The sequence below is a fragment of the Rhizobium azibense genome (genome assembly GCF_004342325.1).
Lineage (GTDB): Bacteria > Pseudomonadota > Alphaproteobacteria > Rhizobiales > Rhizobiaceae > Rhizobium > Rhizobium etli_B.
Map to the genome: position 1 here is coordinate 55,822 of NZ_SMBJ01000008.1, position 55,388 is coordinate 111,209.

The following is a 55,388-nucleotide window of genomic DNA, read 5'->3' on the forward strand; positions in this document are numbered from 1 at the left end:
AGCTCTTTTCGACTCCGACGCAGTCATGAAGCAAAACGGCGGCGGCGAGGATCCGACCGTCTCCGCCCTCTGTTGCATGTATCCGCATCGCATTGCGGAAGACGCGCAGGATATGGGCAAGGTCATGCGACCCGTCATCGCCTTCCGTGGCGTAGAAAGTGAGTTTGGCCGCGAGACTCTCGAAAGGAGAAAAGGCCTTGGCGTCGAACATGCCTGTCACCGGAATTTTGGAAGCGCTGGGACTTTCGCATAAAGCTTCCCGGCACGAGTCGCAATGAAGCTCTCAACCCACCTTCTCCATGGATCCGGAGCGCGATGCTGAAAGCAGCCGCGCGATGTCCCGGGCAGGTGCCGGTGGGCTGATGTAGTAGCCTTGAATCTCATCGCATTCCTCACTTTCGAGCAGGCTCTTCTGTTCGGCCGTCTCGACGCCCTCGACGGTGACTCGCATGCCGAGTGCGTCGCCGAGCAGGATGATCGCGTGCATGATGGCATAGGCTTCGTTGTTTTCGGATATTCCGCAGACGAACGATTTGTCGATCTTGATCTTGTCGAAAGGAAAGCTGCTCAGGTAGCTCAGCGACGAATAACCGGTACCGAAATCATCCATGGAAATGCGGATGCCACGTTCCTTCAGGGCATGAAGGATCGGCAGCGTATCGTCGAGATTTTCCATCAGCACGCTTTCGGTGATTTCCAGTTCCAGCCGCGCCGGGGATATCGCAGCCTCAGCAATGGCCTCATCGACATCGGCTACAAGATTGCCGCTGGTGAACTGGATCGCCGAGACATTGACGGCGATCTTGATGTCTTCCGGCCAGCAGGCAGCCTCGCTGCACGCCTTTCTGAGAACCCAGCGCCCGATATCGACGACGATGCCGACCTCTTCGGCAAGTGGGATGAACTCCATCGGCGGCACGCGGCCGCGCGTCGGATGGTTCCAGCGCAGAAGGGCTTCGAAACCGCAAATGCGCTGCTGACGCAGGTCGTAGAGCGGCTGGTAATGCAGTTCGAATTCGTCGTTGTGGGATGCCAGCCGAAGGTCGGCTTCGAGCGCGTGGCGGGCCTGGATGCTTGATGCCATCTCGGTGGTGAAGAAGCGCTCATGCTTGCGTCCGTCCGCCTTGGCCTGCGAGAGCGCGACGCCGGCATTGCGGAGCAATACGTCGGTCTCGGCGCCATCTTCTGGCGCCAGTGCAATTCCCATCGAGACGCTGAGCTCGATCTGCTTGTCGCCGCGAAAAAAGGGCTCGGAAAGCTCTCGACGGATCTGGTCGGCAAGCGCCGTGACATTCCACGGCTGCTGCCTTCCGCGTTGAAGAATTGCGAATTCATCGGAGCCGAGGCGGGCCAGCGTGTTCTCGCTGCTGGCCGATGCACGGATGCGTTCGGCAACCTGGCGAAGGATGGTGTCGCCGGTCGAAACGCCCATCGTATCGTTGATGGATTTGAAGCGGTCGAGGTTCAGGTGCACGAGCGCGATCTGCTCGTCCGGCGCACGCTCGGAAAGAGCTGCGTCGACCTGCTCGCGAAAGCGGATGCGGTTCGGCAGGCCGGTCAGCGGATCATGATGCGCGAGGTGGGCGATTTGCTCGGCGGCCTTCCGCTCTTCGGTAATGTCGGAATGGATCGCGATGTTGCTGCCATCCGGTAAGACGGTCACAACGCTGAAGATAACGCGGCCGTCATCCATCAGCCATTCGCGCCGGCGGATTCTACCTTGACCGGGCGGCACTGCGGGCGCCTCTTTGGATCGGTATTTGGATCGCACCATCTTCCTCTCTTTTCCGCGGATCCTGGTACTGAGAGCTCGCACCGAAACTCCAGGGACCGCCTGATCGGCGGAGAAACCGAAGAGCTGGCGGAACCGGTCGTTGCAAAGGATCAGGCGCTGTGCCGCGTCGAAGACGCTGAGACCGAGCGGCAGGTTATCGAGCACGAGGGCGAAAAGGGCATGGTTGCGGCCATGGCTTCGATAGGTCTCGATGACCAGCGCCATGAGGCGCTTGGCGTCGACTGAACCGTCGCTGCCTACGGCTTGGGTGCATTGCTGCCAAAAAAGCGTTTCAGCATCCATGAGGGCAATTACTCCTGCATGCAGGCCACTACGAATCACCGCTGATCCCACAGCTCAGATCCGAGCAGGAAACGCCGCGCTTGGCGCCGGGCATGCAAGCCTTTCTAAAAATTTTGAATATTCATTTAAACTATTAAACAATACCGGAAACGACGGGTTACGCTGCGGCAACCCGGTGCAATCATTATCTGTTGGTCGAATTAACAATCGGTTGCCTGCGACGTATATCAAAAATCTCATGTTTTTCGCAATGCCGCATGCACGCGGGATGCGAGGCGGCAAGCTTCGCGTAAAAGCTTTGTCAATCTTGATTAATGAGAAGTTAACAACTTATTGACCCGACTCGCAAATCAGTTTACCCACCGAGTCAGTTTTTGGTTTTCCCGATCGTATTGCGTACAGACATCACCGAAAAAAAGGCGGTGAACGGAGGTTTGTATGACTCATGTTTCATCTGTTTCAGAAACGTCTTATGCCTATTTGGCGACCCTTTCGCGGCTGGACGCGAATGGAGACGGCGTATTGAGCCGCGGGGAACGCGCAGCTGATGAAAAGCCCGGCATTTTCAAGCGGTTCAGTGAAGACGATGCCGGAGGCCAGCCGCGCTCTACAGCTGGCGACAATGTTCTTGCGCTGATGATCGAACTTGGCGATAGCGGCGCCGGGAGCGTTGCATCGAATTCTCAAAATGCGGCGGGCGAGAGCGATCACGCCTCCGAAATCTACCGAAATACATACGGCCAGTACGACCTCGACATCGCGTCCTGAGCTTGACCTGCAGCAATCGACAGCCGGCCCCGATGGCCGGCTTTTTCTTTGCCTGGTCTGCAGCAGGAACACCTTCCTCCATGAGGCGTTGGGAACAATAAGCTCTCAAAAATGGAAGGAATCCGGATGGCCAGGATCGTCACAATCGCGGCATTTGCCGTTGCCGCAACGGCTTCGATGGCAATTGCGCAGGACAAGCAGACGGCAGTTGCAAATTTTGTCGGAGAGGACGGCAAGGAAAACGGCCGTGCTACGCTGACGGCTGCGGCCAGCGGCGGTGTATTGATCGAGCTGGAGGTCTCTAACCTTCCGGCAAACCGATGGGTAGGTTTCCATGTCCACGAAGTCGGCAAATGCGACCCGGCCACCCATCATGAATCGGCAGGCAAGCATTTCGATCCGACGAAGGCCGAGCACGGCATCCTGACAGCCAAGGGTCCGCATGCCGGCGATATGCCGAACCAGTTCGTCGATCAACATGGCGTCCTGCGCGCACAGGTTTTCAACAGCATGGCCACGCTTGACGGCAAGGAGGACGGCGTTCGCGGCCGTGCCCTCATGATCCACGCAAATTCGGATGACTATCGCAGTCAGCCGGCGGGCGATGCAGGCGCAAGGCTGGCTTGCGGCGTTATCGAATGAAGGGGGCAAGACGCGCCGTCTTCTCAACTGTAGTAGAAGCGCTCGGCGTACCAGTCCGTCGAAGCCATCGGTTTTTCCTGCGCTACCCAGCGAGCGATATCGCTTTCCTCCAGCAAATCCGCCGTCACCTGGTCTTCAACGCCGACAAAGATGAGATTGGTATTTTCCCTGAGGCGCGGATCGAGCGTAAAGCCCATCCGGCTGTCATTGGCGCTGTGTAGCAGGTTCATCCGGACATAGAAGAATTCCGGATGGTAGCTCATCTCGCTTGCCTCGTTGAAGGCATGTGCGACGTCGATGACCGACTTTGCCGGACCATTATAGGCGGTGATTGCCTCGTTAAGCCCGAAGGTCGCCCCGTAAAGCGCAGCGGAACGGGCGGGAATGAGGGTTATTTCGCCGTTGGTCAGATCGATCTGCTGTCCGGAAAAGCCGTTGACCTGACCGTCGAGCGCGCCTTGGAAGAAATAGGAGAAGCGTCCGCGCGTCAGATAGATCGCCTGCCAGCGAAACCGGACATATTCTTCCGACGGCCCGGTAAGTCCCTTCAGGGTCTGCAGGCACTGCACAAACGTATCGCGGTAGTTCGGCAGCGGCATCGGTCAATCTCCTTGGAAGGGTAACCGACAGAGCGTCAAAACGTTCCGCGGCGGAGCACCGGTTGCCTACCGGCGGCCTTGTCTTTCGGACATCGCCGGCTCGCCGGCTATCCCTTCGGCGTCGGCGTCCGCCGGACTGGGCGGCACTTTCGTGCCGTAGGGGGGAATGAGATGCCCGTTTCGGTCTACGGCGAGCTTGGCGCGTTTGATCATGTCGCGGCTCACGCCCCACCAGTCCCCGGTCTTGGCCCAGTAGCGCAGCGTGATACCGATCGTGGCGCCGCTCATGCTGTCGATGAAGACGGCAGGGGCCGGCGTTCTAAGGATGCGCGGGTCGGCCTTGGCAAAGCCGAGCAATCGCTCCATGGCGGCATCGGCATCGTCTTCATAGGCGAGGCTTATCTTCAGCTCGTTCTGGCGCGTTGGTTCACGACTGTAGTTGGTGATCGGCGTGTTCCAGAGGATGGAATTCGGAGCGAGCCGATAGAGCCCGTCGGATGTCTTCAATTCCGTGGCGAAGAGACCGATCTCGCGAACGGTGCCCGAGACGCTGCTCGTCTCGATATACTCCCCGACCCGGAAGGGGCGCAGGATGAGCAGCATGATGCCCGCTGCAATATTCTGCAGCGTTCCCTGCAGCGCAAGGCCGATCGCCAGGCCCACAGCGCCAAGAGCAGCGATGATCGACGCAGTCTGAACGCCGAATTGGGCAAGAACCGTAACAAAAACGAGGATCAACAGTGCATAGCGCAAGACATTCGTGAAGAAACGCGCCAGCGTCTCGTCGATGCCACGCACCCGCGACATGCCTTCATAGGCCCAACGGCTCACGAAGCCTGCCATGATCCAGCCGGCGATCAGAAGGATCATCGCTCCAAGGATCGAGAACGCATATTGCACGGCAAGCGCGCTTGCCTCGTTGAGCGCCGTGCGGGTTGCCGCGATGACGTCCGTTGCCTGCTCCATGCCGAGGCTAGATGGGGCAGGAGGCGGAAGCGTCAACCGACCAATTCGGTCTTTACCGAGAACACGAAAGGCGCATTGCCATCGGCATCGGCACCGCGTCCGATGGCGCGCACGGCATCCACCAGACGGCCCTTTCGTCGAAGCAGCACATCGCCGATTTCGACAATGCGGGCATTTGGCGTCGCATAGGGCGAGGCGATGCGCAGGCGCTTTGCCAGCGCCATCTCGTCCTGCTCAGGCGCAAGCGAAAGCGCGGCGATCAGGGCGGCGGCGGGGGAGCGGGATACGCCCATCCAGCAATGGATCAGCAGAGGAGAGCGCTGGTCCCAGGCGGCGGCAAAATCGATCAGCCGGCGCACATGCTCCTCCTCAGGCGCGACCAGCTTTCCCGTTCCCTTGAAGGCAATGTCGTTCATATACAGAAGTAGATGGCGGTCGGCGGCAATCACGCCGGGCCGGTGGAAGGCCTGTTCCTTTGCCATCAGGCTGATCATTTCCCGCGCGCCGTGGCGCACCGCCATTTCGGCGATCCCGGAAAGGGGCGAAACGACGATCCTCGTCATAGTTTCGTGCTCCTCCGCATCATTTCGATCGCCTCGAAGCGCTCGCAGAAGAGTCGCTGCGCATCCAGCGCCGGAAGCGGCTCGATCAACAGCATGTCCTTGCTGATGCCGCGCGGCTGGCCGAAGAATTTCCGGGCTTCGACAGGCGTGAAACCGGCAAGGCAGGTCGCCTCGAAATATGCCGCGATCGTATCGGCCTTCTTGATCTTTTCCTTGAGTTCCCGTGACGGGTGCGGCGGCAGGCCGAAGCGCAGGTGAACGGCCGCCTCGAGACGCTTTTCCACGGCCTTATAGCCGCCGCCGACGACTGACTTGAACGGCGAGATCATGTCGCCGATCACATATTCGGGGGCGTCGTGCAGCAGCGCCATCAAGCAATCGTCAGGCGTCGCATGGTTGAACCGCCGGAAGATGTCCTCGACGACGAGGCAGTGCTGGGCGACGGAGAAGGCATGGTTCCCGCGTGTCTGGCCGTTCCAGCGCGCGACACGCGCCAGCCCGTGGGCGATATCGCTGAGTTCGACATCCAGCGGCGAGGGGTCGAGCAGATCCAGGCGTCGGCCAGACAGCATGCGCTGCCATGCGCGCGGCTCCTTGTTCACGCGCTTACCTCGTTTGCGACGGCAGGGAAGGTGAGGCCGGACCACGGCGGCAGTCTCAGCGAAACGGTCGTCTCTCCCGCCAGCAGCGGAATGCCGTTTGCGATGGCTTCGCCGGCGCGATCGATGCGGACGATCGCAAGCCCATTGCTGCCGACGACGGTGCCCAACGCGCCGAGCGGCTTTCCGGCAGCCGTGATCTCGGTCCCCGTGGCGGGCAGTTCGGCATCGGCGCTGACTGATACGACACGTCGGCGCGCGGTGCCGCGGTGCTGCATGCGGGAAACGACTTCCTGACCGACATAGCATCCCTTCCTGAAGGAGAGGCCACCGTTCAGATCCAGCAGCACGTCATGCGGAAACGCGTCCTGCAGGGTGAAATCCCGACCGGAAATCGCAACGCCGTGCTCGGCGCGCAGGGCATCGTAAAGCATGGCATCGGCCGCACCATGATTGCCACCGCGGCGCATCAGTACCCCGCCGGCCTTCGCAAAGCGGCTGTCGGCCACCCCTTCCGCGGCTTGTTCGTCCCAGGAAACGGTAACGCCCTGGTCTTTGTCCGGTTCAAGTGTCACGGCGGCGCGCAGCTTGTAAATGGCCAGCCGCTTCAAGAGTGCATCCTGCTGGCCGGTGTCCGTCTCGATGATGAAATCGGCGCCGTCGCGCCAGATCATGAAGTCGAACAGGATCTTGCCCTGCGGCGTCAGCAGCGCGCCCGGCCGCGCTTCGCTTGCGCAAAGCGAGACGACGTCGGTCGTAATGAGATTGTGCAAAAAGGCCTCGGCGTCGGCCCCGCTGACGCGGATGAGCGCGCGATCCTTCAGAAAGACGGCTGGCATGGCTGAACCTGTCGCGTTCGTTATCGCTCAGAAGTAGGTCTTCCGCGCGCTGGCTGCAAGCGGGATCGAAAAGCCAAGCTCAGTCGCCGGCCGTGAAGAACTTCCATTTGCCGGCCGGCGTAATGCCGAGACGGTAGAAATTGTAGCCGCCGAATTCCTGCATGTCGGAAAAATCGCCCGCAGTGACGATTCGCAACAGTTCCACGCGTTCCGGCGGGGTCAAAGCCTTCAGATCCTTCTCGGCGAAATAAGGCCAGACATACATCTCGTCCGGCGTGCCTGCGCCGACATGCACGAAACCGGTCGAGATCACGTCGAGCATGATTGCGAGGATTTCGTCGCCGTCAGGGTCGCCCGATAGGTCTTTCAGCGTGCCGATCGGGTCGTCCGTCGGTTCGCCCACGGACACTTGCGTCTGTTCCGCACCGCTGCCGAAGAGCGGTCGCAGACGCTCCAGGTCGCCGGATGCTGCGGCTTCTACGATCTGCTCGCGCATGCGGCGTACAGGCTCTGGAGCCTTGCTGATGTCGTAGATCACTTCGACAGGCTTCGATTGGTCATCAGCGCCGGGCGTCATGTCGCTCCCTTGGCTGCTGTCCTTGCTGATGAGGGGGTCCGGCATCGGCACGCCCGGAGGCGTTGAAGACGGTATCTGGGACTGTCCGGAATTTTCCTGATCGGCCGCCTGCGGGTCGGCTTGGCCCGGAATCTTCTGGAGTTCAGAAAGAGCACTTGCCGAAGGAGCCGCCAGAATGCCGGCGCTGAGGCAAACAGCGAGCAGGAGCGGCGCGATCGGTAGCCGCGATTCGGTGTCCTTACCGGTACGCATGAGACTCTCTGTTATTGCAGGGTGCGGTTCGGAGAAAATTCGCCACCCAGCATTCGTTCGCGCAGCGAATCAAGCAGCGCTTCTGCACCCTTTTCGCCATGGCGGCGGATCGTTTCGCGCAGCGCTTGAACGATTGCCGTATCGGCAATGATCTCTGGCTCGATACCGTCAGCCATACCGTCGGCCCAGGCTTCGTTGTGGTATTCCAGAGCCGCCTGCATCTTTTCGTGGACGATCATGTCGTCGATGTCATTGAGGCTTGGTTCCATTATCTCTTCCTCAAATTGCATGCCTTACTGCCTGGTTAACAAGTCTATCAGCCTTTTCCCAAAACGACACGTGCGGGAGTGAAAACAGGTTAATTTATCCCTAATTTCCAAAGCGCGAGGTAATTTCCGTGGCGAGTGTTGCACCTTCGTTACGGTAGCGCTCTTCTGCCACGATGGCTGACGGAGTGCAATCGGTGTAGACTGAAGCAAAAGCGCGGTAGCCGCGGTTGAACGCCGCCGTCAGCTTTTCCTTCCGCTGCGGTTCATCCCTCGTCTCCGAATCCAGCAGCTTTTGCATGTCGCTTCGCCATTCGCTGCCGCCCGGCGCCTTGCAGAGCGTGCGCAGGTAGTGGACCGAGCCGATCACCTCCGCCAGCCGCGAAAGCTTGTCGTCATAAGGCACGACGACGGGCGCTGCCGGCACCGATTCGCTCACCGCCGGCGGAGCCTTGTCCTGCGCCCATGCCGCAGCAGCCATTGTCGAGCCGGCGCAGACAGCGAGAGACAGAAAAACGCGTCGAACGGGAATCATGTTGATAGATGATACCTGCGCCGTGACCGGAACAAGGCAGGCTGATGACTATCCACGCCGATATTGTTGCACGCAGAGCCGTTCGGCACATTCAAGCACCGACTGCGGCACCGGCAAGCGACGGATTTCCTTGACGGTGTACCAGCCGAGAGCCGCTGCGTCGTCCGACGCCTCGGCTACAGCTTCCGCGTCAGCCTTTACGGTGAAGACCGAAAGGAGGAAGTGGCTGCTGACGCTGCCGTCGGCGGCATGGGCCTTCAGGTCGTAGGTCGCAAGGAGCTGCGGGCTATAGGCGCGGATGCCGGTCTCCTCCTCAAGTTCCCTCAGGGCCGTTTGGTCAGGCGTCTCGCCGTCCTCCGCCCGGCCGCCGGGGAAAGCATACATGTCCGCAGACGGCGGGTTGCGGCGGAGCACGAGGAGAAAGCGGCCGTTGCGCTCGAGGATTGCTGAAGACGCTGCTCTTGGTTTTGAGGTCATGACCTGTCGTCTCTACACTCGGTCGCGGATTTCCGTATTCTCGTTTTGATATTCAATCGCCGATTCGAAGGAAAGGGAACCCTGACCTATATCATCTACGCATTTGCAGCCCTTTTTGAAATCGCGGGCTGCTTTGCCTTCTGGGCCTGGCTGAGGCTGGGCAAGCCGATTGCTTGGCTCGCGCCGGGCATGGTCTCGCTTGCCCTCTTTGCCGGGCTTCTGACGATGGTGCCGAGCGAGGCGGCCGGGCGCACCTTCGCGGCCTATGGCGGCATTTATATCGTCGCATCGCTTGTCTGGCTGTGGCTTGCAGAAAACCGTGTTCCGGACCGCTGGGATATCGGTGGGGCGGCCGTCTGCCTTGCCGGTACGGCGATCATCCTCTTCGGCCCGCGCAGCTAGGGCTGCGACTTGACCGTTGCGAAACAGGGTGAAAGGACAACTTCATGTGCGGACGCTACGCCTTGACGCTGACGGAGGAGTTGAAGGAGATACTTGGGCTGCTGGAGCTTGAGGACTTTCCCGCGCGCTACAATATTGCGCCGACGCAGCCGATCCTCGTCGTTGCTTCCGGCGAGGCGCAGGAGCCCGGCAGCAATCTTCCGGATCGCCGCGCCGTGCTGGTGCGCTGGGGCTTCACGCCGTCCTGGGTCAAGGATCCGAAGGTATTTCCGCTGCTGATCAATGCGCGGGCCGAGACCGCAATCGGCAAGGCATCCTTCCGCGCCGCCATGCGCCATCGCCGCGTGCTCGTTCCGGCTTCCGGCTTCTACGAATGGCATCGTCCCTCGAAAAAAAGCGGCGAGAGGCCCCAGGCTTATTGGATCCGGCCCCGCGGCGGCGGCGTGGTTGCCTTCGCCGGCCTGATGGAGACCTGGTCGTCGGCCGACGGCTCGGAAGTCGATACGGGGGCAATCCTGACCACGGCGGCAAACGCTTCCATCGCATCGATCCATGATCGCATGCCGGTCGTCATCAAGCCGGAGGATTTCGCCCGATGGCTCGACTGCAGGACGCAGGAACCGCGCGACGTCGTCGGCCTGATGCAGCCGACGGACGAGGATTTCTTCGAAGCGATCCCCATCGCAGACAAGGTCAACAAGGTCGCCAACATGGGAGCCGACCTGCAGACGCCGTTGGTGATCGACAAACCGCCGAAAGCGCCCGGCAAGGAAGCTGGCGACGGCCAGCTCAGCTTGTTCTGAAACCGTGTACCCTTGAGCATATTACGGAAAACCAGGTGTTCTCGATCGCGACCGCCCCTTTCGGGTTTGGAGGGGACCGCCTACGGATGGCCGTGGCGGCATCTGCTGGATTTTTTGGATTGGATGGCGTGTGTCTGCTGCAGCCGGTACTCCAAGACCCGCCGCGTTGGGCGGGTTCTCGATGTCGTCTTACTGACGAGCCTTTTGGAGATCAGCCTGCGCGTTCGTTCTTTCCGTCAGGCCTGGGCGATCTTCTTGACGAGGGCCGGCTTGCTCTTCAGCATCAGCGCGGCGGCCAGAACGGCCTTGAGCCCGAGCGGGCGGTAATGTGAGCTCAGATCCGGCTTTGCCGCTTGTTCCGCCTGGTCTGTCTTCTTCGAGGTCACGATACTCTCCTTACGCGATTCCCTAGACTCTTTATTGATCTGCTCTTTTGTTGCCAAAAACGACGAAATAGAGGCATGATCTATCAGGAATTGTGTACGCAATGCACATTGCGCGAGGCTTGATGCGAAGCCTCGGGTCCGTCGGGCCTTACCGGGAGACTGCTAAATCAGATGTGGCGGCCCATATCGTCGTCTCCGTCGCCCGGTTCTTCGATCGTGAGCGTACCGTATTTCAATCGCCACCTCCGTGCTCCGAAGGGCAGCGACAGCAGGTAGACGATGACGGTAAACACCATGACTTCCCAGGTGAAACTCATCAGCAGAGCGACATAGAGCACGACGCCGAGCATCAGCGGCAGCACCAGATCGCGCCGCAATCGGCTGCCTTCCGACTTGCCGGACCAGACCGGCAGGCGGCTGATCAGAAGGAAAGCGATCAGGACCGTATAGGCCGAAGAGATATAGGCGAAGGTGCGGTCTTCGGTGAGGCCGAGGAAGCCGAGATAGACGGGCAGCAGCACCAGCATGGCGCCGGCAGGAGCAGGCACGCCGACGAAATATTCAGATTGCCAGGGCGCGCGATTTTCCCGTTCCGCCATGACATTGAAGCGGGCAAGGCGGAGGCCTGCGGCGATTGCATAGATCAGCGCGGCGATCCAGCCGATGGAGCGGGCGCTGTCCAGCGCAAAGACATAGACGACGAGAGCGGGCGCGACACCGAAATTGACGATGTCGGCGAGCGAATCCATCTGCGCGCCGAATTTGGAGGTTGCTTTCATCAAGCGGGCGACGCGCCCATCGATGCCGTCGAGAAAGGCGGCCAGCAGCACCATTATCACCGCCAGCTCGTAACGGCTCTCGAAAGCGAGGCGGATGCCGGTGAGGCCTGCGCAGATCGCCAGTATCGTGATGAGATTGGGAACGACGAGGCGCAGCGGAATTTCGCGGAGCCGGGGACCGCGTGCCGAATCGTTCGGACCGTTCGGTTCGAAGGGCGGAAAAGGCGTCTCCATAGCGCGCTCCATTCGATCTAGCTGCGGCGGCTGATGACCGGTCCCTTGGGGGAGCCGAATTCAGCAAGTACCGTTTCGCCTGCAATCGCCGTCTGGCCGAGCGAAACACGTGCTGCTGCGGCGGCCGGCAGGAAAACATCGAGCCTGGAGCCGAAGCGGATAAGGCCGAAGCGCTCGCCGGCATCCAGCGGCTCGTTATTATTGGCCCAGCACAGAATACGGCGGGCGACGAGGCCCGCGATCTGCACGACGCCGATCTGGCCGTGGACAGTCTCGATGACCAGACCATTGCGCTCGTTGTCTTCGCTGGCCTTGTCGAGCTCGGCATTCGCGAAGCTGCCAGACCGGTAGTTGATGCTGACGACGCGGCCACGCATCGGTGCGCGGTTTACATGGCAGTTGAAGACGTTCATGAAGACGGAGATGCGCAGCATCGGCTCGTTGCCGAGGTTCAGCTCGGCGGGCGGCGTCACCATCTGGATCGAAGAGACCTTGCCATCGGCAGGCGAGATCACCAGGTCATCGTCCTGCGGGGTCATGCGCTCGGGATCACGGAAGAAGTAAGCGCACCAGAGCGTCAGGACGAGACCGACCCAGAAGAGCGGCTCGAATATCCAGCCAAGGATCAGCGACGCTACGAAGAAGGCGGCAACGAATACATAACCTTCCTTGTGCACCGGAACGATGGTGTTTCGAACGGTATTGAGCAAGCTCATCGACGCTGATCTCCTCGCGCTTTTTTCGTTCCCGCTGGTTACAGAAAAAGTCCTGCGGGAGCAATGCCGTGCCGCTACCGCCCGACCTTATGGCATGGTTCTAAACAGCAAAACGACAGAGCGGCTCTTTGGTTCGAACGATCAGCTTGCCGGCGCCAGACGGGCAACAATGCCCAGGTCGTCGCTTTCGCGCACTTGCTTCAGATGCTCCTCCGCCTGCGTTGCTTCGCGCTGGCGGTTCCACATCGAGGCGTAGAGGCCGTTTTTCTCGAGCAGCGCCGCATGCGTACCGCGCTCGGCTATCTCGCCACCTTTCAAGACGATAATCTCATCCGCGCCGATGACAGTGGACAGGCGGTGGGCGATGACGAGTGTCGTGCGGTTCTTCGAAACGACGTCAAGGGCCTCCTGGATTTCCCGCTCCGTCGTCGTGTCGAGCGCCGATGTCGCCTCGTCGAGGATCAGGATCGGGGGCGCCTTGAGGATGGTGCGGGCTATGGCGACGCGCTGTTTCTCGCCGCCAGAAAGCTTCAATCCGCGCTCGCCGACCTTGGTTTCGAAACCCTCCGGCAATAACTCGATGAAATGCGCGATCTGGGCAATTTCAGCAGCCGTCTTCACCTCGGCATCGCCGGCCGACGGGCGGCCATAGCGGATATTGTAGGCAACCGTGTCATTGAAGAGCACGGTATCCTGTGGAACCATGCCGATCGCCGATCGAAGGCTCTTTTGGGTGACATGGCGAATATCCTGGCCGTCGACGGTGATCGCGCCGCTCTGGATATCGTAGAAACGGTAGAGCAGGCGCGAAAGCGTCGATTTGCCGGCGCCGGACGGGCCGACGACTGCGACGGTCTTGCCGGCGGGGACTTCGAAGGAAATTCCCTTAAGGATCGGGCGCAGCGGATCGTAGGAGAAATGCACGTCCTTGAAGCTGATGGCGCCCTGAACGATCCTGAGCGGGGCAGCGTCGGGCGCATCGGTTACCTCGGGCGTCACGTCGAGCAGGTCGAACATCTGCTCGATATCAGTCAGTCCCTGGCGGATTTCGCGATAGACGAAGCCGATGAAGTTCAGTGGCACGGAAAGCTGCAGCAGCATGGAATTGACGAAGACGAAGTCGCCGATGGTCTGCTCGCCGCGCTGGACGGCAAAGGCTGAAAGCAAAAGCATGGCCGTCGTGCCGAGGCCGAAGATGACGCCCTGGCCGAAGTTCAGCCAGCCGAGCGAGGTCCAGACATCGGTCGCTGCCTTCTCGTAGCGTTCCATCGACCTGTCGAAGCGTTTTGCCTCCATCTCTTCGTTGCCGAAATACTTGACGGTCTCGAAGTTGAGCAGCGAATCGATCGCCTTGGTGTTGGCGTCGGTATCGCTTTCGTTCATCGTCCGGCGGATGGCGATGCGCCAGTCCGACGCGCGGATCGTGAACCAGATATAGGCCCAGACGGTGAAGGCGGTCACTGCGAGATAGGAAAAACCGTAGCCCCACCAGAAGATCACGGCGGTCAGCAGGAATTCTATGACGGTCGGAACCGAGTTCAGGATCGTGAAGCGCACGATCGTCTCGATACCCTTCGTGCCGCGCTCGATGATTCGCGACAAGCCGCCGGTCTTGCGCTCCAGATGGAAGCGGAGCGAGAGTTCGTGGATGTGCACGAAAGTCCGGTAGGCGAGCTGGCGCACGGCGTATTGGCCGACGCTTGCAAACAGCGCGTCGCGCAGTTGATTGAGGCCAAGCTGGATCAGGCGGGTGAGGTTATAGGCGATGACCAGCACGGTCGCCCCGACGAGGAGCGGGGGCAGGGTTCCGGCGAGATCCACGCGGCCATTCAGGGCATCGGTCGACCATTTGAAGAAATACGGAACGAGCAGCAGCACAAACTTGGAGACGAGCAGATAGACCGTTGCCCAGACGACGCGCATCTTGAGGTCCGTCCGGCCGGAAGGCCACATGTAGGGCCAAAGATTGAAGAGCGTCCGCAGGAGGTTGGATTGCGAAACCGTCTTGCTGTTTGCCATGCTTATCTCCAGCCCGGTCGGGCTCGGCCGCTGATGCGGTGTTTCGATACGGCAAAAGTGCAAAAAGCGGAGATGCCCGCTTGAGCCTCCGCAGACAGGATCGCCGTCTCCGCCACATAGGGTGCGCGGCATGCGAATGCAACATGTGAAAACCCAGGGGAAGACAAAGGCCGGGCGCGATATCGGCCCGGCCTTTCCATCACCTGGTCCGGCTTAGAGGTGCTCGCCGGAAATACGCTTGCGATGAAGCTCTTCGGCGTTCGGCAGGGCTTCCTTCGGCAGGCCGAAAATCTGGCCGGGCAGGATGCGGTCCGGATTGTTGATCTGGGTTTCGTTCGCCATGTAGATCGTCGTGTAGCGCACGCCGAGGCCATAGACGCGGCGCGAAATCTGCCACAGCGTGTCGCCGCGGCGGATGATGACGGCGGTGTTATTTGCCGTCAGTGGCGCCTGCTCGATCGTCTTCGGCTGGTTCGGATCGGCCGCAGCTTCGCTTGAAGCCGGTGCACTGCCAGCCTTTGGCGCAGGCGAGGCTGTAAGACCATCAATCGCCGTCCCAAGCTTTGCGAGAGCGTCGCCTACGGATTGTGTATCCTTCGGCAGTGCCTGGAGCATGGCGAGCGCGCTTGAGGCCGACTGCGAGGCTGCGCCTGCCGTCTGCTTGAAGGCAGGCGTTGCTTCTGCTGCCGGACGGAATTCGACGATAGAGCGAAGCGCGAATTCGGTTGCTGAACGGGCTGCCGCAAGCTGCTCGGCGCCGGGAAGCTTGCCGTCGGCAAAAAGGCCCTTCAGCAGCCCAAACGCCTTGCCCGCATCTGCTCTCAACTTGCCGAGTTCGCCTTCATCGAGAGGAACCATCGCGACACCAGCGTCGGGTAAGGGTGGTCTGGCGGGCTGAGCTGCTACGGTGACCTGGTCGCCTGCCGGGCGGGTGAAATTGACGGAGGCGCGAATGAGAACCTTGCCGCTGCTGTCGACGACATCGACGCGGATCTTGTGGTCGCCGACCGAAAGGTCCATCACGCCGTCGATGACGAAATGCCCGTCGCCGCCTGCGGTTGCCTTGCCGATCAGGGCGTCGTCCGCATAGGCGATCACGTTGGCGTTCGGCTTGGCGGTGCCAGCGATGAAGATCTTCTTGCCTTCGATTTCAACCGCGTTGACCATCACTTCGGCCGGAGCTGCAGCACTTGCGCCTGCCTGCGGCGCATCGGGAACTACCGGTGCGTTATTGGCGATCTCCGGCGAGCCGGCCGGCAAACCGGGCTGAGCGGAAGCCTGTTCGCCTGCTGCGGGCTGAGCAGCCGGCGTGCCGGCCGTGGGCGCCGTGATGATGCGGCTTGCTGCGCCTGGCTTGGAAACCATGGCGAGCAGCTCGGAGCTGCTGCCGTCCTTCGGCACGGAAACGGTTGCGACTTCTTCGGAAGTCAGGCTCTTGCCGTCCTTGCCGGTCGCCTTGAGCACGAGCTGGTGGTCGCCAGGCGCCAGAGGGTTGTCGAGGACGGCGGCAAAATCACCGGTCGGCCCGACATTCGTCGTGGTGACGACCTTGTCGCCGTCCATGACTTCGAGCTTGCTGTTGGGCGTGGCCGAACCGGCGATGACGGTGGATCCGTCCGGCTCTACGCGCAGGACGTCGAAAGCGGGGAGCTTTGAGCCGATATTCGCATCGGTCGCCGGTGGGGTCGCCGCAGGCTGGCTTCCCATCGCGCCGGTCAGTTCGGCTTCGGCCTTGGTAATGGCGGCAAGCGCGTCGGCGGTGTTTTCCGGCAGGGCCTGGACGATTGCAAGCGCCTTTACCGCGCCGACCTTGGCTTTCGTGGCGGCAGTCGCGGTCGCCGGATCGGTGCCTTCGGGGATTGCGAAGTCGGCGAGCGACTTCAGCGAGCCAGCCGCCTTCGTCCTGGCGGCATCGAATGCTTCGACGGTCGGACCCTTGCCGTCCGCAAAGAGCGCCTTAAGTTGCGTGAGAGACTGACCTGCGTCGGCCGAAAGACGGCCGAGCTTCTCGGTCGTAGCCGCGTCGGCAGCCGCGTTCCGCGCGCTCTTGCCGGCTTCTTCAACCGTGTTCTTGACCTCGGAGCCTGCTTGATTGATGGCATCGCCGATTTTCGACGTGTCTTCGCCGATCCGGGGCATGACCACGAAGACCATCAGAAGGATCGCAACTGCAAGCACTGCGAAGGCCAGCAAGCCGGCACGATTTCTCATCATTCACTCTCCCCAGACGGCAAATGTGCCGTAGTATTAAAAATTGCTAGCGATTCCCGTTGCTTTTCACAAGCATTCAAAGCAGAGACGCAGGCTCAACGCGCAGCTTTTGTGTCATTTTTCTTGACTGCGCAGGCATGGAATAGTTGTTTTCCCATATGAGCGATCAATCTCACTCAATTCAGTCCATCTGTGTCTACTGCGGGTCGAGGCCCGGACGCGATACGGCATACATGGCCGCCGGGCGCTCGCTCGGCAAGGAAATCGCCGAATACGGCCTGCGGCTCGTCTATGGCGGCGGCACCAAAGGCATCATGGGTGCTGTTGCGAGCGGCGTGCTTTCCAATGGGGGGCAGGTGACCGGCATCATCCCCGAATTCCTGATCGACATGGAGGCGACGCGCCATTCCCTCGGCCAGCTCAACGAGCTCATTGTAACCCCGGACATGCATGCGCGCAAACACCTGATGTTCGAACGTTCCGATGCCTTCGTGGCACTGCCGGGCGGGATCGGCACGCTGGAGGAGATCGTCGAGATCATGACCTGGGCGCAGCTTGCCCGTCACGAAAAACCGATGGTCTTCGCCAACATCAAGGGCTTCTGGGACCCGATGATGGAACTGATGAAGCACATGACGGATGAGGGCTTCGTGCACACCGCCCATCGCGTGCAGCCGCTCGTCATCGACGACGTCTCCGGCATTATTCCAGCCATCATGGCACAGGCAGCCGAACTCGCTGCCGACCGTGAGGGCGAAGATGCCGTGATTTCGAAGATGTGAGACGCTTGCTCAGCGCCCGCGGTTTGCGATCAGCATCGACCACGTATAGAGCACGAGGCCTGCCCAGATGAGCGGGAAGGCGATCATGCGCGCCGTATCAAGCGGTTCGTGGAAGACGAAGATCGCGATCAGGAAAATCATCGTCGGCGCGATGTACTGCATGATTCCGATCGTCGAGAGCTTCAGAAGCTTTGCGCCGTTGGCGTAGATCATCAGCGGCGCGGCAGTGACGATACCGCAGCCGAAGAGCAGCGCTGTATCGCTGAAGCCGGTCTGAACGAAGTGGCCTTCGCCACTGAACAACTCCAGATAGACGATGTAGAGGACGGCCGGAACGCTCAGAATCAGTACCTCGAGCAGAAAGCCCTGGTTGGGGCCGAGCGGCAATGTCTTGCGGAAGAAGGCATAGAAGGCCCAGCTGAAGGCGAGGGTCAGCGCCACCCACGGAAGCCCGCCTCCGTCGACGGCAAGAACGACAACGGCAATGGCCGCAAGGCCGATTGCGACGATCTGGGCGGGGCGCAGCTTCTCCTTGAGCAGCACCGAGCCCATGAAGATGCTGATCAGCGGGTTTATGAAATAGCCCATGGCGGCATCGAGCGAATGTCCGGCGCCGATCGCCCAGACATAGGTACCCCAGTTAACGGTGATGAGGGCTGCCGTCAGTGCAGCCATTGCGAGCATGCGCGGCGAACGCAGCGCGTCCCGGATGTCCTGCGTACGTCCGAGCGCAAGCAGCACGAGGCCGGCAATCGGAACAGACCAGAGCACGCGATGGGCAATCACCTCCGCCGGCGAAATATGCGCCAGCGCCTTCATGTAGATCGGCAGGAATCCCCACAGAAGATAAGCCGTCAGTGCAAAGGCGAAGCCGCGTGCACTATCTTCGTTCTTGATGGCAGGAGAGCTCGCTTCGGCAGACATCAGGTGTTTCCAGTTTTGTTCTTCTTCTGATCTCGATTAGCCTAAGTGCCATGAATAGACCAATTCATTTCGGTGAATGGATTGTCAGCGGATTTGAGGCGGGGGACTTGCTCGGCTTTGGAGAACGAGCCGCCATACCGGCAGATTGATGCCCGCAAGATACTGGCAAAGCCAGGTGTTGCGAGGAACCGCAGGCTGGTTGCGGCCCTAGCCAAAGCGGCGCGTGATAAATTGTCAGGTTTTCTCGTGGAGATCTTCACTGCGCCGCGATCTTGCCTGCCAGCTGCCGGTTCTTCATCAGCTTGTAGATTACGGAATCCATCAGCGCCTGGAACGAGGCGTCGATGATGTTTTCCGACACGCCCACCGTCCACCAGCGCACGCCGTCGCTGTCGGTGGATTCGATCAGCACGCGCGTGATGGCTTCGGTGCCGCCATTGAGGATACGCACCTTGAAGTCGGCGAGAACCAGGTCGTCGATCTCGTGCTGATACTTGCCGAAATCCTTGCGTAGCGCCAGGTCGAGCGCGTTGACCGGGCCGTCTCCTTCCGCCACCGACATGATCGTGTGGCCGTCGATCACCATCTTCACGACGGCTTCCGAGACGATCTTTACCCGACCGTGCGAGTCGAAACGGCGCTCGACCATCACGCGGAAGCCTTCGATTGCGAAGAACTCCGGGATGGTGCCAAGTGTGCGGCGGGCCAGAAGCTCGAAGCTCGCATCCGCCCCCTCATAGGCGTAGCCGGAAGCTTCGCGCTCCTTGACGATGGAAATCAGCCGATCGAGCTTCGGATCGTCCTTGGCGACCTCGATGCCACGGCGTTTCAGGGCATTGATGAAGTTCGCCTTGCCGCCCTGGTCGGAGACCATGACCTTTCGGAAATTGCCGACGCTTTCCGGCGGCACATGCTCGTAGGTGCGCGGGTCCTTGAGCAGGGCGGAGGCATGGATGCCAGCCTTGGTGGCGAAGGCCGAAGCGCCGACATAGGGCAGTTGATGATCCGGTGAACGGTTCAGAAGCTCGTCGAAAGCGTGCGACAGGCGCGTGAGGTTCACCAGCCGATCCTGATCGATGGTAGTTTCGAAGCGGGTGCTATAGGTGTCCTTCAGGGCAAGCGTCGGGATCAGCGTCACCAGGTTGGCATTGCCGCAACGCTCGCCGATCCCGTTGAGCGTCCCTTGGATCTGGCGCACGCCGGCCTCGACGGCCGCCAGCGAATTGGCAACTGCCTGGCCGGTATCGTTATGCGCGTGGATGCCGAGACAGAGGCCGGGAACGCCTGCTGCAATCACCGCCTCGACGACGGCGTGGATCTGCGGGGGCTGCGCGCCACCATTGGTGTCGCATAGCACGACCCAGCGCGCTCCCGCTTCATAGGCGGTCGTCGCGCAGGCAAGCGCATAGGCGGGATTGGCCTTGTATCCATCGAAGAAATGCTCGCAATCGACCATCGCTTCCTTGCCGGCGGCGACGGCGGCCTTCACACTCTCGGCGATGCATGCGAGGTTTTCCTCGTTGGTGCATCCGAGGGCGACCTTGACGTGGTAGTCCCAGCTCTTGGCGACGAAGCAGATCGCGTCGCTCTTTGCCTGCAACAGCGCTGCAAGCCCCGGATCGTTGGAGGCTGAAACGCCGGGCCGCTTCGTCATGCCGAAGGCGACGAATGCTGCCTGGCTGGTGCGCTTTTCTGTGAAGAAGGCGGTATCGGTCGGGTTCGCGCCCGGATATCCGCCCTCGACATAATCGATGCCGAACTCGTCCAGCATGGTCGCGATTGCAATCTTGTCCTCGACCGAGAAGTCGATCCCGGGCGTCTGCTGCCCGTCGCGCAGGGTCGTGTCGAAGAGGTAGATTTTTTCTCTGGTCACCGAGGTGCCTCCGAAGCATTTTATCTTGTGCAGTGCGGCTCGATCCCTCTGTCGGCTCTAAGAGGGGTGTCCACACCGCGCATCATGGGGCTCTATTTCCCCGCAAACCTGTCCGTTGCCCGGATCAGCTGATCCAGGATGCCTGGTTCCGAAAACGCGTGGCCCGCACCTTCGATCAGGTGGAATTCCGCCTTCGGCCAGGCCTTGTGCAGCGCCCAGGCAAAGCGGGCGGGGCAGGGCATGTCATAGCGACCTTGCACGATGACGCCTGGAATATCCTTGAGCTTGTGCGCCTCGCGGATCAGCTGGCCCTCCTCCAGCCAGCCGGCATTGACGAAGAAGTGGTTCTCGATGCGGGCGAAGGCATAGGCGAACTCGGCCTCCTCGAACTTGCCGCTCGTCGATGGCTCGGGCAGCAGCGTGATCGTCTCGCCCTCCCAGATGCTCCAGGCATGCGCGGCCTTGAGCGCAATTGCCTTGTCGTTGCTCGTCAGGCGGCGGTGGTAGGCCTGCATCATCTCGTGACGCTCTTCCGCCGGAATGGGCGCAATGAAGCGTTCCCACTTGTCCGGGAACATTTCCGAGACGCCGAACTGGTAGTACCAGTCGAGTTCCGCCTTCGTAAGCGTGTAAATGCCCCGCACGATGAGTTCGGAGACCCGCTCGGGATGCTTTTCGGCATAGGCGAGCGCCAGCGTCGAGCCCCAGGAGCCGCCGAAGACCTGCCATTTCTCGGCACCGACCATATTGCGCAGCCGCTCGATGTCGGCAACGAGATGCCATGTCGTGTTGGCGTTGAGATCCGCATGCGGCGTGGATTTGCCGCAGCCGCGCTGGTCGAACAGCGTCACGTCGTAGAGCACCGGGTCGAAGAGGCGGCGATGCACCGCAGAAATACCGCCCCCAGGGCCGCCGTGCAGGAAAACGGCCGGTTTGGCCCCCGGCGTTCCGCAGCGTTCCCAGTAGATTACATGGCCGTCGCCGACATCGAGATGGCCCGAAGCATAGGGTTGGATTTCAGGATAGAGGGTACGCAACACTTCGGTCATATCTTCAAGCCTTTCGCGGGCCATACGTCGGTATCGTGGTCGGGATGCTGGAAGGAGATGATCTGCTCCTGCCGGGCATAGTAATCGGGATCCCGATGAACCGGTGTATCGAAGATCGTTTCGACCCAGGGCAGACGCGAGTCGTAGTTCACTTGGATCTGCGGCGCGAGATCGCTGCGGTCATCGAACGTGCCGATTGCAAGCTCCAGCCCGCCGGGATGCCGATAGGTCATTGGCGTGCCGCAACTGCTGCAGAAACCCCGGTCGATATTGATCGAGGACTGGAAATAGCTCGGCTCGCCGCGCGTCCATTCCACGCCCTCCTCCGGCGCGGTAACGAGCGCGGAAAAGAAGCCGCCGAACTGCTTCTGGCACATGCGGCAATGACAGATCGACGGACGCCCCAGCTTGCCGCTGATACGAAAGCGTACGGCGCCGCACTGGCACCCGCCTGTTCTTGTAGGTTCACTCATGTCTGTGCTCCTCATGGCCAGTGGTTCGTATCGTGATCGGGATGCTGACGATTGCTGGCTGAGATCGCGTCTTCACGCTCCGAGCTCAAGGCGGCGGGCTCTATCGGCAGGGTGTCCAGTGCGTGGAGCCAGCTCATCTTGCGGCCGGTATTCGATTGCATCACCGGCCTGACCGCATCTGGATCGTCCAGTGAGCCGAGTGTAACGTTGACGGATACGGCTCCAGGTATGTCGTAAAAGAGCGGCGTGCCGCAATCGCCGCAGAAGCCGCGTCGCACGAGATCGGAGGAGCAAAACCACTTCGGTGTTCCGCGTGTCAGCGTAAAGTCCGTTCGCATGACCGCTCCAAGCGGCAGGAAATAGTTCCCCGCCGCCTTCTGGCACATGCGGCAATGGCAGATATGCGGATAGCCGAGCTCGCCGGCGGCGCGATAGCGCACTGCGCCGCATTGGCATCCGCCGCTATGAAATGTTCCTGCCGTCACTTGCGCTCCTCTGGCCATTCTGTCGTGTCGTGATCTGGATGCTGATAGGAAACGATCTCGCTGATGAATGGGGCGTTTTCGACGTCGTCCTGCGTCCGCATCCCCGGAAGCTCGTGCAGTTTGTCCGTGAACGGCAGCTTGCCTTCGATGCCATACTGGATCGTCGGCGGCAGAAGAGCCGGATCATCGAACGCGCCCGCTGCAATCGCCATCCCATCCGGCGCTTCATAGGTCAGCGGTGTGCCGCAATCGCCGCAGAAGCCGCGCTCGACGAAATTGGACGAACGGAAGGTCTTCCGCTTGCCCCGCGTCCATTTGAAGTCAGCCCCGCGCACGGAAACCAGCGGTGCATAATAGCCACCGAACGCCTTCTGGCACATGCGGCAATGACAGATCGACGAATGCGAAAACTCGCCTTCCACCCGGAACCGGATCGCACCGCACTGGCAGCCACCGGTGTAGACCGTCATCGATACTTCCTCCCGTCTTGCATGTGAACAAAGCCCTCTTCCAACCCTGCCAACAAGGCACAGGTCTGGTTCGCGCCGCCGCGGGGATTGACAGCGGCAACATCGGCGGATGCTGCATGCTCGACACGTTTTCCAAGCGGCACGGCCCGGCAGCCCATCGGATGGGGTCGAGGAGCGGCATTTTCCGGTAACATTGACCTCACCGCTTCACCTCCCAGGTCGTTAAGCGCTCGCCAGTGACCGCATCCTTGCCGTCCTTGAGCTGGATGCCCTCGGCAAGCAGCGTCTCGCGGATCTTGTCGGCCTCAGGGAAGTTCCTTGCCTTCAAGAGTTCAAGGCGGGCGCGCACGCGGCTGTCTATCTCGGCAGCGACTGCCTCGTCCACTTCCGTTTCCTTCGGCTCCACGCCGAGAAGGGCAGCGCTCGCGGCGAAGGCGGCGGGGTTGCCGGACTGGGCCAGGGCATGAAGCGCCTGAACGGCGGCGACGGTGTTTAAGTCGTCGGCAAGCGCGTTCAGTACGGTCGGGTCCGGCGACGCGTCGCCGGCATCACCGGCTGGCCACTTCGAAAGCAGGCGTTCGGCCTCTTCCAGGCGTTTGATCGAAAAATCGATCGGCTCGCGATAGTGCGTCATCAGCATCGCAAGCCGCAAAACTTCGCCCGGCCATTTCCGGCCGCCGAATTTTTCGGTGTGCAGCAGCTCGTAGATGGTGACGAAGTTGCCTTCGGATTTCGACATCTTGCGACCTTCGACCTGCAGGAATCCGTTGTGCATCCATATATTCGCCATCACATCCGTGCCGTGAGCGCAACGAGACTGGGCAATCTCGTTTTCGTGGTGCGGGAAGATCAGGTCCAATCCGCCGCCGTGAATATCGAAGACCTCGCCGAGATAGCGCTGGCTCATCGCCGAGCATTCGATATGCCAGCCAGGACGGCCGCGGCCCCAGGGGCTTTCCCAGCCGGGTTCGTTATCGCTTGAAATCTTCCAGAGAACGAAGTCGCCGGGGTTCTTCTTGTGCGCATCGACGGCGACGCGCGCCCCGGCCTGTTGCTCATCGAGATTGCGCTTTGAAAGCGCGCCGTAATCCGCCATGGATTTCGTGTCGAACAGGACTTCTCCCTCCGCCTGATAGGCGTGGCCCCTGGCAATCAGCTTTTCGATGATTTCGATCATCTGCGCGATGTTTTCGGTCGCGCGCGGCTGGATGGTCGGATCGAGGCAGCCGAGAGCCGTGGCGTCTTCGAGATATTGTGTCTCGGTTTTTTCGGTGACCAGGCGGATAGCCTCGTTCAGCGGCAAGCCGGGATGGTCGCGCAATGCCCGTAGGTTGATCTTGTCGTCGACGTCGGTGATATTGCGGGCATAGGTTACGTGCTCGGCGCCATAGACGTGCCTGAGCAGCCGGAAAAGCACGTCGAAGATGATGGCGGGCCGCGCATTGCCGATATGGGCGTAGTCGTAAACAGTCGGGCCGCAGACGTACATGCGGACGTTTAGCGGGTCGATGGGCTTGAAGACCGTCTCCTCGCGCGTCAGCGTATTGTACAGCTTGATTTCCGGCTTCTTCAGTTCCGGCTGGCCGGCCATGTCTATTCTCCCAAAATGCAATGATCCGAAAAATATCGCCGCCGGCGGGCCGGGGCGTTTCTCATCTTTGGGTATTTGGGAGACGAAAACGGCCAGGCCAGCGGGCGCGCTAGCGAATAATCTTCCGGCAGATAATGCAGATAACCGTTTTCATGGCGGGTTTTATGGCGCGGGAACGATGTTTGGTCAAGTGCTGCGTAAAGACGAACATCGCGAGCGCCAGTCAGGGCTGGCGCGGCAGATAATCCGCTGTCTGCAGCATAAGCCTTTTTCTTGCCAAAGGGGCGGAAGCGGTGGAGCGAGAGGGTACCAGTGAAGAAAGAAGTTCAGCGAGCCGTCCTCGGCACAGCGATCCTGGCGGTCGCATCCGCTTTCTATTTGGCTTACGATTTCGCCATGGTCCGCTTCAATCATCCATCCGTCAGGGACTACCCGATCCAGGGCATCGATGTTAGCCACCATCAGGGCGACATCGACTGGAAGAGGCTCGCTGCTCAACCGAATGTGCGCTTCGCCATCATGAAGGCGACAGAGGGCGGGGACCATAAGGACACCCGATTTGCCCGCAACTGGCAGGCTGCAAAACAGGCCGGCATCGTTCGTGGGGCATATCACTTCTTCACCTTTTGCCGTCCGGGCCGTGAGCAGGCACAGAACCTATTGGCGACAGTTCCCAAAGAGCAGGGCACGCTGCCGATTGCGATCGATCTCGAATTTGTCGGCAACTGCGACAAAGTTCCGACGGTCGAGCAGCTGAGCGCCGAGGTCAAGGCCTTCGTGGCCGAGATGAAGAGTACATATCCGGGAAAGCCGATATTCTACGTCACGCAGGAATTTTTTGACACGTATCTGAAAGGCAACGAATTCCGCTTCCCGGATCATTATCTCTGGCTGCGCAGCCTATTCAAAGAACCAGAGCAGCAAAAATGCGGCCGCTGGTCGATATGGCAGTTTGCCGACAACGGCAAAGTCGATGGCATCGACGGGCCGGTCGACCTCAACGCGCTATGTCCCGAGGAAACGGGCCTTGCGACGCTGTTTGATGAAACAGCGGCCCGGTAGCCCTTATTCCGGCGGCCGGTAATCAACGAGCCTGTTGTCGCGCACGATGAAGAGCTTGCCTGTCTCGACTACATCCGGACCGACGAGCGGCAGGATCGCCCTGGCGACTTCGGAAGGATGCGGCAGCGTCGCGGGATCTTCGCCAGGCACGGCCTGAGCGCGCATTGCGGTGCGGGTGGCGCCCGGATCGACGCTGGTGATGCGAAGAGGCGTCGACCGGCTTTCGCCGGCCCAGGTGCGCGCGAGCGCTTCGACTGCGGCTTTGGACGCGGAATATGGGCCCCAAAAAGGCCGGCATTTGTGAGCGGCAGCCGAAGAGATGATCACGGCGCGGCCGGCCTCGGAGCGCGCCAGCAGCGGATCGACGGAGCGGATCAGCCGCCAGGTGGCCGTGACGTTGATGTTCATCACCTTCTCGAAGGTCTTTGCCTCGATATGACCGATCGGCGAGATGACGCCGAGCACGCCGGCATTGGCAACGAGGATGTCGAGCTTGCCCCAGCGGTCGAAAATCGAGCCTCCGAGCGCGTCGATGGCGTTCATATCCGCAAGATCGAAAGGCACGAGCGTGGCGCTGCCGCCCGCAGCCTTGATCGCGTCGTCAAGCTCCTCGAGACCGCCGACCGTGCGGGCGCAGGCGATCACGTGGGCTCCGGCCTTCGCCAGTTCCAGTGCCGTGAAATAGCCGATGCCGCGCGATGCACCGGTGACGAGAGCGATGCGGTTCTTGAGGTCGATGGTCATGATCGTGTCGTCCGTATCGGTTTGCGCGAAAAAGCATCCCACCCTGACGAGGGGAAGAGGAGGCGTCGGCGTTCATTCAGATTTATGAAATCCCTCAGCCGTTGCTGGCCATCACGGCGAGTTTGCGCACGTTGCTCGTGCTTTCCTTGTCGAGCAGGCGCGTCGGGTAGTCGCCCGTGAAATAGTGGTCGGTGAACTGCGGATTCTCGTTGTTGCGATCTTCCCCGCCGACTGCACGATAAAGCCCGTCGATCGAGAGGAATTCGAGCGAATCGGCGCCGATGTAATCGCACATCGCCCTCAGGCTGTTGTACTGGTTGGCAAGCAGCTTGTCGGCGTCTGGCGTATCGATACCGTAAAAATCCGGGAAATAGATCATCGGGCTTGCGACGCGGATATGGACCTCCTTGGCGCCTGCGTCGCGGATCATCTGGACGATCTTCAGCGAGGTTGTTCCCCGCACGATCGAATCGTCGACGAGGACGACACGCTTGCCTTGGATCATCGCCCGGTTTGCCGAGTGCTTCAGTTTGACGCCGAAGGCGCGGATCTGCTGCGTCGGTTCGATGAAGGTGCGGCCGACATAGTGGTTGCGGATGATGCCGTATTCGAAAGGAATGCCGCTCTGTTGGGCATAGCCGAGCGCTGCCGGCGTACCGCCGTCGGGAACCGGCACGACGACATCAGCATCGATCGGGGATTCCTTGGCGAGATTGATTCCCATGTTCTTGCGGGCGACATATATGCTGCGACCGCCGACGACGGAGTCAGGGCGAGCAAAGTAAACAAATTCGAAAAGGCACAGACGCTCCGGCTTCGGCGCTTCGGGCTTGCGGGCGTCGATGGTGATCGAACCGTCCGGCTGGATTTCGCAGATCACGACTTCGCCGTTCTCGACGTCGCGGATGTACTTGGCGCCGATGATGTCGAGTGCACAGGTTTCCGAACAGAAGATCGGCTTGCCGTCGAGCTCGCCCATGACGAGCGGACGGATGCCGATCGGGTCGCGCGCGGCGATCAGCTTCGTGCGGGTCATGGCCAGCATCGAGTAACCGCCTTCCATCTGGCGGATCGCATCGATGAAGCGATCGGACGAGGAGGCCTGTTTGGAGCGGGCGATCAGGTGGAGGACGACTTCGGTATCCGATGTCGACTGACAGATGGCGCCGTCGGCAATCAGTTGACGGCGAAGGGTCAGGCCGTTGGTGAAGTTGCCGTTATGGGCAACGGCGATGCCACCGACTTCCAGTTCGGCGAAGAGCGGCTGGACGTTGCGCAGGGCCACTTCGCCAGTCGTGGAGTAGCGCGTGTGGCCGATCGAGATGAAGCCTGGCAGCTTGGCGAGCGTTGCAGGATCGGTGTAGTGGTCGCCGACGAGCCCCATGCGCTTTTCGGTATGGAACTGGCGGCCGTCGAAGGTGACGATACCGGCCGCTTCCTGTCCGCGGTGCTGGAGGGCGTGAAGTCCGAGAGCCGTCAGCGTTGCTGCATCGGGATGGCCGAGAATGCCGAAGACGCCGCATTCCTCGTGGAGGGTATCTCCGTCGAGTTCATCGTTGAGCGTGGAGGAATGGGACTGGTTCATTGATGCGGGCCTTTGCTCTCACAAGAATGGATCGGCTTTTTCCATAGCATGATGCCGGATTTAGGGCATTTTAAACGGCGGAGGCCCGGCCGAGCAAATGCCCGGCCGGACCCTTATGTCACGTCCCGCTCAAATGGCAATTGCCACGCGGCAGGTCAAGCTGTTGAACACTGTGTCAATTCGACTGCGGCTGCGCGCCGCCTGACGGGGCTGCGCCGCCTGCAGGCGCTGTATCATCCGCCGGGGCTTGTTCGCCGGCCGGTGCATTGCTGCCTTGCGAGCCTTCGGCCGGCGGCTGAACCTTCTCGAGCACGCTGGCTTTGACCATCTGTGCGAATTCCTCGGGCAGAACCGATTGCAGCTTTACGACCATCGAGTCAAGGAACGGCTTGGACTTGGCATTGTTCACCCAAGTGGGCCGGTGATCGGCATCGACGAGCCAGTTCCAGAAGGCCACTGCCACGACGAGAAGCAGTATGCCGCGTGCCGCGCCGAAGAGGAAGCCCAAAGTGCGGTCGAGCGCGCCGATCCGGCTATCGATGATGAAATCGGCAATCTTCATGGTGATGAAGGAGATGACGATCAGCGCAATCAGGAACACGACGGCGGCGGAGCCGACGATCGCGATGCGGTCATCATCGGTATACCTCTTCGCGTAAGGCACGAGGTACGGATAGAGGTAGTAGGCAGCGGCAGCCGAGCCGCCCCAGCTTGCGATCGACAGCACCTCACGCGAAAAGCCGCGGACCATCGCCAGAACGGCGGAGAAGAGGACGACGCCGATGACAATACCGTCGAAAATCGTGATGGGCATATAAATTCAACTCCAGGACCGCCGCGTGAGTGATGCGGTTCGGTCGGGCCTCATTCGTGTGCATCCTATATCATCACCGTTTGTGGCAATGAAAGGATCAAACCTCGTCTTCCACACGTCGTAGCGCACCTTTGGATCCGGCAATGCGCACGACCAGGTCCGGCAGGCTCTCGATCTCGCTCCAGCGCCCGCCCGAACCCTTTGGCAAATCGGCGGAGGCTGACGGAAGAAGCGCTGCAGAAAATCCCAGCTTCTCGGCTTCTTTGAGGCGCTGAGGGGTATGCGCAACCGGTCGGACGGCCCCCGACAGGCTGACTTCGCCGAAATAGACGCAATCGGCCGGCAGAGCAATACCGGCAAGAGAGGAAACCAATGCGGATGCGACGGCAAGATCAGCTGCCGGTTCGCTGATACGATAGCCGCCGGCGACATTCAAATAGACGTCATGCTGGCCGAGCCGTACGCCGCAATGGGCCTCGAGCACTGCAAGGATCATCGAAAGTCTGGCCGAATCCCAGCCAACCACGGCACGGCGCGGCGTTCCGAGCGATGTCGGCGCCACCAGTGCCTGCACTTCGACGAGGATCGGGCGTGTTCCTTCCATGCCGGCGAAGACTGCCGCTCCCGGAGACTTTTCATTGCGCTCGCCCAGGAAAAGTTCAGATGGATTGCCGACCTCACGCAGGCCGCCGTCGGACATTTCGAAAACGCCGATCTCGTCCGTTGGCCCGAAGCGGTTCTTGACCGTGCGCAAGATGCGGTAGTGATGGCCGCGGTCGCCTTCGAAGTAGAGCACGGCGTCGACCATGTGTTCCACCACTCGCGGACCGGCGATCTGGCCGTCCTTGGTGACGTGGCCGACGAGAACCATGGCGGCTCCGGTCTGCTTGGCGAAGCGGATCATCGCCTGCACGCCGGTGCGCACCTGCGTCACCGTTCCGGGCGCCGATTCCGCCAGTTCGCTCCACAGCGTCTGGATCGAGTCGATGATGACGAGATCCGGCCGCTTGCCCTCCGCAAGCGTCGCCAGGATATCCTCGACATTGGTCTCCGCGGCAAGCATCACGTCGGTGTCGGCCGCACGCAGGCGCTGGGCGCGCAGCCGCACCTGCGCCACGGCCTCTTCGCCCGAGACGTAGATGATCTTGTGACTGCGGCGCGAAAGCGCTGCTGCCGCCTGCATCAGCAGCGTCGACTTGCCAATGCCCGGATCGCCGCCGACCAGCACCGCCGAGCCGCGCACGAAACCGCCTCCGAGCGCCCGGTCGAGTTCCGAGATGCCGGTATGGATGCGCGGCGCTTCTTCGATCTCGCCGGAAAGCGCCGTCAGCGTCACCGGGCGGCCCTTCTTCGGCGTCCTTGCCGGTCCGCCGCCGATCCCGCCCATCGGGTCTTCTTCGACGATGGTGTTCCACTCGCCGCAGTTCTCGCATTTGCCTGCCCAGCGGTTGTGGATCGTGCCGCAGCTCTGACAGATGAATTGGGTCCTGGCCTTCGCCATCAATGATGCTTTCGTCCATGAGCGCCGGCGCGCCCGAATCACATTTGCCCTAGATAATGGCTTGCGGGACCGATCAAAACTAATGATTTTCCCATCAGGCGTCCAAGTGGCAGCATGGAAGGATCATCCGACGGATCGCCAATGCTCGATTATTCGCCCGCCCACTGGATCGCCTTCTTTACCGCCGCCGTGCTCTTGAACCTGTCGCCGGGTCCGGATATGGCATTTATCATCGGCCATACGATCAAGAGCGGCACGCGTGCCGGATTCTCCGCCGTCTTCGGCATCTGGACCGGCGCCTGCCTGCATGCGCTTTTCGTAGCGTTCGGCCTTTCGGCGGTACTTGCCGCCTCTGCCGTTGCCTTCTCGGCAGTGAAGTGGATCGGTGCGATCTATCTCGTCTGGCTGGGCATCCAGGCCCTGCGGTCGAGCGGCGAGGGCGGCCTGGTCGGGGCGGCAGGCGAAGGGCTGGGCTCGGGACGGATCTACCGGCAGGGCGTGCTCGTTTCGCTGCTTAACCCGAAGGTTGCGATCTTCTTTCTCGCCTTCCTGCCGCAGTTCGTCGTCGAAGGCGCCGGGCCTGCCTGGCTACAGCTTTCCGTGCACGGTGGGCTGATTATCGTCGTGGCCGCATTCATCGAGCCGCCGCTGATTTTGGCCGGAGGGCGGCTTGCCGGTCTGATCAAACGCAACAGGAGGGTCGGCCTCTGGCTCGATCGCGGGCTTGGCGCACTATTCGTTGCCCTTGGCGTGCGGCTTGCGCTGACAAGCCGCTGAGCGGGAACTCAGTCTTCGCTGACGTATTTTCGCTCATGCCGCAGGCCGACGCTTGCCAGCATCTCATAACCGATCGTGCCTGCCGCCCGAGCCACATCGTCCACGGGGATATTCCTGCCGAACAGCTCGATGTAATCGCCGGCACGGAGGAGGTTTTCCGGCAGGTCGGTCACATCGAAGATGGAAAGGTCCATGGTGATGCGCCCGGCGACCGGCACGGTGTAGCCCTCAAAGAAACCTTGGCCGCCCTGCGGCACGATTTGGCGAAGCGGAACGCCGCCGCTCGACTGGCTTCGCATGTAGCCGTCCGCATAACCGGCCGAAACGATGGCGAGGCGGCTATCGCGGTCAAGCTTCAGCGCCCGACCATAACTCACGGATTCGCCAGCGCGCACGGTTCGGACCTGGATGACGCGCGCCTCCGCGGTCGCAACCGGGCGCATGGGATTTGGCACGCCGCTCACCGCTTCGCCGCCGTAGATGGCAATGCCGGGGCGCGTCAGGTCGAAATGATAATCCTCGCCGAGAAAGATCCCGCCGGACGCTGCGAGGCTTGATTCGATACCTTCATAAGCGGCGCTAACCTTGCGGAATGATTCGAGCTGCTGCTTGTTCATCTGCGATGAGGGATCGTCGCCGCAGGCAAGATGGCTCATGACGAGGACAGGGGCGAAGCTGGCTGGGCGGGAGACGTCGTCAGCCAGCGCGAGCGCTTCGTCGATTTGAAGGCCGAGGCGGTTGAAGCCGGTGTCGACATGCAGGGCACAAGGGTAGTCACCATACTCCGAAAGCACCGCCATCCAGAAGGCGAGCTGTTCCTCGGAGGAGATGACCGGCACGAGGTCGTTGTCAAAGAAGCGTCGTTCAGTGCCTGACCAGATGCCGGCGAGCACGAAGATGCGCGCGTCGGGAGCGTAGAGGCGCAGCGTCACGCCTTCATCGACCGTTGCGACGAAGAAGTCGCGCGCACCCGCGAGGTAGAGCGCTTCGCCTGCGTCCTCGATGCCCATGCCGTAGGCGTCCGCTTTCACGACCGCGGATGTGCGCGCCCTTTTGGAGCGTCGGGCCATGTCGTGCCAGTTTTCTGTCAGCGCAGTGAGGTCGACCGTCAGCCGCACGCCGGCGGAAGCAAAACTGTCTTCTTCGGAGGCGGCGGAAATTTCAGTCATGAATCCACGTCAAAAAATGGCCGGAGATGAGTCTGCGGCCAGTCTAGAGGTCAATTTCGTCAATAGGAAGTCCGCCGCCGCGCTGCAGCAAGAAATCAAAAAAGCTCAGTGTTCCTCGTACTGGATGAAGGACGGGTCGGCGAGGTCGGCAAAGCGCGTGAATTCCGCCTGGAACGCAAGCTTTACTGTGCCGGTCGGTCCGTGACGCTGTTTGGCGATGATGACGTCCGCCGTGCCCTTCACCTTGTCGAACAGCGCTTCCCACTCCGCATATTTCGGGTCGGCCGGATCGCGGGGTTCCATGTTCTTGACGTAATACTCTTCGCGGAACACGAAGAGCACGACGTCGGCGTCCTGTTCGATCGAGCCCGATTCACGCAGGTCGGAGAGCTGCGGGCGCTTGTCATCGCGGCTTTCGACCTGACGCGAAAGCTGTGAGAGCGCGATGATCGGAACGTTCAGTTCCTTACCGAGGGCTTTCAGGCCGGTGGTGATCTGGGTGATTTCCTGGACGCGGTTCTCGTTCGACTTGCCCGAGCCGGTCATCAGCTGCACGTAGTCGACGACCAATACGTCGAGCCCGCGTTGGCGCTTGAGCCGCCGGGCGCGGGCGGCAAGCTGGGCGATGGAAATGCCGCCGGTCTGGTCGATATAGAGCGGCACCTTCTGCATCATCATCGAGCAGGCGACGAGTTTTTCGAAGTCCGCGTCGTTGATGTCGCCGCGACGGATTTTCGAGGAGGAGACCTCGGTCTGCTCGGAAATGATGCGGGTGGCGAGCTGTTCCGACGACATTTCGAGCGAGTAGAAGCCGACGACGCCTCCGTTTTTCGCCTTCATGCTGCCGTCGGACTGGACCTCGCCCTCATAGGCGGCGGCGATATTGTAGGCGATATTGGTCGCAAGCGATGTCTTGCCCATGCCCGGGCGTCCGGCAAGGATGATCAAGTCCGAGCGCTGCAGGCCGCCCATCTTCGAATCGAGCGAATGGATGCCGGTCGAGATGCCCGAGAGGCCGCCGTCGCGCTCCTTGGCGACCGCCGCCATGTCGATCGCCAGCGCCACGGCGTCGTTGAATGCCTGGAAGCCGCCGTCGTAGCGGCCGTTTTCGGCAAGCTCGAAAAGGCGGCGTTCGGTATCTTCGATTTGCGTCTGCGGCGGCATGTCGAGCGGCGCGTCATAGGCGATGTTGACCATGTCCTCGCCGATGGTGATCAGCGCCCGGCGCAGCGCCAGATCGTAGATCGCGCGCCCATAGTCCTCGGCGTTGATGATTGTCACCGCTTCGCGGGCAAGGCGCGCGAGGTATTCGGAGACCGTCATGTCGCCGACCTTCTCGTCGGCCTTCAGGAAGGTCTTGATCGTCACCGGATTGGCGATCTTGCCCATACGGATGATGTCGCCTGCGACCTCGAAAATCTTGCGGTGAAGCGGTTCGTAAAGATGGATCGGCTTCAGGAAGTCGGAAACCCGGTAATAGGCGTCGTTGTTCATCAGGATGGCACCCAAAAGCGCCTGCTCGGCCTCGATGTTGTTGGGTGCTTCGCGGTAGTGCTGCTCTGCTGGAGCAACGGCGGCAATCTTTCGCGCGGCGTCGTTCATCTTGATCCGTTCTGTCTTTTCCGTTGACGGATTTGAAGGCTCGTCAGGGCAAATGCAAGTGCAGCTCAGCAACAGCCTCTGGCCTGCCGTGAAATCCGTGACGCTTTGCACATTGTTCGACTTCTCCACAGCGCTGAAGCCGCCGGGGAGAAAATATCGCCGGTGTCACCTTGAGGACACGGCATGAAGACCGCGACTCATCCAACCCATAATATTTTAGCCTGAATGCCTCGAGCGTGGCACTTGAAAAGACGCCTGAACTCAATTAGACAGAGGAAAATATAATTAGTGCGCTAACTAAATAATGGGGAATTCATGGCGAATATGCTTCTCAGGCGGGAACTCATTGAGGACATCGCTGCGTTTACCCGGAAATTGAGGGCGACGTTCGATTCCCTTGTGCGGGAGAGAAACATGACATTGCCGCGCGCGCGAGTCTTTTTCACGCTCAACAAGAAGGACGGCATCAATCAGCGAGAACTGGCCGAACGGCTGGAACTCGAAACGCCGACGCTGGTGCGGATCCTGGACGCAATGGAGGCGCAAGGCTTCCTGGAACGCCGCGTCGCCGGTTCCGATCGCCGCGCCAAGGAGATCTACATAACCGATGCGGGACGGGCAGTTGCAAGCGAGGTCGAGGATCTTGCCGCAGACGTGCGCGCCCGGGTCGTCGCCGGCATTTCCGAAGGTGACTTGAGGACGACCCTGAGCGTCGTCCGCGCCATGCAGGCAAACCTGCTTGCATTTCGGGGCCAATGAGAACCAGGCCGACTGACAAACGCAAAAAGCCCGGCATCAAGCCGGGCTTCTGCTTCGTGAAGCAAGCTTGCGAAGCTTATGCTTCGTCTTCGGCGTTGCCGTCGGCATCCGGATCAAAGAAGTCTTCGGCACGCAGGGCGTCTTCATCAACGCCGTAGATGGCGTCGACGGAGGTAAGCGTTTCGCCCTTTGCCTGGCGCTCGGCTTCGTCGGCGGAGCGGGCAACGTTGAGATTGACGTGGATTTCGACTTCGGCGTGAAGCTGCAGTTCGACCTTGTGGATACCGATCGCCTTGATCGGCGTGTTCAGGTGAACCTGGTTGCGACCGATGTTAAAGCCTTCGGCGGCCAGGATTTCCACGACGTCGCGGGCAGCAACCGAGCCGTAGAGCTGGCCGGTTTCGCCGGCCGAGCGAACGACGATGAAGGACTTGCCGTCGAGGACGTCGGCGACCTTCTGGGCTTCCGACTTGCGCTCGAGATTGCGGGCTTCGAGCGTTGCGCGCTCGGATTCGAATCGGGACTTGTTGGCGGCATTGGCGCGCAGCGCCTTGCCGAGCGGCAGGAGGTAGTTGCGTGCAAAACCGTCGCGAACCTTGACGGTTTCGCCCATCTGGCCAAGCTTGGAGATGCGTTCGAGAAGAATGACTTCCATCTTCGTTTCCTTTCGTGTCTCTAGGTTTTCTTGTCTGTGGGTTGAGGGGTGTCGGCACTCTTGTTCGGGGTCAGGGCAATCGCCTTGCGCGTATCGGACAGACCGACGACGAGAATGAAAAGAGCTGGCAGCATCAGAACGAGCGATGCCAGGTAGCAAAGGACGAGCGCCGGCAGGCGCCAGTCCTTGCCGCGCGTGCGGAAATGCAGCGCGGCGAAGCCGGAAAGCAAAAAGCCGGCGCCAAAGGTGCCGACGACGGTTGCTCCGATCATCGCCGGGACGCCGCCGAAGAAGGTGGCGGCCAGACCGGCGAGGAAGACGAAGATCGCGTTGCGGTTCATGCGCAGCGCGGACGGAATGTCCTCTCTCGGGCGAAGCGCCCGGCCGGAGGCATTCACGATGCGTGCCGCGATATAGTAGGCCGCAAACAGCATCAAAACCCACATTGCGCCCTGGATGGCAGGCAGCATCAGGAGCAGGAGCGACTTGGTCTGCGCGGTGGCCGTGTCATTGAAGGTGAAATCGGGCTGTTGCTGCGCAAAGGAACCGAAGAGTGCGTCGACCATCTGGCCGATAAGTTCCGGGCCATAGCCGATCATGTAGCCCGTCACGATGACGGCGAGCGTCACCAGGCCGCAGAGATGTAGCAGGATGTCGGAGAGCGGATACCAGGCCGTCAGGTGTTCCGGGCCGCCGAGCTCGGCGGCGGGACGAGCAAGGTTTGCCAGGTGGCTGATCCAGCCGGCGGGAATAAGCGTCACCAGCGTCATCATCAGCGCGAAAGCCGGGGAGCCGGCGACGGCACCGAAGGCGGCAGCGGTGACGACGGCAGAGATTGCCGCGGCATTGCCCCAGCCGAGACCTACGAGAAGGATGGGCAGAGCGGAGGCGGCGTAGAGCAAGGCGCTGAACGACAACTGGGCGCTCGCGCCGAGCGCCAGGAGCGCGGCGGTCAATCCGGCGAGCGCGCCGGTCAGCAGCCTCTTGAAGTTCATTTTTGTCACGTCGCTGTCCTGCTTCATCGAGCAGTTAGAGGATGTCTCCTGAATCGAATCCAGAAAGACCGCCTCAACATGGGTTTTCAGGGTTCCGATCCGCGCCCATCGCGGAAGGGATGCGACCCTCTGATTTGGCAACCAGAGGGTCGCGATAGCAAATTAAGCTACGACGTACGGCAGCAGGCCGAGAAAGCGGGCGCGCTTGATCGCCTGGGCGAGCTCGCGCTGCTTCTTCTGCGAAACAGCGGTGATGCGCGACGGAACGATCTTGCCGCGCTCGGAAATATAGCGCTGCAGAAGACGGACGTCCTTGTAGTCGATCCGCGGCGCATTCGCGCCCGAGAACGGGCAGGTCTTGCGACGGCGATGGAACGGACGGCGGACCGGAGCGGAGGAAGCTTCAGACATATCTCAAATCTCCTTATACGCGGTCTTCGCGCGGACGGCGCGGACGGTCTTCACGGTCGCCAAAGCCACCCTCACGCGGCGGGCGCGGGCCACGGTCGAAACCGCCTTCGCGCGGGCCACGGGCGCCGTCACGCGGGCCGCGATCGTCGCGGTCGCGCTTCTGCATCATGGCAGACGGGCCTTCTTCGTGCTTTTCGACAGCGAGCGTCATGTAACGCAGAACATCTTCACTGATGCGCATCTGGCGTTCCATTTCCTGGACGGCAGCTGCCGGTGCATCGATGTCCATCAGGGCGTAGTGAGCCTTGCGGTTCTTCTTGATGCGGTATGTGAGGGACTTAAGCCCCCAGTTTTCAATGCGCCCGACTTTGCCGCCGTTAGCTTCGATCACGCCCTTGTACTGTTCTACGAGGGCATCGACCTGCTGAGCGGAAATATCCTGCCGGGCAAGGAATACATGTTCATAAAGAGCCATGACAGCTTTGCCTTTCTTGCGTTGGTTCAACCCGATATTCGGCGGCTAAGCCTCAACGACTGCTCCTGATTGGGCTGAACCCAGGCAAGAAAAGCGTTCCGAGACGGTCGAGAGCGGAGACACGGGAGGCTGGAACGCTTCCGTTCCGAACGATTTCCGAAGAAACCGGCCCTCCGTTCAGCCACCAGCCAGAAGACCGGGTTTGCGAACAGAGGCGCTTATACGGATTTTTCGGCGAAAGGCAAGCGTTCGGATACGATCAACAGGCCATCGTGCCCTTTATAGTCCTCTTGAGGGCAAATTCTGCACGTGCCGGAAAGGCAGGATCCGTTCCCGCCACGCGGTCATCAAGGAAGGGCGACGCCCTTCAATTGTCCGGACTTTCATTCTCCGCAGCGTTGGTAGAGATGTTTTGGGCCTGGTTTGATCCTAAGCCTGCAACACTGGTCACAGCGGCATCGGATACTGCCGGTGGACCTTCTCGATCTCGCCGAGGACGTCGCTCGACAGTTTCACCTCGACGGCGCTCAGGTCGATCATCAGCTGCTCGATCGTCGTTGCGCCGATGATGACGGAGGTCATGAAGCGGCGGGTGAGGCAGAAGGCAAGCGCCATGGCTGCCGGATCAAGCCCGTGCATCGCTGCAATTTCGACGAAGGCCCTGGTGGGCGCTTCCTGCAGCGGCTGCAACCGGCCGCCGAGATCGCCGTTGATCGTAGCGCGCGATCCGGCTGGCCTTGCGCCGTCAAGATATTTTCCGGTGAGCAGGCCAGCCGCAAGCGGTGAATAGGCAAGCAGGCCGACATCCTCGTGATGCGACAGTTCCGCCATGTCCAGGTCGAAGTGGCGGTAGAGGAGGCTGTATTCGTTTTGGACGCTGGCGACGCGTGGAAGGCCGTTTTGCTCGGAGAGCGTCAGGTATTTCTGCGTGCCCCACGCAGTTTCATTGGACAGGCCGATGGCGCGCACCTTGCCTTCCTTCACCAGCATGTCCATCATTTCGAGGATATCGGTGATATTGGCGACCGCCTTGGCCCGATCCTGCTTGAAGGGGTCGTAGTGCCAGTTCTGCCGGAAGTGGAAATGCCCGCGGCTCGGCCAATGAATTTGGTAGAGGTCGATGTAATCGGTCTTGAGCCGTTTGAGGCTCGCTTCGACGGCAAGCTTGATATTCTTGGCGTCGGCACCTTCGCCGCCCCGGATATAGGAGCGTCCAGGCCCGGCGACCTTTGTCGCCAGCACGATGCGGTTTCGCTTGCCGGTCCTTGCGAACCAGCTGCCGATATAATCCTCCGTGCGCCCCTGCGTTTCCGCCGAAAGGGGGGTTGTCGGGTAAAGCTCGGCGGTATCGAAGAAGTTCACGCCGTTCTCGACTGCGTAATCCATCTGCTCGTGCGCTTCGGTTTCGGTATTCTGCGTGCCCCACGTCATGGTGCCGAGGCAGATTTGCGAAACCGAAATATCGGTGCGGCCTAATCTATTAAACTTCATTGGAACCTTGGAATTGGATGAGAGGACGTAGCGGGAAAGGGCGGCGCAAATTTAGGCGCCAATTGCGCAAGCGCAAGGAAAAAAATCGCGACTTTTGACGCCAGCAAAGGCTTTGGAGACCCTGGCAGCACTATTGACTCTGCCGGCAAGAACGTCAATTGGAGGCGAAACAGTCCAAATTGACATAATAAGGGACATGAGATGACCGTCGCTTTCACATTTCCCGGCCAGGGAAGCCAGGCCGTGGGCATGGGCAAGGAGCTCGCGGAAAATTTTTCCGAGGCGCGTTCCGTCTTCGAAGAGGTTGACGATGCGCTCGGCCAAAAGCTTTCAGCAATCATCTTCGAGGGCCCGGAAGAAACGCTGACGCTGACGGCCAATGCCCAGCCTGCGCTGATGGCGGTATCGCTTGCGGTGGTTCGTGTCCTTCAGGCGAAGGGTCTCGATCTCAAGTCGAAGGTGTCCTATGTAGCGGGTCATTCGCTCGGCGAATATTCCGCACTCTGTGCCGCCGGCACCTTCTCGCTGGCCGAAACCGCGCGTCTGCTGCGTATCCGCGGCAACGCCATGCAGGCTGCCGTTCCTGTCGGCGTTGGTGCCATGGCGGCGATCATCGGGCTGGAACATGCCGACGTCGTGGCCGTTTGCCAAGCTGCTTCGGCGGCTGGTGCCTGCCAGATCGCCAACGATAACGGCGGCGGCCAGATCGTCATCTCCGGCGAAAGGGCCGCAGTCGAAAAGGGCGCGGCACTGGCAACCGAGAAGGGCGCCAAGCGCGCGATCCTTCTGCCGGTTTCCGCTCCCTTCCACTCCTCACTGATGGCGCCGGCTGGCGAGGCGATGCGCGAAGCGCTCGCGGGCGTTTCGAAGGCCAACCCTGTCGTTCCACTGATTGCCAACGTTCGCGCCGCGCCGGTGACAGACGCCAATGAGATTGCAAGGCTCCTTGTCGAGCAGGTCACCGGCCAGGTCCGCTGGCGTGAAACGGTAGAATGGTTTGCCGCAAACAATGTCACGACGCTTTATGAACTCGGCTCGGGCAAGGTACTGACCGGCCTTGCGCGGCGCATCGACAAGACGGTGAACGGTATTGCCGTCAATACGCTCGCCGATATCGACGCGGCCATCGCCGCCCTCACGGCCTGATTGGTTTCACCAGATATAAGGAACGCATCCATGCTCGATCTTTCCGGCCGCAAGGCGCTCGTTACCGGTGCATCCGGCGGCATCGGCGAGGAAATCGCCCGCATTCTCCACAAACAGGGAGCCGTCGTCGGCCTTCACGGCACGCGGGTCGAAAAGCTCGAAGCGCTGGCAAACGAGCTTGGCCACCGCGTCAAGATATTCCCGGCGAACCTCTCCGACCGTGACGAGGTCAAGGCGCTCGGCGTCAAGGCCGAAGCCGAACTCGAAGGCGTCGATATCCTTGTGAACAACGCAGGCATCACCAAGGACGGCCTGTTCGTACGCATGAGCGACGAGGACTGGGACAACGTCATCGAGGTCAACCTGACCGCGATGTTCCGCCTGACGCGCGAGCTGACGCATCCGATGATGCGCCGCCGCTACGGCCGCATCGTCAACATCACCTCGGTGGTCGGTGTCACCGGCAACCCGGGTCAGGCGAACTACTGCGCTTCCAAGGCCGGCATGATCGGCTTCACCAAGTCGCTCGCCCAGGAGATCGCGACGCGCAACGTGACCGTCAATTGCGTCGCACCGGGCTTCATCGAATCGGCCATGACCGGCAAGCTAAACGACAAGCAGAAGGAAGCGATCATGGGCGCAATCCCGATGAAGCGTATGGGCACGGGTGGCGAAGTGGCGTCCGCCGTAGCCTACCTCGCCTCCTCGGAAGCCGCCTATATGACGGGTCAGACGCTGCACGTAAACGGTGGCATGGCCATGATCTGAAACAGAAACTGGCCCTGTTTGCGTTTTTCGGCGGAATAGCGTGTTGACCAATGGAACAGGGTTGATTTTCAGGCTTTGCGGCAGACATAAACCGTGTTAAGCGGGCCATGACTGTCACAGTCGTTCCGGGAAACAAGGCGGACCGGCAGGCTTTTTTGCCAGCGGGGAACATCTTAGAGAGCCGGGCTAACGAGTTTGCTGAAAGTGCCGAGAGGGCGCCGAAGGCTGAACCAGGGTAGGGATGCCGGAAGGCATTCTCATCAGGATATAAGGTCGAGGAAACCGACATGAGCGATATCGCAGAACGCGTAAAGAAAATTGTTATTGATCATCTTGGCGTCGATGCCGAGAAGGTTGTCGAGAGCGCCAGCTTTATCGACGATCTGGGTGCTGACTCGCTCGACACGGTCGAACTGGTCATGGCCTTCGAGGAAGAATTCGGCGTAGAAATTCCAGACGACGCAGCAGACTCGATCCTCACGGTCGGCGACGCAGTAAAGTTCATTGAAAAGGCCCAGGCTTAATCCTGTGTGATTTTCAAAGGGCGGGCCATGAGTCCGCCCTTTTTGTTTGTGCATTGCTTTAGCGAAAGAACAGGCGGGGAAGCTGTCGATGAGACGGGTCGTCATCACCGGTACCGGAATGGTATCACCCTTGGGATGCGGAACTGAAGTGACCTGGTCGAGGTTGCTCGCTGGCCGCAGTGGCGCCCGCCTTGTCACCGAATTCGAGGTGGATGATCTCCCTGCCAAGATCGCCTGCCGCATCCCGGTCGGTGACGGCGCCGACGGCACCTTCAACCAGGATGACTGGATGGAGCCAAAGGAACAGCGCAAGGTCGATCCCTTCATCATCTACGGAATGGCCGCTGCCGACATGGCGTTGAACGACGCCGGCTGGCATCCTGAGAACGATGAGGACCAGATCGCGACCGGCGTGCTGATCGGCTCCGGCATCGGCGGCATCGAGGGTATCGTCGAGGCGGGCTATACGCTGCGCGACAAGGGCCCGCGCCGTATCTCGCCCTTCTTCATTCCCGGCCGCCTGATCAACCTCGTATCCGGCCAGGTTTCGATCCGCCACAAGCTCAGAGGACCGAACCACTCGGTCGTCACCGCCTGCTCGACTGGCGCGCACGCAATCGGCGATGCTGCCCGTATGATTGCGCTCGGCGATGCCGACGTCATGGTCGCGGGTGGTACGGAATCGCCGGTGAGCCGCATCTCGCTTGCCGGCTTTGCCGCCTGCAAAGCGCTTTCCACGCAGCACAACGACGATCCTGAGAAAGCATCGCGTCCTTATGATCGCGACCGTGACGGCTTCGTCATGGGCGAAGGTGCCGGTATCATCGTCGTGGAGGAACTGGAACATGCCAAGGCGCGTGGCGCGAAGATCTATGCCGAGATCGTCGGCTACGGCCTGTCGGGTGACGCCTACCACATCACTGCGCCGGCGGAAGACGGTGACGGCGCGCAGCGCTGCATGGCCATGGCGCTGAAGCGCGCCGGACTGACGGCTGCAGATGTCGATTATATCAACGCGCACGGGACGTCGACCATGGCCGATACGATCGAGCTTGGCGCCGTCGAGCGTCTGGTCGGCAACGCGGCATCGAAGATTTCGATGTCTTCGACCAAGTCGGCGACGGGCCATCTGCTGGGGGCAGCCGGTGCCATCGAGGCGATATTCGCGACGCTTGCAATCCGCGACAACGTCGCTCCGCCGACCCTCAATCTCGATAATCCCGAGCGCGAAACGGCAATCGATCTTGTTCCGCACAAGGCCCGTCAGCGAGAAATCAATGTTGCACTCTCGAATTCCTTTGGATTCGGCGGTACGAATGCATCGCTGGTGCTGCGCCGCTATAGTGCCTGACGGCGGTTTTTGACACGACGGGAGGATTGGCCAGTACCTCTCGCGACGGTAGCCTACCTGTTTTTTGCCGTATTGCTTCTTAAAACAACGGACAGGGCCAAGTTTAGAGGATTGCCGGTGAGCGATACGAATCAGAGCAACGACGCGGCGGGCCACAACGGCCATCCGGCGCAGAACGGGCCGATCATTCCGAAGTCGCCCAGTGAAGCGCTGCGCCCGGAACGCGTTCCGGAGCCGCCGAAGCGTTCGAAGAAGGCGCGCAGCCAGGTCGTCATCTTCTTGAACTTCCTGATGACGATGGTCGTGCTTGCCTGTGCCGCCGGCATCTTCGCCTTCTATTACGCGATCTCCAGTTACCAGGAGCCCGGTCCGCTGGAGACGAACACCAATTTCATCGTGCGCAGCGGCGCAGGCCTTTCGGAAATCGCCACCAATCTTGAGCGCAACAACATCGTCTCCGACGCCCGCATCTTCCGCTATCTCACGGCGACGTACCTGAACGAGGGGGAGAGCCTGAAGGCCGGCGAATACGAGATCAAGGCAAAGGCTTCCATGAACGACATCATGGAACTGCTGAAGTCCGGAAAATCGATCCTCTATTCGATATCATTCCCGGAGGGCCTGACGGTGCGCCAGATGTTCAACCGCATGAACGCTGATACCGTCCTGGAAGGCGAATTGCCGACGGCATTGCCGCCCGAAGGCAGCCTGCGTCCCGACACCTACAAGTTCTCGCGCGGCACGAAACGCTCCGAAATCATCGACCAGATGGTTGCAGAGCAGAAAAAGCTCGTCGACCAGATCTGGGAGAAGCGCGACCCTTCGGTCTCGCTGAAAACCAAGGAGGAGTTCGTGGTGCTTGCTTCGATCGTCGAGAAGGAAACCGGCATTCCCGACGAGCGTGCGCATGTCGCATCCGTTTTCCTCAACCGGCTCGCCAAAGGCATGCGGCTTCAGTCCGATCCGACCATCATCTACGGGCTCTTCGGTGGTGACGGCAAGCCCGCCGACCGCCCGATCTACCTGTCGGACCTGAAGAAGGAAACGCCTTACAACACCTACGTGATCAAGGGCCTGCCGCCGACGCCGATCGCAAATCCCGGCCGTGACGCCCTGGAAGCGGCGGCCAATCCCTGGAAGACGGACGACCTCTATTTCGTCGCCGACGGCACGGGCGGTCATGTTTTTGCGGCGACGCTCGAAGAGCACAATGCCAACGTCAAGCGCTGGCGCAAGCTCGAAGCTGACAAGGGTGCCGATCCGAATATCGTGGTCGACGGCCAGCCGGAGGCTCAGGCCGAGCCGGCGGCCCAGCAGAAGAAAAAGAAGACGAACTGATTTCGGAGGCTCGGATGGCGTTGCAGTCCATGACTGGTTTTGCGCGGCGCGAGGGAACGAGCGGCCGCTGGCGCTGGGCTTGGGAACTGCGGTCGGTCAACGGCAAGGGGCTCGACCTGCGCCTTCGCCTGCCGCCAGGACTCGAGCGCATGGAAACAGACGTTCGCCGCATTGCGGGCGAACAGTTCAGCCGTGGCAACATGCAGGCCAATCTCTCGGTTTCGGCAGCCGAAAACCGCTTCGAGACGGTTCTCAATCAGGACGCTCTGGCCAATGTGCTTGCAATGCGTGACCAGCTTGCGGGCGTCATCGATCCGGCGCCTCTGACCCTCGATACGCTGCTTTCGATCCGCGGACTGGTGGAATTTCGCGAGTCGGAGGACAGCGAGGAAGAAATCGCCGCCCGTGATGCCGACGTCACCAAAGGCCTGCTGGCCGCACTTGCTGACCTCAAGCTGATGCGGGAACAGGAGGGTGCTGCCCTGTCTCGCGTGCTGCTCGACCATGTCTCGACGATCGAGGACTTGACGCATACGATCGAACGCGACCCGTCGCGCACGCCGCAGGAGATTTCCGCCCGCATCAAGGCGCAGGTTGCCTTGCTGATGGACGGAGCGGGCGCGCTTGATCGCGACAGGCTGCATGCCGAGGCGGCTCTGCTTGCGACGAAGGCCGACCTGCGCGAAGAAATCGACCGGCTGAAGGCGCATGTGGCGGCCGCACGGGATCTGTTGGGCCGCGGCGGCCCGGTCGGCCGCAAGCTCGATTTCCTTGCACAGGAATTTAACCGCGAATCGAATACCATCTGTTCGAAGTCGAATGCCTCGGCGGTCACTGCCGCCGGCATCGAACTGAAAGTCGTCATCGACCAGTTCCGCGAACAGGTCCAGAATCTGGAGTAGGACATGAAACCGGCGAAAGCTTCGCCCGTTCCGATCGCTCGCCGCGGTCTGATGCTCGTCATTTCGTCGCCCTCGGGCGCGGGAAAGTCGACGATTGCGCGGACACTGCTTGCGCAGGATAGCCAGATCGGCCTCTCCGTCAGCGTGACGACCCGCCAGCGGCGCCCGAGCGAGGTCGAGAGCATTCACTACCACTTCAAGAGCATCCGCGAATTCGAGCGACTGCGCGATTCCGATGCGTTGTTGGAATGGGCTGAAGTGCACGGCAATTTTTACGGAACGCCGCGCGAACCGGTGGAAGCAGCGATGGCGGAGGGCCGTGACATGCTTTTCGACATCGACTGGCAGGGCGCCCAGCAGCTGCAGGAGAAAATGTCGGCAGATGTCGTATCCATCTTCGTGCTGCCGCCGACCATGACCGAGTTGCAGTCAAGGCTTCACCGCCGTGCGGAAGATTCGGAAGAGGTCATCGCAAAGCGGCTTGCCAATTCGCGCGCCGAAATCGCGCATTGGCGGGAATATGACTATGTCATCGTCAATGACGATCTCGATACTGCCTTCGACGCCGTGCAGTCGATCGTGAAGGCCGAGCGCTTGCGCCGCGACCGGCGGCACGGCATCTACGATTTCGTCACAAAACTGCTGGAAGAGACGCCGGTTCTTTAAAGCGAATTGGCAAGCAGGCAGAATTCCTCGACTGAAAGCGTTTCCGCACGGCGCTGCGGGTCGATGCCTACCTTGTTGAGGAGACTCTCGCCGCCGAGCGGCTTGAGGCTCTGGCGCAGCATCTTGCGCCGCTGACCGAAGGCCGCATGCGTTACTCTTTCGAGATTGGCGACGTCGCAGGGGATGGGATTTGCCTTCGGCGTCAGATGCACCACCGTCGACGTCACCTTCGGCGGCGGCGTGAAGGCTTGCGGCGATACGTCGAAAGCCATGCGGGCATCGGCGCGCCAGCCGCAGAGTACACCGAGGCGGCCATAGTGGTCGTCATCCTGTTTGGCGACGATGCGCTCGCCGACTTCCTTCTGGAACATCAGCGTCAAGGATTCCCAAAACGGTGGCCACTTTTTTGGCAGCAGCCAGTTCACCAGGAGTTGCGTGCCGACGTTGTACGGAAGATTGGCGATGATCTTGACGGGCCCCTGAGGCGCCAGCGCCTCGAAATCGGTCTTCAGCGCATCGCCGCCCATGACTTCGAGTCTGGCAGGATAGTGAGCGGATATTTCCGCCAGCGCAGGCAGGCAGCGCGGATCACGCTCGACGGCAACCACCTTCTTCGCACCCAGCGCCAGGATAGCGCGCGTCAGTCCGCCCGGTCCGGGTCCCACTTCGAAGACGGTGCAGCCTTCCAGCGATCCTGCCGTGCGGGCAACCTTCTGCGTCAGGTTGAGGTCGAGAAGGAAGTTTTGCCCGAGCGCCTTGCGGGCATCGAGGCCGTGACGGTGGATCACGTCGCGAAGCGGCGGCAGACCATCGAGCGCGGCCATCAGCGGTGTTCCGCGGGACGGCTGAGATGGGCTGCAAGCTTGAGGGCGGCAATCAAGCTCTTTTCGCGCGCGATGCCCTTGCCGGCAATGCCAAAGGCAGTGCCGTGATCCGGCGATGTCCTCACGAAAGGCAGGCCGAGCGTCACGTTGACGGAATCGTCGAAGCCGAGCGCCTTGACCGGGATCAGGGCCTGATCGTGATACATGCAGACTGCGACATCATACCGGGCGCGAGCCTCGTCGTGGAACATGGTATCGGCGGGCAGGGGACCGATCGCGTCGATGCCCTCAAAGCGTAGAAGCTGTATGGCGGGATGAATGATGTCTTCGTCCTCGCGCCCCATCGTTCCGCTTTCGCCGGCATGCGGATTAAGACCAGCGACGGCAAGGCGGGGCCTTTCGATGCCGAAGCGGTGCCTGAGATCGGAATGCGCGATACGGCAGGTCTCTGCGATCAATTCACCGCTCAAGGCCTGCGGCACGTCCTTGATCGGGATGTGAATGGTAACGGGTATCGCCCGCAGCTTCGGTCCGGCAAGCATCATCACCGGCCTGACCGGATTGCCGGTAGCGCGGGCTGCGAGATCGGCAAGGAATTCGGTGTGGCCCGGAAACGTGAAGCCGGCCTCGTAAAGAACGGCTTTGGCGATGGGATTGGTAACGACGCCTGCTGCCAGTCCCTTCACGACCAGCGATACGGCTGTTTCGATCGCAGCGATCGTACCTGTTGCGGTCGCGGCATGCGGCTCGCCGGCAGCCACCTCGACGCCGGCAGGAACGGGCAGGACGGGGAGAGCGTCGGCAAAGACATCCGCTGCCGTTGCCGCGTTCGCTTCGGCTATCTTGACGGAAAGATCCAGCTGCCGTGCTCTTGCCTCCAGAACGTCAGGATCGCCGATCAGAAAGAAGGGAGGAAGGCCGAGCTCACGCCGCCTCAGCCAGGCCATCAGGGTTATGTCCGGGCCGATGCCAGCCGGATCGCCTTGCGTCAGCGCAAGCGGGCGCGAAAACGGGGAAGCCACGGCGGTCAGCGATAGATGATCTGCGCCTTCTTGCGCAGCTCTTCGAGATATTTGGCAGCGTTTTCGTTTTCCGGTGCGCTCTTGCCTGCCTTGGCCTTGTTAAGATCCTCCTGGCGGAAAACGATCTCAGCGGCCGTGTCGTCGGATACCTCACGCCGGCTGCAGATTGCCAGATACTCCACGCCCTTTTCTGTCACGCGGGTCGCCGTGGTATTGCCCTTGGCCTGCTCGATCAACGGCTTCCATTCGGCCGGAAGTTCCGGAGCCAGCACGCGGCCAAGTTCGCGGACCGAAACGTCACGCATCGTTGCTGCAAAGACCTTTGCCTCTTCGCAGCCCGGGTATTTCGAACGGGAGGCTTCGGCTTCGCTCTTGCGCTTTCCCGTAATGCCTTTCTTCGATTGCGGCACAACGAAGATGATCTGCTGAAGCATGTATTCGGTCGTGACCGGCTTCTGCTTGTTGTTTTCCATCATGCGGCTGACAAGGTCGCTGCTCGACATGCGCGCGCTCGACCCGTAGCGCGCATTGACGACGCGCGGCCAGCTCATTTGCACGGCAATATACTGCTTGAAATGATCCGCCCCGACACCGGCTTGGGTGAGAATTTGCGTAAGCTGCTCGGTCGAGATCTTGTTTCCGGACGCAAAACGCGCGAAGGACGCATCGACTTCGTCCTTGGAGACGGACATGCGGACACGCGAAATTTCCTGACGTTTCAAAGTCTCCTCGACGAGCGATTCTTCCGCCGTCTTCGCATCGGCTTTCTGGTGCTGGAGACGAAGGAATGCCTGCCGCCTTGCGACATCGCCCGTGGTCAGTGCCACCCCGTTGACGACGGCCTTGACTTCGCTTGCTGCAAATGCCGAACCGCTTTGTGGCTGCAGCGCCGCGAGCATGCAGAACGCAGCTCCGGCAAACAGGAACGTGACAATCTTTCTCGCGCCAATCATGTATCGATCCTTCCCATAGACGCTGCGGTGGCAAGTGCACGTATACACAGCTTCACCGAGGTCGGTGCCGCCCCAAGGCGACATTCCTATGCCTCATAACCCGGTTGACGGCAATGTCCTGCATAGTGTTGCGGCGAAAGAAAGGCTCGCTTTCTTTCGCCGTCCAATATCGCAATCAATTATTGTAGATATTCTTTTCGATATCGTCAGAATATCCGACGTTGACATCACCGAGAGTGCGGAAGGTAAGTCTGGCGCCAATGCTCCAGTCGCTTGCCGACTCGTCGCTTGTATCGCGTTTTGAAGTATAGGCGATCGTGAAGATCGTGCATTCGTCTTCATAGGAGAGGCCGAGCGTCTTCCTGCTGACGACGTCGTTGTTGAGATCCCATGCAATGCCGCCGAAGACGGACCAGTAGTCCCTGAACTTGACCGTTGCCCTGGTCTGGATTTCATCACCATCTTCGGCCGAGCCGTAGTCGGGCTGAGCCGAGATATGGGTGTAAAGAAGCTGGCTCTGGAACGTATCGGTCTGGAAACCCGCCGTCAGATCGCCGCGGCGAAACGAGAGATCCTTCTCGTCCAGACGGTACGAGGCGGCGAGGGAAAGGCCTTGCGGCGTCTCGATTCCGCCCAGCCCGACATAGTCGGAACGGTCGGTCTCAAGTCCCGAATTCGCTCCAGCGTTCACGAGATCGTCCGTGGCGAACGAGTTCTGGCCGGCAAGATGATAGGACTGGCCAAAGATACCGTGAAGTTTGTAGCCGTTGTCGAACGTGCCGGTGTACTGGAAGCCGATATTGGCACGCGTGCCGCCCTCGATGCGATCGTAACCGGAGAATTTGTCGCGCTCGAAGAGCGACGTCGCGTCGAAGACGAAGCTCTGCGCGTCCTCGTTGGGCAGGGCGCCCGCAAGAGATTCATCGGGACGGGCGTAGATTTGGGCAATCGGCTCGAAGACATGCGTACTGTTGGCCGTCGTCATCAGGATCGGATAGCGCGCTTCCAGGCCGGCCGTAATCATCCCGCGTGTTGCGCCATCACCGTTTTCGAAGTCGCCGTCGTATACGGACGTCCCGCTGATGGAGTTGGGATCGTCCACATTCAGCGCCAGCGCATCGCCACGCGCGGCAAAAAGAGGCGTGATGAGTACGCCCTGCGGCGTCACGAAAGTTCGCTTCCACTCAAGTTCCCCGGTCAGACGCGATGTCTGCCCCTTCAGTGAGAAGCGATCGTCGCCTACGGGGTTGTCGAAGAAACTGTCATGCGTGCGCGAAATATTCGTGAAGTTGACGTCGAGCGACAGTTCGCCGCCGGCCAGCGGCTGCGGAGCCACGGCATGATAGTCAATTACCGGATAGACGATCGCCTGCTGTTTTTCCTCCTCGCTATCCGGATCGGAGTCCTGAACGTCGAAGTAGAACGATCTGATGTCGAAGTAATTCCGCTTCCCGAGGCCGGTCAGGTAGACTTGATTGACATGGGTTGTCTCGTTGAAGCCCTTGAGTTCGTAGGTACGCGAGAAGTTGTTATCGCTCTGCACCATGACATCCCAGCCGAATGCCCAGCGGGGATTGATCTTGAATTCGGCCTTCGATCCGATCATTCCGCGGTCATCGGCCTCCTGATCGCTTGTTCCCTCGGTAAAGCTCTCCGGGTGCATCTGGTTGATGCCTGCTACGCGCAGGGTATGCGTGCCGTTCTCGAAACGCTGGCGGAACTCCGCGTCGAGTAGGAAGCCCTGATTCGTGTAGCCGGTGCCGCTGACCGTCACGTCCATGCTTGGCGAGAACACGTAGTAGTAGGGAACGGTAACGCCGAAGCCGAGGTTCTCCGATGTACTGAAACTCGGAAACAGAAAGCCGGACTTGCGCTTGACCGTCTGGTCCGGGACCTCGATCCAGGGGAGGAAGGCGATCGGATGGCCGAACAATTCGAAGCGGGCCTTTTCCAGCCGGATCGTATGTTTTTCGCCGTTCTGAATGACGCGCTCGGCCTTGACTTGCCAGAAGGGCGGTCGTTCCGGCCGTTCGGCGCAGGGCAGGCATGCAGTGTAGACGCCCTTGTTGAGGATCATCAGATTATCGTTGACGCGCTCGCCGCTTTCGGCCGCGATGCGTGTGTTGTCGGTGGTCTCGATACGCAACGCATTGACGAAGCCTTCGGCGAAGTCGTCGGTCACATCGAGCTTGTCGGAATACATGCGGTTGCCGTCGGGGCTGATCAGCTCGATATTGCCGACAGCCATCATGCGGCCCGTCTTCTGGTTGTATTCGACGCGCTGGGCCACCATTTTGTAGCCCGCATAGTTGATCTGGACGCCCCCGACTGCGGAGACGATCTGCTGGTCCCTGTTGTAGACGAGCTCGTTGGCCGAAAGCATCATTTTCGCTTCCGGATCGATCTTCGGCTGCAGCTTCTGCAACGTCGAATTCTCCTGCGCGAACGCAGCAGGAATGCTTCCAGAATAGCCAAGCAGAGTCGCCCCTGCGAGCAGGGCAACCAACTGTTTACTAAAAGTCTTGCGGTCGCCTGCCGCCACTAGCCGTCCTCCTGATGAAGCAGAATCGTTGCGCCCAGAGCCAGCGCGACGACTACCGGAATCCACGCCGCCACGAAAGGCGGTACGACTCCGCTGCTTCCAAATGCCTTTACAAGCACGTTGACGACATAAAGCACGAAGCCCGAAAGGATTCCACCCAGAATCACCGACCTCGACTGGTTGAACCGGCTAAATTTTAACGACACTGTTGCAGCAATGAGAGTCATCGCGACAAGCAGCAGTGGTTGAGAGAGCAATGAGTGAAATTGCGTCTCCAGCGCCTTCGTCGGTACCCCGAAGGATTTGGCGATGGCTATTCGATTGGAAAGATCAAAAAAAGCAATGGTTTCAGGCGATGTCAGGCGCTCCTGGACGAAGTCTTGTTTCAAATTGGTGCGAAGCTGGACCGTATCCCGGCGTACGGCGATTTCGCCCGGCCGGCGCTCGGTAACGTTCTTAAGGAGCCAGTAACCATCTTCCAATTTTGCAGAAGCTGCATCCTGGCGCAGAATCACGCGGCCGTCCGAATCGAAGTGGATCAAGACGGCATCGATCAGCAGCGTTCCGTTCTCCTGAATCGTACGAGCGCCGATGATGACGTCGTCTTTTCCGCTGATCTGGCGCAGCCAGGGAACCTGCGGCTTGCTGCTTGTGGCTTTCTCCTGGCCGCGCCAATCGGTCTCCACCAGTGCCGCCTGACGCTGGCCCCAGGCCGCCAGCGGATTGATGACCGTCATCGTCAGTATGCCGAGAAGGAAGGCACCGACGATGAAGGGCGACATGAACTGCCATACCGAAATGCCGGCTGCGCGCGCCACAACGAGTTCATACTTGCGGTTCAGCCCGATCAGCACTGTCATTCCGACAAAGAGGGCAATGAACGGGACCGTCTGCTGGATGATGAGCGGCAGTCGGACGGCCGTCATCAACAGCCCACCGGCAACCGTATAGCCCGGAAGACCCGACATTCGGCCTGCCGTCTCGCTGAAATCGATAAGAAAGACAATCGAGATGATTCCAAGGAAGAACCAGATCGTTATGGCAAGGTAGCGGCGGAAGAAGTAGCGTCCCAAGGTGCCGAAGATCATAGGCTGCCTCCGGGCGTTTTTCCGAGCGCAGAAGGTAGCCGCCGTTCGATTCTGTGCCAGATGCCGGCGGCACGTTCGCCCACGGCGGCCGGAATCGAAAGGCGCTTGTGCATATTGAGGAAGCCGCTCGCCGCGACGCCGGCCACCACCGGAATCGCGTAGAGCACGCCGATGTAAAACGGATTGGTGTCGATCTGGTTCGCAGCGTAGAACGACGCCCAGCGCAGCGCAAAGGCAAAGGTCAAAGCCGTGACCATCGGGTGCAGACGCGCCTCGCGATGCGAACGTGCGTCACCGGCGATCGCCAGGGAAATCAGCGCCAAAACGAAAGGCAAGACCCAGTCCGTCAGCCGCCTGTGAAGTTCGGCGCGATATGATTGCGGCTTGGCGATGTAATCCTTGTCGGCCGGATCCGGATTGAGCAGAAAGCCCAGGTCGCGGTCGCTGGCGCGCAGCGTCGCCTGTCCGCGGTTCTGCGTCAGATCGGAGAGATCGAAGGAATATGAGTCGAATTTGATGATCGAGACATTGCCGTCCCGGGCTTTGCGTTGAACCTCGCCGTCGCGCATGATGAGCGACGTTCCCGTATCGTCGACGGCGCCCTCGCGTGCATAGTAGATCATGTCGAAGGCAGGATCGCGCTCGTCGACGACGAACAGGCCCCTCAACACGCGGCCGGCCAGCCGCTCGGAAATCTGCACATAGAGACCCTCATCGATCCTGCGGAAGTTTTTTTCTTCGATGACGGTGGACAGGAGATCGGCATAGGCCGCAGCAATCATCTGGCGCGCACCGGTCTTTGCCTTCGGCTCGACGACGTTATCGACGAAGAAGGAGAACGCGCTGATGACAGCTGCAAGCAGCAGGATCGGGCGGATGATGATGTTGCGCTTGGCGCCGGCCGCATCGATGACTGTCAGCTCCGAATCGTTGTTCATCGTCGTCAGCGTCTGCGTGACGCCGATCACAAGGGCGAACGGCAAGACGACAGGAATGATCGACGGCAGGATCAGCGTCGCAAGCTTGGCGAACGAGCCGATTGACTGACCGCTGTCGGTCACCAGGTTGATGCGCTGCAGGACCTGGGTCGTCCATATGATTGCGAGCACCGGCAGCAGCGCTACGAGAAACATCTGGCCGACGCGCCGCAATATGTAGATTTCGAGTAGTTTCATGCCTGCCCTTGAACGCACCTGCGAAGAGAAAGCATCGCAGCGGGAACCATCTAAGCTCTTTGCTGCGCTTTTGCGACAAGCAGGTGTCAAAATTTCATTCAAAATTCAGAATTTTTTGGCCGGTGTGACGAATTCGGTAAACGCGTAGACGCCGGCAAAAACGACAATCGCCAATAGCCAGCCGAGAACGATATCGGAAAGATAGTGCGCGCCGAAGGAAAGCCGCATCAGCGGCGTGAGGATAGAGATCGCCAAGATCGGCAGGAATAGTCCTGTTCGTGCCGGCTGCGGTATCAGCATGACGAGACAGAGCAGCCAGCCGGCGCTTGCTGCCTCTCCGGAGACGAACGAGCAGTTGGAAATGCACTTTCCGGCGAGCGATCCCGCCTGCACGAAGTCGAGGGTGCCGCCGAAGGTTAGGGTCTCGATCGGCCGCGGCCGGCCCCAATGCTCCTTGAGGATGACGTTTGCGATAAGGCCGGGTCCGAGCAGCAGCGATGTCAGAGCGATCTTGAGATTTCGAGCCCGAAGCGCGTTGAACGTTGCAGCGCGATGCCAGTAGCACTTGATCAGCATAAAGAGTTGAACGGCCGCCACAACATAGGGCAGCCGGAAGAAGATCGTTCTGAGCGCGTCCAGAAGGGCTGTCTGACGGGAGGGGAAATGTCCGCATATCTGCGCCGCTGTATCCGGGGCTTTGCAAGTGTCGACGAGAAAGAAATGCCATGACGTTACGATGTCGACCTGCGGGAAGGTATGGAATACCAGAAGCAGTGTCCACCACAGGCACGAGAGGCCGATGAAGATACCTCCCGCGCTGGACGGAAATCGAACTTGGGAGCCGGATAATTTGTCTGCAAGACTAGCGGTCACGTCGGGGGCGTTCTTCTCGTGGTTTTCGGCACCGTTTCAAGCACAGTTGCTTTTTGACTCGCTATCGCGGATTTGTCCATGGCTTCCCGATCAAGCCTTGTTTTCGACGCTGAAACCCGAAATTATCGCCGCCGGTTGGATTCCGCAGAATCCGAATGGAGAAAACATGGCAGCCAAGTTCGATATCTCATTTTCAAAGTCAGCCAAGATCAGCGGCGGACTGACCATTCTGTTGAAGGCAAGCGACGGCGATCTGGCTGCGGGAGCTGAGTTCGCCGATCCGGCCGGTGTTATCGCCAGGGCCGCGAAAATTGCGAAATTCTCGGCAAAGCTAATGAGTACGCTTGATCTTGTCGCCCCGGAAGGCTCGCCGGCCGAACGCGTCATTGTGGTTGGTCTCGGCAAGGCCGAAGAAATGACGGCGCATGACTGGCTGAAGGCTGGCGGTACGGCTGCCTCGAAGATCAAGGGAGCCGAGAAGGCGACGGTCTTCATCGACGCGCCAGGCGTTAGCGTCGATGCCAGGGCCGGGGCCGATTTCGCGCTCGGCATGCTGCTGCGGGGCTACAGCTTCGACACCTACAAGACGAAGAAGAACGATGACGAGGACAAGCCGAGCGGCAAGGTGGCCAAGATTACCGTTGTTACCGCCGATGCGGCTGGCGCAAGAAAGGCATTCGCCGATGCCGAAACTGTCGCCGATGGCGTCAATCTGGCGCGCGACCTCGTGAACGAACCGCCGAACGTTCTTGGCCCCGTCGAATTCGCAGCCAAGGCAAAGGAACTGGAAAAGCTCGGTGTCGAGGTCGAGATTCTGACGGAGCGCGAGATGAAGCGCCTTGGCATGGGGGCGCTGCTGGGTGTTGCCCAGGGTTCGGTGCGACCGCCGCGCCTTGCCATCATGCAGTGGAAGGGAGGAAAGTCCAAGGAGCGTCCCTTAGCCTTTATCGGCAAGGGCGTCGTCTTCGATACAGGCGGCATTTCTATCAAGCCGGCAGCGGGCATGGAAGACATGAAGGGCGACATGGGCGGTGCGGCCGCCGTAACCGGCCTCATGCATGTGCTTGCGGCGCGCAAGGCGGCCGTCAACGCGGTCGGAATCATCGGCCTTGTCGAGAACATGCCGGACGGCAATGCCCAGCGCCCGGGTGATATCGTCACCTCGATGTCTGGCCAGACGATCGAGGTTATCAACACCGATGCCGAGGGCCGTCTCGTGCTGTGCGACGCGCTTTGGTACTGCAACGACCGCTTCAAGCCGCAGTTCATGGTCAACCTTGCGACGCTGACGGGCGCTGTCGTCGTGGCCCTCGGCAGCGTCTATGCCGGCCTTTTCTCGAACGACGACGCGCTTGCGGGCCAGTTGACGGAGGCCGGCTTCTCCACAAGCGAGAAGGTCTGGCGCCTGCCGCTCAGCAAGGAATACGACAAGATGATCGACAGCAAGTTCGCCGACATGAAAAACACCGGCGGCCGCTATGCAGGTTCGATCACGGCGGCGCATTTTCTCAAGCGTTTCGTACAGGATACCCGCTGGGCGCACCTCGATATCGCGGGCACCGCGATGGGTTCGCCGCTGGATGAGATCAACCAATCCTGGGGCTCCGGCTTCGGCGTGCGCCTGCTGGATCGCCTGGTGCGCGACCACTACGAAGCTTGATCCCGCGCAAATGACGGAAGTCCTGTTTTATCATCTGACCGAATCCAAGCTGGAGGACGCGTTGCCGCCGCTCGTCGACAAGAGCGTCGGGCGCGGCTGGCGCGTCGCAATCCAGGTGAAGGAAACGGCTCGAAGGGATGCGCTCGATGCGCATCTGTG

At 60.5% G+C, this 55,388-nt stretch carries 58 protein-coding genes and 2 pseudogenes (2 of these 60 only partly in view); 19 read left to right on the forward strand and 41 right to left on the reverse strand.

The window, feature by feature from the left end; genetic code table 11:
- Together EV130_RS20230 and EV130_RS20235 are read right to left on the reverse strand one after the other, a co-directional pair.
- On the reverse strand, positions 1 to 211 hold the start of the coding sequence (locus tag EV130_RS20230; protein WP_132661153.1) for an HD domain-containing protein. Its footprint begins 434 nt before the window's first position; 211 of the gene's 645 nt are visible here — the first part of the coding sequence; it begins with the start codon at positions 209 to 211; the stop codon falls past the left edge of the window.
- A gap of 72 nt (positions 212 to 283) precedes the next feature.
- Positions 284 to 2,077 (reverse strand): putative bifunctional diguanylate cyclase/phosphodiesterase, encoded by a 1,794-nt coding sequence (locus tag EV130_RS20235; RefSeq protein WP_132661155.1) that lies wholly within the window; start codon positions 2,075 to 2,077, stop codon positions 284 to 286.
- On the opposite strand from EV130_RS20235, the gene EV130_RS20240 reads away from it, so the two are divergent.
- The 3 genes from EV130_RS20240 (at position 2,076) to EV130_RS20250 (ending at position 3,487) form a co-directional block, all read left to right on the forward strand.
- On the forward strand, positions 2,076 to 2,414 hold the full coding sequence (locus EV130_RS20240; RefSeq protein WP_132661158.1) for a hypothetical protein: 339 nt from the start codon (positions 2,076 to 2,078) through the stop codon (positions 2,412 to 2,414). The genes EV130_RS20235 and EV130_RS20240 overlap by 2 nt on opposite strands.
- Before the next feature lie 101 nt (positions 2,415 to 2,515).
- Positions 2,516 to 2,845 (forward strand): hypothetical protein, encoded by a 330-nt coding sequence (locus EV130_RS20245; RefSeq protein WP_074060700.1) that lies wholly within the window; start codon positions 2,516 to 2,518, stop codon positions 2,843 to 2,845.
- A gap of 126 nt (positions 2,846 to 2,971) precedes the next feature.
- Positions 2,972 to 3,487, forward strand: a complete 516-nt coding sequence (locus EV130_RS20250) for a superoxide dismutase family protein (protein ID WP_074060701.1) — start codon at positions 2,972 to 2,974, stop codon at positions 3,485 to 3,487.
- A gap of 23 nt (positions 3,488 to 3,510) precedes the next feature.
- Here the strand turns inward: EV130_RS20250 and EV130_RS20255 are convergent, their stop codons facing one another.
- From EV130_RS20255 to EV130_RS20295, 9 genes are all read right to left on the reverse strand, one after another.
- Positions 3,511 to 4,086 (reverse strand): hypothetical protein, encoded by a 576-nt coding sequence (locus tag EV130_RS20255; protein ID WP_074060702.1) that lies wholly within the window; start codon positions 4,084 to 4,086, stop codon positions 3,511 to 3,513.
- Positions 4,087 to 4,152: 66 nt separating this feature from the next.
- Positions 4,153 to 5,052 (reverse strand): mechanosensitive ion channel family protein, encoded by a 900-nt coding sequence (locus EV130_RS20260; protein WP_132661333.1) that lies wholly within the window; start codon positions 5,050 to 5,052, stop codon positions 4,153 to 4,155.
- 32 nt (positions 5,053 to 5,084) lie between these two features.
- Positions 5,085 to 5,615, reverse strand: a complete 531-nt coding sequence (locus tag EV130_RS20265; protein ID WP_074060704.1) for a tyrosine phosphatase family protein — start codon at positions 5,613 to 5,615, stop codon at positions 5,085 to 5,087.
- On the reverse strand, positions 5,612 to 6,187 hold the full coding sequence (locus EV130_RS20270) for an HD domain-containing protein (protein WP_074063101.1): 576 nt from the start codon (positions 6,185 to 6,187) through the stop codon (positions 5,612 to 5,614). The genes EV130_RS20265 and EV130_RS20270 overlap by 4 nt, the downstream gene beginning before the upstream one ends.
- A 26-nt stretch (positions 6,188 to 6,213) precedes the next feature.
- Entirely contained in the window at positions 6,214 to 7,053 is an 840-nt protein-coding gene (gene ygfZ, locus EV130_RS20275; protein WP_132661161.1) for a CAF17-like 4Fe-4S cluster assembly/insertion protein YgfZ, read from the reverse strand.
- Positions 7,054 to 7,132: 79 nt separating this feature from the next.
- Positions 7,133 to 7,882, reverse strand: coding sequence for a glycoside hydrolase family 12 protein (locus EV130_RS20280; protein ID WP_074060706.1), 750 nt, complete (start codon positions 7,880 to 7,882; stop codon positions 7,133 to 7,135).
- Positions 7,883 to 7,893: 11 nt separating this feature from the next.
- Positions 7,894 to 8,151: a hypothetical protein gene (locus EV130_RS20285; protein WP_027507415.1), complete on the reverse strand. Its 258-nt coding sequence runs from the start codon at positions 8,149 to 8,151 to the stop codon at positions 7,894 to 7,896.
- Between the two features lie 100 nt (positions 8,152 to 8,251).
- Positions 8,252 to 8,683: a TIGR02301 family protein gene (locus EV130_RS20290; RefSeq protein ID WP_132661163.1), complete on the reverse strand. Its 432-nt coding sequence runs from the start codon at positions 8,681 to 8,683 to the stop codon at positions 8,252 to 8,254.
- 48 nt (positions 8,684 to 8,731) lie between these two features.
- Positions 8,732 to 9,160, reverse strand: a complete 429-nt coding sequence (locus tag EV130_RS20295; RefSeq protein ID WP_074060708.1) for an NUDIX hydrolase — start codon at positions 9,158 to 9,160, stop codon at positions 8,732 to 8,734.
- Positions 9,161 to 9,241: 81 nt separating this feature from the next.
- Between EV130_RS20295 and EV130_RS20300 the strand changes: the two genes are divergently transcribed.
- On the forward strand, positions 9,242 to 9,562 hold the full coding sequence (locus tag EV130_RS20300) for a YnfA family protein (protein WP_132661336.1): 321 nt from the start codon (positions 9,242 to 9,244) through the stop codon (positions 9,560 to 9,562).
- A gap of 44 nt (positions 9,563 to 9,606) precedes the next feature.
- Positions 9,607 to 10,365 carry an SOS response-associated peptidase gene (locus EV130_RS20305; RefSeq protein ID WP_132661166.1) on the forward strand — a complete coding sequence of 253 codons (759 nt, stop codon included), beginning with the start codon at positions 9,607 to 9,609 and terminating at the stop codon, positions 10,363 to 10,365.
- A 236-nt stretch (positions 10,366 to 10,601) separates the two neighbouring features.
- Here the strand turns inward: EV130_RS20305 and EV130_RS32620 are convergent, their stop codons facing one another.
- The 5 genes and pseudogenes from EV130_RS32620 to EV130_RS20325 form a co-directional block, all read right to left on the reverse strand.
- Positions 10,602 to 10,751 (reverse strand): hypothetical protein, encoded by a 150-nt coding sequence (locus EV130_RS32620; RefSeq protein WP_165918551.1) that lies wholly within the window; start codon positions 10,749 to 10,751, stop codon positions 10,602 to 10,604.
- Between the two features lie 167 nt (positions 10,752 to 10,918).
- Complete coding sequence (pssA, locus tag EV130_RS20310; RefSeq protein WP_074060710.1) at positions 10,919 to 11,764, reverse strand: CDP-diacylglycerol--serine O-phosphatidyltransferase; 846 nt, start codon at positions 11,762 to 11,764, stop codon at positions 10,919 to 10,921.
- A 17-nt stretch (positions 11,765 to 11,781) separates the two neighbouring features.
- Positions 11,782 to 12,483 (reverse strand): annotated as a pseudogene (locus EV130_RS20315) (phosphatidylserine decarboxylase); the annotation flags it as partial.
- Positions 12,484 to 12,621: 138 nt separating this feature from the next.
- Positions 12,622 to 14,499, reverse strand: a complete 1,878-nt coding sequence (locus tag EV130_RS20320) for an ABCB family ABC transporter ATP-binding protein/permease (RefSeq protein WP_132661168.1) — start codon at positions 14,497 to 14,499, stop codon at positions 12,622 to 12,624.
- A 213-nt stretch (positions 14,500 to 14,712) separates the two neighbouring features.
- Positions 14,713 to 16,713, reverse strand: coding sequence for a LysM peptidoglycan-binding domain-containing protein (locus tag EV130_RS20325; RefSeq protein ID WP_132661171.1), 2,001 nt, complete (start codon positions 16,711 to 16,713; stop codon positions 14,713 to 14,715).
- 155 nt (positions 16,714 to 16,868) lie between these two features.
- Here EV130_RS20325 and EV130_RS20330 point away from each other — a divergent pair, with 155 nt between their 5' ends.
- The gene (locus EV130_RS20330; protein ID WP_074060714.1) at positions 16,869 to 17,492 is read left to right on the forward strand and encodes an LOG family protein; all 624 of its coding nucleotides are present in this window, start codon (positions 16,869 to 16,871) and stop codon (positions 17,490 to 17,492) included.
- Between the two features lie 9 nt (positions 17,493 to 17,501).
- Here the strand turns inward: EV130_RS20330 and rarD are convergent, their stop codons facing one another.
- The 7 genes from rarD to cysS all read right to left on the reverse strand — a co-directional run bounded on the left by rarD (position 17,502) and on the right by cysS (position 24,357).
- Complete coding sequence (gene rarD, locus EV130_RS20335; protein ID WP_074060715.1) at positions 17,502 to 18,416, reverse strand: EamA family transporter RarD; 915 nt, start codon at positions 18,414 to 18,416, stop codon at positions 17,502 to 17,504.
- Between the two features lie 256 nt (positions 18,417 to 18,672).
- Entirely contained in the window at positions 18,673 to 20,289 is a 1,617-nt protein-coding gene (cimA, locus tag EV130_RS20340) for a citramalate synthase (RefSeq protein ID WP_074060716.1), read from the reverse strand.
- A gap of 92 nt (positions 20,290 to 20,381) precedes the next feature.
- Positions 20,382 to 21,338, reverse strand: a complete 957-nt coding sequence (gene pip, locus EV130_RS20345) for a prolyl aminopeptidase (protein ID WP_132661174.1) — start codon at positions 21,336 to 21,338, stop codon at positions 20,382 to 20,384.
- Positions 21,335 to 21,811 (reverse strand): GFA family protein, encoded by a 477-nt coding sequence (locus tag EV130_RS20350; RefSeq protein WP_074060718.1) that lies wholly within the window; start codon positions 21,809 to 21,811, stop codon positions 21,335 to 21,337. The genes pip and EV130_RS20350 overlap by 4 nt, the downstream gene beginning before the upstream one ends.
- 11 nt (positions 21,812 to 21,822) lie before the next feature.
- On the reverse strand, positions 21,823 to 22,314 hold the full coding sequence (locus EV130_RS20355) for a GFA family protein (protein ID WP_132661177.1): 492 nt from the start codon (positions 22,312 to 22,314) through the stop codon (positions 21,823 to 21,825).
- Complete coding sequence (locus EV130_RS20360) at positions 22,293 to 22,766, reverse strand: GFA family protein (protein WP_074060720.1); 474 nt, start codon at positions 22,764 to 22,766, stop codon at positions 22,293 to 22,295. Before EV130_RS20360 ends, EV130_RS20355 begins: the two co-directional genes overlap by 22 nt.
- 199 nt (positions 22,767 to 22,965) lie before the next feature.
- Positions 22,966 to 24,357: a cysteine--tRNA ligase gene (gene cysS / locus EV130_RS20365; protein WP_132552113.1), complete on the reverse strand. Its 1,392-nt coding sequence runs from the start codon at positions 24,355 to 24,357 to the stop codon at positions 22,966 to 22,968.
- On the opposite strand from cysS, the gene EV130_RS20370 reads away from it, so the two are divergent.
- Both EV130_RS20370 and EV130_RS20375 read left to right on the forward strand, forming a co-directional pair.
- Positions 24,356 to 24,673, forward strand: a complete 318-nt coding sequence (locus EV130_RS20370) for a hypothetical protein (RefSeq protein ID WP_132552114.1) — start codon at positions 24,356 to 24,358, stop codon at positions 24,671 to 24,673. The genes cysS and EV130_RS20370 overlap by 2 nt on opposite strands.
- Positions 24,670 to 25,419 carry a glycoside hydrolase family 25 protein gene (locus EV130_RS20375; RefSeq protein ID WP_245520079.1) on the forward strand — a complete coding sequence of 250 codons (750 nt, stop codon included), beginning with the start codon at positions 24,670 to 24,672 and terminating at the stop codon, positions 25,417 to 25,419. Before EV130_RS20370 ends, EV130_RS20375 begins: the two co-directional genes overlap by 4 nt.
- A gap of 3 nt (positions 25,420 to 25,422) precedes the next feature.
- On the opposite strand, the gene EV130_RS20380 is transcribed toward EV130_RS20375, so the two are convergent.
- From EV130_RS20380 to radA, 4 genes are all read right to left on the reverse strand, one after another.
- On the reverse strand, positions 25,423 to 26,163 hold the full coding sequence (locus tag EV130_RS20380) for an SDR family NAD(P)-dependent oxidoreductase (protein WP_074063103.1): 741 nt from the start codon (positions 26,161 to 26,163) through the stop codon (positions 25,423 to 25,425).
- 94 nt (positions 26,164 to 26,257) lie between these two features.
- The gene (gene purF / locus EV130_RS20385; protein WP_074060723.1) at positions 26,258 to 27,748 is read right to left on the reverse strand and encodes an amidophosphoribosyltransferase; all 1,491 of its coding nucleotides are present in this window, start codon (positions 27,746 to 27,748) and stop codon (positions 26,258 to 26,260) included.
- Between the two features lie 175 nt (positions 27,749 to 27,923).
- The gene (locus tag EV130_RS20390; RefSeq protein ID WP_132552115.1) at positions 27,924 to 28,562 is read right to left on the reverse strand and encodes a CvpA family protein; all 639 of its coding nucleotides are present in this window, start codon (positions 28,560 to 28,562) and stop codon (positions 27,924 to 27,926) included.
- Between the two features lie 97 nt (positions 28,563 to 28,659).
- On the reverse strand, positions 28,660 to 30,063 hold the full coding sequence (gene radA, locus EV130_RS20395) for a DNA repair protein RadA (RefSeq protein WP_132552116.1): 1,404 nt from the start codon (positions 30,061 to 30,063) through the stop codon (positions 28,660 to 28,662).
- A 141-nt stretch (positions 30,064 to 30,204) separates the two neighbouring features.
- Here radA and EV130_RS20400 point away from each other — a divergent pair, with 141 nt between their 5' ends.
- Complete coding sequence (locus EV130_RS20400; protein WP_132552117.1) at positions 30,205 to 30,840, forward strand: LysE family translocator; 636 nt, start codon at positions 30,205 to 30,207, stop codon at positions 30,838 to 30,840.
- A gap of 8 nt (positions 30,841 to 30,848) precedes the next feature.
- Here the strand turns inward: EV130_RS20400 and alr are convergent, their stop codons facing one another.
- Both alr and EV130_RS20410 read right to left on the reverse strand, forming a co-directional pair.
- Positions 30,849 to 32,009, reverse strand: coding sequence for an alanine racemase (gene alr, locus EV130_RS20405; protein ID WP_132552118.1), 1,161 nt, complete (start codon positions 32,007 to 32,009; stop codon positions 30,849 to 30,851).
- 105 nt (positions 32,010 to 32,114) lie between these two features.
- Positions 32,115 to 33,611 (reverse strand): replicative DNA helicase, encoded by a 1,497-nt coding sequence (locus tag EV130_RS20410; protein WP_074060728.1) that lies wholly within the window; start codon positions 33,609 to 33,611, stop codon positions 32,115 to 32,117.
- Positions 33,612 to 33,926: 315 nt separating this feature from the next.
- Here EV130_RS20410 and EV130_RS20415 point away from each other — a divergent pair, with 315 nt between their 5' ends.
- Complete coding sequence (locus tag EV130_RS20415) at positions 33,927 to 34,370, forward strand: MarR family winged helix-turn-helix transcriptional regulator (protein WP_074060729.1); 444 nt, start codon at positions 33,927 to 33,929, stop codon at positions 34,368 to 34,370.
- Positions 34,371 to 34,446: 76 nt separating this feature from the next.
- On the opposite strand, the gene rplI is transcribed toward EV130_RS20415, so the two are convergent.
- The 5 genes from rplI to EV130_RS20440 all read right to left on the reverse strand — a co-directional run bounded on the left by rplI (position 34,447) and on the right by EV130_RS20440 (position 38,397).
- Positions 34,447 to 35,025, reverse strand: coding sequence for a 50S ribosomal protein L9 (rplI, locus tag EV130_RS20420; protein ID WP_074060730.1), 579 nt, complete (start codon positions 35,023 to 35,025; stop codon positions 34,447 to 34,449).
- A 20-nt stretch (positions 35,026 to 35,045) separates the two neighbouring features.
- Positions 35,046 to 36,020: a DUF2232 domain-containing protein gene (locus EV130_RS20425; RefSeq protein WP_420493381.1), complete on the reverse strand. Its 975-nt coding sequence runs from the start codon at positions 36,018 to 36,020 to the stop codon at positions 35,046 to 35,048.
- A gap of 162 nt (positions 36,021 to 36,182) precedes the next feature.
- Positions 36,183 to 36,431 (reverse strand): 30S ribosomal protein S18, encoded by a 249-nt coding sequence (rpsR, locus tag EV130_RS20430; protein WP_004680498.1) that lies wholly within the window; start codon positions 36,429 to 36,431, stop codon positions 36,183 to 36,185.
- Positions 36,432 to 36,444: 13 nt separating this feature from the next.
- Positions 36,445 to 36,906 carry a 30S ribosomal protein S6 gene (gene rpsF / locus EV130_RS20435; RefSeq protein ID WP_022714687.1) on the reverse strand — a complete coding sequence of 154 codons (462 nt, stop codon included), beginning with the start codon at positions 36,904 to 36,906 and terminating at the stop codon, positions 36,445 to 36,447.
- A 447-nt stretch (positions 36,907 to 37,353) separates the two neighbouring features.
- The gene (locus EV130_RS20440) at positions 37,354 to 38,397 is read right to left on the reverse strand and encodes an aldo/keto reductase (protein ID WP_132661179.1); all 1,044 of its coding nucleotides are present in this window, start codon (positions 38,395 to 38,397) and stop codon (positions 37,354 to 37,356) included.
- A 201-nt stretch (positions 38,398 to 38,598) separates the two neighbouring features.
- Between EV130_RS20440 and fabD the strand changes: the two genes are divergently transcribed.
- From fabD to gmk, 7 genes are all read left to right on the forward strand, one after another.
- Positions 38,599 to 39,543, forward strand: coding sequence for an ACP S-malonyltransferase (gene fabD, locus EV130_RS20445; protein ID WP_132661182.1), 945 nt, complete (start codon positions 38,599 to 38,601; stop codon positions 39,541 to 39,543).
- A gap of 30 nt (positions 39,544 to 39,573) precedes the next feature.
- Positions 39,574 to 40,311: a 3-oxoacyl-[acyl-carrier-protein] reductase gene (gene fabG / locus EV130_RS20450; protein ID WP_074060733.1), complete on the forward strand. Its 738-nt coding sequence runs from the start codon at positions 39,574 to 39,576 to the stop codon at positions 40,309 to 40,311.
- Positions 40,312 to 40,598: 287 nt separating this feature from the next.
- Entirely contained in the window at positions 40,599 to 40,835 is a 237-nt protein-coding gene (locus tag EV130_RS20455; RefSeq protein ID WP_022714691.1) for an acyl carrier protein, read from the forward strand.
- An 88-nt stretch (positions 40,836 to 40,923) separates the two neighbouring features.
- Positions 40,924 to 42,186, forward strand: a complete 1,263-nt coding sequence (fabF, locus tag EV130_RS20460) for a beta-ketoacyl-ACP synthase II (protein WP_132661184.1) — start codon at positions 40,924 to 40,926, stop codon at positions 42,184 to 42,186.
- A 117-nt stretch (positions 42,187 to 42,303) separates the two neighbouring features.
- Positions 42,304 to 43,524: an endolytic transglycosylase MltG gene (gene mltG / locus EV130_RS20465; protein ID WP_132552122.1), complete on the forward strand. Its 1,221-nt coding sequence runs from the start codon at positions 42,304 to 42,306 to the stop codon at positions 43,522 to 43,524.
- A gap of 14 nt (positions 43,525 to 43,538) precedes the next feature.
- On the forward strand, positions 43,539 to 44,426 hold the full coding sequence (locus EV130_RS20470; protein ID WP_132552123.1) for a YicC/YloC family endoribonuclease: 888 nt from the start codon (positions 43,539 to 43,541) through the stop codon (positions 44,424 to 44,426).
- A 3-nt stretch (positions 44,427 to 44,429) separates the two neighbouring features.
- Entirely contained in the window at positions 44,430 to 45,092 is a 663-nt protein-coding gene (gene gmk / locus EV130_RS20475) for a guanylate kinase (RefSeq protein ID WP_074060737.1), read from the forward strand.
- On the opposite strand, the gene rsmA is transcribed toward gmk, so the two are convergent.
- The 7 genes and pseudogenes from rsmA to EV130_RS20510 form a co-directional block, all read right to left on the reverse strand.
- Positions 45,089 to 45,916, reverse strand: coding sequence for a 16S rRNA (adenine(1518)-N(6)/adenine(1519)-N(6))-dimethyltransferase RsmA (gene rsmA / locus EV130_RS20480; protein ID WP_132552124.1), 828 nt, complete (start codon positions 45,914 to 45,916; stop codon positions 45,089 to 45,091). The two genes, gmk and rsmA, sit on opposite strands and share 4 nt — an antisense overlap.
- Entirely contained in the window at positions 45,916 to 46,938 is a 1,023-nt protein-coding gene (gene pdxA / locus EV130_RS20485) for a 4-hydroxythreonine-4-phosphate dehydrogenase PdxA (RefSeq protein ID WP_132552125.1), read from the reverse strand. The genes rsmA and pdxA overlap by 1 nt, the downstream gene beginning before the upstream one ends.
- Positions 46,939 to 46,943: 5 nt before the next feature.
- The gene (locus EV130_RS20490) at positions 46,944 to 47,891 is read right to left on the reverse strand and encodes a SurA N-terminal domain-containing protein (RefSeq protein WP_074060740.1); all 948 of its coding nucleotides are present in this window, start codon (positions 47,889 to 47,891) and stop codon (positions 46,944 to 46,946) included.
- 175 nt (positions 47,892 to 48,066) lie between these two features.
- Positions 48,067 to 50,433, reverse strand: a complete 2,367-nt coding sequence (locus EV130_RS20495; RefSeq protein WP_132661187.1) for an LPS-assembly protein LptD — start codon at positions 50,431 to 50,433, stop codon at positions 48,067 to 48,069.
- Positions 50,433 to 51,521, reverse strand: a complete 1,089-nt coding sequence (gene lptG, locus EV130_RS20500) for an LPS export ABC transporter permease LptG (RefSeq protein WP_074060742.1) — start codon at positions 51,519 to 51,521, stop codon at positions 50,433 to 50,435. The genes EV130_RS20495 and lptG overlap by 1 nt, the downstream gene beginning before the upstream one ends.
- Entirely contained in the window at positions 51,518 to 52,696 is a 1,179-nt protein-coding gene (locus EV130_RS20505; RefSeq protein ID WP_074060743.1) for an LptF/LptG family permease, read from the reverse strand. Before EV130_RS20505 ends, lptG begins: the two co-directional genes overlap by 4 nt.
- 98 nt (positions 52,697 to 52,794) lie before the next feature.
- A pseudogene (locus tag EV130_RS20510) lies at positions 52,795 to 53,569 on the reverse strand (phosphatase PAP2 family protein).
- A gap of 166 nt (positions 53,570 to 53,735) precedes the next feature.
- Here EV130_RS20510 and EV130_RS20515 point away from each other — a divergent pair.
- Both EV130_RS20515 and EV130_RS20520 read left to right on the forward strand, forming a co-directional pair.
- On the forward strand, positions 53,736 to 55,229 hold the full coding sequence (locus tag EV130_RS20515) for a leucyl aminopeptidase (protein WP_132552129.1): 1,494 nt from the start codon (positions 53,736 to 53,738) through the stop codon (positions 55,227 to 55,229).
- 10 nt (positions 55,230 to 55,239) lie between these two features.
- Positions 55,240 to 55,388, forward strand: partial view of a DNA polymerase III subunit chi gene (locus EV130_RS20520; RefSeq protein WP_132552130.1) — the 5' portion only. Its footprint extends 301 nt past the window's final position; the window shows 149 of its 450 coding nt (coding positions 1–149); the start codon lies at positions 55,240 to 55,242; the stop codon falls past the right edge of the window.

Coding starts and splice junctions, on each gene's coding strand:
- EV130_RS20240 (WP_132661158.1), top strand. CDS start 2,076: ATGAGGGCAATTACTCCTGCATGCAGGCCACTACGAATCACCGCTGAT.
- EV130_RS20235 (WP_132661155.1), bottom strand. CDS start 2,077: ATGGATGCTGAAACGCTTTTTTGGCAGCAATGCACCCAAGCCGTAGGC.
- EV130_RS20245 (WP_074060700.1), top strand. CDS start 2,516: ATGACTCATGTTTCATCTGTTTCAGAAACGTCTTATGCCTATTTGGCG.
- EV130_RS20250 (WP_074060701.1), top strand. CDS start 2,972: ATGGCCAGGATCGTCACAATCGCGGCATTTGCCGTTGCCGCAACGGCT.
- EV130_RS20255 (WP_074060702.1), bottom strand. CDS start 4,086: ATGCCGCTGCCGAACTACCGCGATACGTTTGTGCAGTGCCTGCAGACC.
- EV130_RS20260 (WP_132661333.1), bottom strand. CDS start 5,052: ATGGAGCAGGCAACGGACGTCATCGCGGCAACCCGCACGGCGCTCAAC.
- EV130_RS20265 (WP_074060704.1), bottom strand. CDS start 5,615: ATGACGAGGATCGTCGTTTCGCCCCTTTCCGGGATCGCCGAAATGGCG.
- EV130_RS20270 (WP_074063101.1), bottom strand. CDS start 6,187: ATGCTGTCTGGCCGACGCCTGGATCTGCTCGACCCCTCGCCGCTGGAT.
- ygfZ (WP_132661161.1), bottom strand. CDS start 7,053: ATGCCAGCCGTCTTTCTGAAGGATCGCGCGCTCATCCGCGTCAGCGGG.
- EV130_RS20280 (WP_074060706.1), bottom strand. CDS start 7,882: ATGCGTACCGGTAAGGACACCGAATCGCGGCTACCGATCGCGCCGCTC.
- EV130_RS20285 (WP_027507415.1), bottom strand. CDS start 8,151: ATGGAACCAAGCCTCAATGACATCGACGACATGATCGTCCACGAAAAG.
- EV130_RS20290 (WP_132661163.1), bottom strand. CDS start 8,683: ATGATTCCCGTTCGACGCGTTTTTCTGTCTCTCGCTGTCTGCGCCGGC.
- EV130_RS20295 (WP_074060708.1), bottom strand. CDS start 9,160: ATGACCTCAAAACCAAGAGCAGCGTCTTCAGCAATCCTCGAGCGCAAC.
- EV130_RS20305 (WP_132661166.1), top strand. CDS start 9,607: ATGTGCGGACGCTACGCCTTGACGCTGACGGAGGAGTTGAAGGAGATA.
- pssA (WP_074060710.1), bottom strand. CDS start 11,764: ATGGAGACGCCTTTTCCGCCCTTCGAACCGAACGGTCCGAACGATTCG.
- EV130_RS20320 (WP_132661168.1), bottom strand. CDS start 14,499: ATGGCAAACAGCAAGACGGTTTCGCAATCCAACCTCCTGCGGACGCTC.
- EV130_RS20325 (WP_132661171.1), bottom strand. CDS start 16,713: ATGATGAGAAATCGTGCCGGCTTGCTGGCCTTCGCAGTGCTTGCAGTT.
- EV130_RS20330 (WP_074060714.1), top strand. CDS start 16,869: ATGAGCGATCAATCTCACTCAATTCAGTCCATCTGTGTCTACTGCGGG.
- rarD (WP_074060715.1), bottom strand. CDS start 18,416: ATGTCTGCCGAAGCGAGCTCTCCTGCCATCAAGAACGAAGATAGTGCA.
- pip (WP_132661174.1), bottom strand. CDS start 21,338: ATGACCGAAGTGTTGCGTACCCTCTATCCTGAAATCCAACCCTATGCT.
- EV130_RS20350 (WP_074060718.1), bottom strand. CDS start 21,811: ATGAGTGAACCTACAAGAACAGGCGGGTGCCAGTGCGGCGCCGTACGC.
- EV130_RS20355 (WP_132661177.1), bottom strand. CDS start 22,314: ATGGCCAGAGGAGCGCAAGTGACGGCAGGAACATTTCATAGCGGCGGA.
- EV130_RS20360 (WP_074060720.1), bottom strand. CDS start 22,766: ATGACGGTCTACACCGGTGGCTGCCAGTGCGGTGCGATCCGGTTCCGG.
- EV130_RS20370 (WP_132552114.1), top strand. CDS start 24,356: ATGTCTATTCTCCCAAAATGCAATGATCCGAAAAATATCGCCGCCGGC.
- cysS (WP_132552113.1), bottom strand. CDS start 24,357: ATGGCCGGCCAGCCGGAACTGAAGAAGCCGGAAATCAAGCTGTACAAT.
- EV130_RS20380 (WP_074063103.1), bottom strand. CDS start 26,163: ATGACCATCGACCTCAAGAACCGCATCGCTCTCGTCACCGGTGCATCG.
- purF (WP_074060723.1), bottom strand. CDS start 27,748: ATGAACCAGTCCCATTCCTCCACGCTCAACGATGAACTCGACGGAGAT.
- EV130_RS20390 (WP_132552115.1), bottom strand. CDS start 28,562: ATGCCCATCACGATTTTCGACGGTATTGTCATCGGCGTCGTCCTCTTC.
- radA (WP_132552116.1), bottom strand. CDS start 30,063: ATGGCGAAGGCCAGGACCCAATTCATCTGTCAGAGCTGCGGCACGATC.
- EV130_RS20400 (WP_132552117.1), top strand. CDS start 30,205: ATGCTCGATTATTCGCCCGCCCACTGGATCGCCTTCTTTACCGCCGCC.
- alr (WP_132552118.1), bottom strand. CDS start 32,009: ATGACTGAAATTTCCGCCGCCTCCGAAGAAGACAGTTTTGCTTCCGCC.
- EV130_RS20410 (WP_074060728.1), bottom strand. CDS start 33,611: ATGAACGACGCCGCGCGAAAGATTGCCGCCGTTGCTCCAGCAGAGCAG.
- EV130_RS20415 (WP_074060729.1), top strand. CDS start 33,927: ATGGCGAATATGCTTCTCAGGCGGGAACTCATTGAGGACATCGCTGCG.
- rplI (WP_074060730.1), bottom strand. CDS start 35,025: ATGGAAGTCATTCTTCTCGAACGCATCTCCAAGCTTGGCCAGATGGGC.
- EV130_RS20425 (WP_420493381.1), bottom strand. CDS start 36,020: ATGAACTTCAAGAGGCTGCTGACCGGCGCGCTCGCCGGATTGACCGCC.
- rpsR (WP_004680498.1), bottom strand. CDS start 36,431: ATGTCTGAAGCTTCCTCCGCTCCGGTCCGCCGTCCGTTCCATCGCCGT.
- rpsF (WP_022714687.1), bottom strand. CDS start 36,906: ATGGCTCTTTATGAACATGTATTCCTTGCCCGGCAGGATATTTCCGCT.
- EV130_RS20440 (WP_132661179.1), bottom strand. CDS start 38,397: ATGAAGTTTAATAGATTAGGCCGCACCGATATTTCGGTTTCGCAAATC.
- fabD (WP_132661182.1), top strand. CDS start 38,599: ATGACCGTCGCTTTCACATTTCCCGGCCAGGGAAGCCAGGCCGTGGGC.
- fabG (WP_074060733.1), top strand. CDS start 39,574: ATGCTCGATCTTTCCGGCCGCAAGGCGCTCGTTACCGGTGCATCCGGC.
- EV130_RS20455 (WP_022714691.1), top strand. CDS start 40,599: ATGAGCGATATCGCAGAACGCGTAAAGAAAATTGTTATTGATCATCTT.
- fabF (WP_132661184.1), top strand. CDS start 40,924: ATGAGACGGGTCGTCATCACCGGTACCGGAATGGTATCACCCTTGGGA.
- EV130_RS20470 (WP_132552123.1), top strand. CDS start 43,539: ATGGCGTTGCAGTCCATGACTGGTTTTGCGCGGCGCGAGGGAACGAGC.
- gmk (WP_074060737.1), top strand. CDS start 44,430: ATGAAACCGGCGAAAGCTTCGCCCGTTCCGATCGCTCGCCGCGGTCTG.
- rsmA (WP_132552124.1), bottom strand. CDS start 45,916: ATGGCCGCGCTCGATGGTCTGCCGCCGCTTCGCGACGTGATCCACCGT.
- EV130_RS20490 (WP_074060740.1), bottom strand. CDS start 47,891: ATGATTGGCGCGAGAAAGATTGTCACGTTCCTGTTTGCCGGAGCTGCG.
- lptG (WP_074060742.1), bottom strand. CDS start 51,521: ATGATCTTCGGCACCTTGGGACGCTACTTCTTCCGCCGCTACCTTGCC.
- EV130_RS20505 (WP_074060743.1), bottom strand. CDS start 52,696: ATGAAACTACTCGAAATCTACATATTGCGGCGCGTCGGCCAGATGTTT.
- EV130_RS20515 (WP_132552129.1), top strand. CDS start 53,736: ATGGCAGCCAAGTTCGATATCTCATTTTCAAAGTCAGCCAAGATCAGC.